Annotated in this window: 47 protein-coding genes (2 of these 47 only partly in view); 22 read left to right on the top strand and 25 right to left on the bottom strand. The window is 32.0% G+C overall.

What is annotated here, in order from left to right:
- Both V9L05_RS04790 and V9L05_RS04785 read left to right on the top strand, forming a co-directional pair.
- Positions 1-552, top strand: partial view of a TonB-dependent receptor gene (locus V9L05_RS04790; protein ID WP_338814581.1) — the 3' portion only. 2,637 nt of this gene lie to the left of the window's left edge; only the last 552 of its 3,189 coding nucleotides appear in the window; its start codon lies off the left edge, out of view; it ends in the stop codon at positions 550-552.
- Positions 553-580: 28 nt separating this feature from the next.
- The gene (locus V9L05_RS04785; RefSeq protein WP_338814580.1) at positions 581-2,032 is read left to right on the top strand and encodes a RagB/SusD family nutrient uptake outer membrane protein; all 1,452 of its coding nucleotides are present in this window, start codon (positions 581-583) and stop codon (positions 2,030-2,032) included.
- A 136-nt stretch (positions 2,033-2,168) separates the two neighbouring features.
- On the opposite strand, the gene V9L05_RS04780 is transcribed toward V9L05_RS04785, so the two are convergent.
- Positions 2,169-3,164 (bottom strand): hypothetical protein, encoded by a 996-nt coding sequence (locus V9L05_RS04780; RefSeq protein WP_338814579.1) that lies wholly within the window; start codon positions 3,162-3,164, stop codon positions 2,169-2,171.
- A gap of 52 nt (positions 3,165-3,216) precedes the next feature.
- Positions 3,217-3,996: a septal ring lytic transglycosylase RlpA family protein gene (locus V9L05_RS04775; protein ID WP_338814578.1), complete on the bottom strand. Its 780-nt coding sequence runs from the start codon at positions 3,994-3,996 to the stop codon at positions 3,217-3,219.
- Positions 3,997-4,256: 260 nt separating this feature from the next.
- On the opposite strand from V9L05_RS04775, the gene V9L05_RS04770 reads away from it, so the two are divergent.
- The 8 genes from V9L05_RS04770 to V9L05_RS04735 all read left to right on the top strand — a co-directional run bounded on the left by V9L05_RS04770 (position 4,257) and on the right by V9L05_RS04735 (position 13,245).
- Positions 4,257-4,580, top strand: a complete 324-nt coding sequence (locus V9L05_RS04770; RefSeq protein ID WP_338814576.1) for a DUF3817 domain-containing protein — start codon at positions 4,257-4,259, stop codon at positions 4,578-4,580.
- Positions 4,581-4,592: 12 nt separating this feature from the next.
- Positions 4,593-4,952, top strand: a complete 360-nt coding sequence (locus V9L05_RS04765; protein WP_338814575.1) for a hypothetical protein — start codon at positions 4,593-4,595, stop codon at positions 4,950-4,952.
- A 66-nt stretch (positions 4,953-5,018) separates the two neighbouring features.
- On the top strand, positions 5,019-6,707 hold the full coding sequence (locus tag V9L05_RS04760; protein ID WP_338814574.1) for an amidase family protein: 1,689 nt from the start codon (positions 5,019-5,021) through the stop codon (positions 6,705-6,707).
- Positions 6,708-6,805: 98 nt separating this feature from the next.
- Complete coding sequence (gene sdaAB, locus V9L05_RS04755; RefSeq protein WP_338790067.1) at positions 6,806-7,483, top strand: L-serine ammonia-lyase, iron-sulfur-dependent subunit beta; 678 nt, start codon at positions 6,806-6,808, stop codon at positions 7,481-7,483.
- A gap of 100 nt (positions 7,484-7,583) precedes the next feature.
- Positions 7,584-8,984, top strand: coding sequence for a DUF4403 family protein (locus V9L05_RS04750; RefSeq protein ID WP_338814573.1), 1,401 nt, complete (start codon positions 7,584-7,586; stop codon positions 8,982-8,984).
- 60 nt (positions 8,985-9,044) lie between these two features.
- Positions 9,045-9,437, top strand: a complete 393-nt coding sequence (locus V9L05_RS04745) for a T9SS type A sorting domain-containing protein (protein WP_338814572.1) — start codon at positions 9,045-9,047, stop codon at positions 9,435-9,437.
- Positions 9,438-9,894: 457 nt separating this feature from the next.
- Complete coding sequence (gene dnaK, locus V9L05_RS04740; protein WP_338790070.1) at positions 9,895-11,826, top strand: molecular chaperone DnaK; 1,932 nt, start codon at positions 9,895-9,897, stop codon at positions 11,824-11,826.
- A 375-nt stretch (positions 11,827-12,201) separates the two neighbouring features.
- Positions 12,202-13,245: an IS630 family transposase gene (locus V9L05_RS04735; RefSeq protein WP_338813962.1), complete on the top strand. Its 1,044-nt coding sequence runs from the start codon at positions 12,202-12,204 to the stop codon at positions 13,243-13,245.
- Between the two features lie 602 nt (positions 13,246-13,847).
- On the opposite strand, the gene yidC is transcribed toward V9L05_RS04735, so the two are convergent.
- The 6 genes from yidC to V9L05_RS04705 form a co-directional block, all read right to left on the bottom strand.
- Complete coding sequence (gene yidC / locus V9L05_RS04730; RefSeq protein ID WP_338814571.1) at positions 13,848-15,689, bottom strand: membrane protein insertase YidC; 1,842 nt, start codon at positions 15,687-15,689, stop codon at positions 13,848-13,850.
- Positions 15,690-15,865: 176 nt separating this feature from the next.
- Positions 15,866-17,563: a CTP synthase gene (locus tag V9L05_RS04725; protein WP_338790072.1), complete on the bottom strand. Its 1,698-nt coding sequence runs from the start codon at positions 17,561-17,563 to the stop codon at positions 15,866-15,868.
- A 165-nt stretch (positions 17,564-17,728) separates the two neighbouring features.
- Complete coding sequence (locus V9L05_RS04720; RefSeq protein WP_338790073.1) at positions 17,729-18,205, bottom strand: gliding motility lipoprotein GldH; 477 nt, start codon at positions 18,203-18,205, stop codon at positions 17,729-17,731.
- A gap of 252 nt (positions 18,206-18,457) precedes the next feature.
- Positions 18,458-19,297: a PASTA domain-containing protein gene (locus tag V9L05_RS04715; protein ID WP_338814570.1), complete on the bottom strand. Its 840-nt coding sequence runs from the start codon at positions 19,295-19,297 to the stop codon at positions 18,458-18,460.
- A 195-nt stretch (positions 19,298-19,492) separates the two neighbouring features.
- Complete coding sequence (locus V9L05_RS04710; protein ID WP_338814569.1) at positions 19,493-21,283, bottom strand: ABC transporter substrate-binding protein; 1,791 nt, start codon at positions 21,281-21,283, stop codon at positions 19,493-19,495.
- Between the two features lie 277 nt (positions 21,284-21,560).
- Positions 21,561-22,337, bottom strand: coding sequence for an exodeoxyribonuclease III (locus V9L05_RS04705; protein ID WP_338814568.1), 777 nt, complete (start codon positions 22,335-22,337; stop codon positions 21,561-21,563).
- A gap of 597 nt (positions 22,338-22,934) precedes the next feature.
- Here V9L05_RS04705 and V9L05_RS04700 point away from each other — a divergent pair.
- Positions 22,935-24,239 carry a tetratricopeptide repeat protein gene (locus V9L05_RS04700; protein WP_338790078.1) on the top strand — a complete coding sequence of 435 codons (1,305 nt, stop codon included), beginning with the start codon at positions 22,935-22,937 and terminating at the stop codon, positions 24,237-24,239.
- Positions 24,240-24,368: 129 nt separating this feature from the next.
- On the opposite strand, the gene surE is transcribed toward V9L05_RS04700, so the two are convergent.
- The 3 genes from surE to V9L05_RS04685 all read right to left on the bottom strand — a co-directional run bounded on the left by surE (position 24,369) and on the right by V9L05_RS04685 (position 26,602).
- Positions 24,369-25,190 carry a 5'/3'-nucleotidase SurE gene (gene surE, locus V9L05_RS04695; RefSeq protein ID WP_338790079.1) on the bottom strand — a complete coding sequence of 274 codons (822 nt, stop codon included), beginning with the start codon at positions 25,188-25,190 and terminating at the stop codon, positions 24,369-24,371.
- A gap of 225 nt (positions 25,191-25,415) precedes the next feature.
- Positions 25,416-26,195, bottom strand: a complete 780-nt coding sequence (locus V9L05_RS04690) for a hypothetical protein (RefSeq protein WP_338790080.1) — start codon at positions 26,193-26,195, stop codon at positions 25,416-25,418.
- 134 nt (positions 26,196-26,329) lie between these two features.
- Positions 26,330-26,602, bottom strand: a complete 273-nt coding sequence (locus V9L05_RS04685; RefSeq protein ID WP_338790081.1) for a YiaA/YiaB family inner membrane protein — start codon at positions 26,600-26,602, stop codon at positions 26,330-26,332.
- 181 nt (positions 26,603-26,783) lie between these two features.
- Between V9L05_RS04685 and V9L05_RS04680 the strand changes: the two genes are divergently transcribed.
- Positions 26,784-27,518: a hypothetical protein gene (locus V9L05_RS04680; RefSeq protein ID WP_338790082.1), complete on the top strand. Its 735-nt coding sequence runs from the start codon at positions 26,784-26,786 to the stop codon at positions 27,516-27,518.
- 124 nt (positions 27,519-27,642) lie between these two features.
- Complete coding sequence (locus tag V9L05_RS04675) at positions 27,643-29,139, top strand: DASH family cryptochrome (protein ID WP_338814567.1); 1,497 nt, start codon at positions 27,643-27,645, stop codon at positions 29,137-29,139.
- A 302-nt stretch (positions 29,140-29,441) separates the two neighbouring features.
- Here V9L05_RS04675 and V9L05_RS04670 read toward each other — a convergent pair whose 3' ends face one another.
- From V9L05_RS04670 to V9L05_RS04620, 11 genes are all read right to left on the bottom strand, one after another.
- Positions 29,442-32,972, bottom strand: coding sequence for a T9SS type A sorting domain-containing protein (locus V9L05_RS04670; protein WP_338814566.1), 3,531 nt, complete (start codon positions 32,970-32,972; stop codon positions 29,442-29,444).
- Positions 32,973-33,014: 42 nt separating this feature from the next.
- Complete coding sequence (locus V9L05_RS04665) at positions 33,015-33,419, bottom strand: hypothetical protein (RefSeq protein ID WP_338790085.1); 405 nt, start codon at positions 33,417-33,419, stop codon at positions 33,015-33,017.
- A gap of 513 nt (positions 33,420-33,932) precedes the next feature.
- Complete coding sequence (locus tag V9L05_RS04660) at positions 33,933-34,352, bottom strand: lipocalin family protein (RefSeq protein WP_338790086.1); 420 nt, start codon at positions 34,350-34,352, stop codon at positions 33,933-33,935.
- A 137-nt stretch (positions 34,353-34,489) separates the two neighbouring features.
- The gene (locus tag V9L05_RS04655; RefSeq protein ID WP_338814565.1) at positions 34,490-37,909 is read right to left on the bottom strand and encodes an FG-GAP-like repeat-containing protein; all 3,420 of its coding nucleotides are present in this window, start codon (positions 37,907-37,909) and stop codon (positions 34,490-34,492) included.
- Positions 37,910-37,960: 51 nt separating this feature from the next.
- Entirely contained in the window at positions 37,961-38,374 is a 414-nt protein-coding gene (locus tag V9L05_RS04650) for a hypothetical protein (RefSeq protein WP_338814564.1), read from the bottom strand.
- A 156-nt stretch (positions 38,375-38,530) separates the two neighbouring features.
- Positions 38,531-40,660, bottom strand: coding sequence for a TIGR03032 family protein (locus V9L05_RS04645; RefSeq protein WP_338814563.1), 2,130 nt, complete (start codon positions 40,658-40,660; stop codon positions 38,531-38,533).
- Between the two features lie 217 nt (positions 40,661-40,877).
- Positions 40,878-41,228: a DNA-directed RNA polymerase subunit omega gene (locus tag V9L05_RS04640; RefSeq protein ID WP_338814562.1), complete on the bottom strand. Its 351-nt coding sequence runs from the start codon at positions 41,226-41,228 to the stop codon at positions 40,878-40,880.
- 81 nt (positions 41,229-41,309) lie between these two features.
- Positions 41,310-42,206: an outer membrane protein assembly factor BamD gene (gene bamD, locus V9L05_RS04635; RefSeq protein ID WP_338814561.1), complete on the bottom strand. Its 897-nt coding sequence runs from the start codon at positions 42,204-42,206 to the stop codon at positions 41,310-41,312.
- Between the two features lie 64 nt (positions 42,207-42,270).
- On the bottom strand, positions 42,271-42,639 hold the full coding sequence (locus tag V9L05_RS04630) for a hypothetical protein (protein WP_338814559.1): 369 nt from the start codon (positions 42,637-42,639) through the stop codon (positions 42,271-42,273).
- 166 nt (positions 42,640-42,805) lie between these two features.
- Positions 42,806-43,270: a hypothetical protein gene (locus V9L05_RS04625; RefSeq protein ID WP_338790093.1), complete on the bottom strand. Its 465-nt coding sequence runs from the start codon at positions 43,268-43,270 to the stop codon at positions 42,806-42,808.
- 148 nt (positions 43,271-43,418) lie between these two features.
- Positions 43,419-43,700 carry a hypothetical protein gene (locus V9L05_RS04620; protein WP_338814558.1) on the bottom strand — a complete coding sequence of 94 codons (282 nt, stop codon included), beginning with the start codon at positions 43,698-43,700 and terminating at the stop codon, positions 43,419-43,421.
- Between the two features lie 357 nt (positions 43,701-44,057).
- Between V9L05_RS04620 and der the strand changes: the two genes are divergently transcribed.
- The 5 genes from der to V9L05_RS04595 all read left to right on the top strand — a co-directional run bounded on the left by der (position 44,058) and on the right by V9L05_RS04595 (position 51,082).
- Complete coding sequence (der, locus tag V9L05_RS04615; RefSeq protein WP_338790095.1) at positions 44,058-45,365, top strand: ribosome biogenesis GTPase Der; 1,308 nt, start codon at positions 44,058-44,060, stop codon at positions 45,363-45,365.
- A 163-nt stretch (positions 45,366-45,528) separates the two neighbouring features.
- Positions 45,529-47,097 (top strand): acyl-CoA carboxylase subunit beta, encoded by a 1,569-nt coding sequence (locus tag V9L05_RS04610; protein WP_338814557.1) that lies wholly within the window; start codon positions 45,529-45,531, stop codon positions 47,095-47,097.
- A 153-nt stretch (positions 47,098-47,250) separates the two neighbouring features.
- Positions 47,251-48,207 (top strand): site-specific DNA-methyltransferase, encoded by a 957-nt coding sequence (locus tag V9L05_RS04605; protein WP_338814556.1) that lies wholly within the window; start codon positions 47,251-47,253, stop codon positions 48,205-48,207.
- A 123-nt stretch (positions 48,208-48,330) separates the two neighbouring features.
- On the top strand, positions 48,331-48,783 hold the full coding sequence (locus V9L05_RS04600) for a hypothetical protein (RefSeq protein ID WP_338814555.1): 453 nt from the start codon (positions 48,331-48,333) through the stop codon (positions 48,781-48,783).
- Positions 48,784-48,859: 76 nt separating this feature from the next.
- A complete protein-coding gene (locus tag V9L05_RS04595) occupies positions 48,860-51,082 on the top strand; it encodes a ComEC/Rec2 family competence protein (protein ID WP_338814554.1) in 2,223 nt (740 codons plus the stop codon).
- Between the two features lie 73 nt (positions 51,083-51,155).
- On the opposite strand, the gene V9L05_RS04590 is transcribed toward V9L05_RS04595, so the two are convergent.
- Both V9L05_RS04590 and V9L05_RS04585 read right to left on the bottom strand, forming a co-directional pair.
- The gene (locus tag V9L05_RS04590; protein WP_338814553.1) at positions 51,156-51,905 is read right to left on the bottom strand and encodes a polyprenol monophosphomannose synthase; all 750 of its coding nucleotides are present in this window, start codon (positions 51,903-51,905) and stop codon (positions 51,156-51,158) included.
- A 61-nt stretch (positions 51,906-51,966) separates the two neighbouring features.
- The gene (locus V9L05_RS04585; RefSeq protein WP_338790101.1) at positions 51,967-52,194 is read right to left on the bottom strand and encodes a hypothetical protein; all 228 of its coding nucleotides are present in this window, start codon (positions 52,192-52,194) and stop codon (positions 51,967-51,969) included.
- A gap of 85 nt (positions 52,195-52,279) precedes the next feature.
- On the opposite strand from V9L05_RS04585, the gene V9L05_RS04580 reads away from it, so the two are divergent.
- On the top strand, positions 52,280-52,552 hold the full coding sequence (locus tag V9L05_RS04580; RefSeq protein WP_338790102.1) for a cytochrome b5 domain-containing protein: 273 nt from the start codon (positions 52,280-52,282) through the stop codon (positions 52,550-52,552).
- A gap of 54 nt (positions 52,553-52,606) precedes the next feature.
- Here the strand turns inward: V9L05_RS04580 and V9L05_RS04575 are convergent, their stop codons facing one another.
- Positions 52,607-52,846 (bottom strand): hypothetical protein, encoded by a 240-nt coding sequence (locus tag V9L05_RS04575; RefSeq protein WP_338790103.1) that lies wholly within the window; start codon positions 52,844-52,846, stop codon positions 52,607-52,609.
- Between the two features lie 224 nt (positions 52,847-53,070).
- Between V9L05_RS04575 and V9L05_RS04570 the strand changes: the two genes are divergently transcribed.
- From V9L05_RS04570 to V9L05_RS04560, 3 genes are all read left to right on the top strand, one after another.
- Positions 53,071-54,045 (top strand): NAD(P)-dependent oxidoreductase, encoded by a 975-nt coding sequence (locus V9L05_RS04570; RefSeq protein ID WP_338814552.1) that lies wholly within the window; start codon positions 53,071-53,073, stop codon positions 54,043-54,045.
- 196 nt (positions 54,046-54,241) lie between these two features.
- Complete coding sequence (locus tag V9L05_RS04565; RefSeq protein WP_338814551.1) at positions 54,242-57,421, top strand: DUF2723 domain-containing protein; 3,180 nt, start codon at positions 54,242-54,244, stop codon at positions 57,419-57,421.
- A 133-nt stretch (positions 57,422-57,554) separates the two neighbouring features.
- Positions 57,555-57,671: the start of an AAA family ATPase gene (locus V9L05_RS04560; protein ID WP_338814550.1), read on the top strand. It continues 1,257 nt past the right edge of the window; only the first 117 of its 1,374 coding nucleotides appear in the window; it begins with the start codon at positions 57,555-57,557; its stop codon lies beyond the right edge, outside the window.

The raw sequence follows: 57,671 nt of genomic DNA, 5'->3' as shown, positions 1-57,671 counted from the left end.
GAACGTGAAACGACAGAATTATATGCTGAAGCAACAGAATACTTTACAGGAGAAGATGCTATTCCAGATGTATATGGTGGTTTTGCATTTGATTTTAGATATAAATCATTTGATTTGGGTCTAAATTTTGCTTATCAAATAGGTGGAAAAGGTTATGATGGAGTATACTGGGGACTTTATGATATGACTTCTTTAGCTGGTAGTAATATTGTTGATGAAGCATATGGCAATACTTGGACTCCAGAGAATACAACAGCTGAATACCCTAGATTAAGTGCAAGTTCGGCTCCTAATAACTATGATCCTTCTGATGTATATTTAGTAGATGCAAGTTATTTGAGTTTACAAAATGTTAGTTTAGGCTATACTTTTGATAAATCAATTACTAGTAAGTTAAAGGTAGCTTCTTTGAGAGTATTTGCACTTGCTAATAATGTAGGGATTCTTTCGGCTAGACAAGGATATGATCCTAGACTAAGTCTTACAGGTACAAGTTCTAATGAGTTTAGTATCATGAGAACAATGACCTTTGGTTTGAATGTGCAATTTTAAATGTTCAACTTTAAACTTTAATTAAATTATGAAAAAGTGGATAACACTAGCGATTCTGGCAGTAGGTTTTACTAGCTGTGCAGAAGACGCTTTAGACACAGAAAATAAAGAATTCGTAGCTCAAGAACAATTACAAGCTTTAGCAGCGAATCCAGAATCATTACTTACTTATACAAATTCTGTTGAGGATGGTACTAATTCTTTTCTTAGACAATATAAAACATATCAAGGTACAACAAGCTCATCTCACGATGATTATGGACAAAAATCCATTGAGTTCGGTCTTGATTTAATGTCTAATGATGCGACAATGCTCGTAAATCAATGGGCAAGTGGGTATTATACATATACAGGTAGAGTACAAGAAAGCAGAATAACTACTAAAGTATGGAATTTTTACTATACAGTAATTAGAGATGCTAATCTTATTTTGGCTACTACACCTGCTGATATTGAATCACAAGAACTTCGTTATACTAGAGGTAGATTATTAGCTTTAAGAGGTTTTTCTTATTTCAATCTTATTCGTTTGTATGCTGATGGTGAAAAAGGTATTCCTTTGAGAACTTTAGAAGCTAATCAAGATGAAAGAGTAGCAACTTCAGTAATTGTGGCTCAAGCAAAAGCTGACTTAGAAGAGGCATATGACCTTTTGGGTGGTTTTGCTAGAACATCTAAAGTTCAAATAGATCAAAATGTAGTAGCAGGTATTTTAGCTAGATACTATCTAGAATATGGGAATTATGCTCAAGCAGCCACTATGGCTAGACAAGCATATAACTCAGCTGCTCCTGACACAGAAGCAACCTTGTTAGATGGTTTTGATGAGATTACAAGTCCTTCTTGGATTTGGGGTGCAGAAATTACAGCTATTACTTCTGGTATTTATGCTTCTTTCTTCTCTCAAGTAGGTACGCTTAATCCAGGTTATGCAGGACTATTGGGACACTATAAAGCTATAGACAAGCGTCTTTATGATAAACTTTCACCAACAGATATACGTACACAAAACTGGTTTGCAGAGCCAGGTAATGCAGATTATCCTGCCTATGTAAACTTTAAGTTTGTGGATGCAACTTTCTTTGAAGGTGATTATGTATTTATGCGTACAGCAGAAATGTTACTTATTGAAGCAGAAGCAAAAGCTCTTAATGGAGATAATGCGGGTGCACAAGCAGTATTATCTGAGTTTATGGCAGTAAGAGATCCTCAATATACTGCTTCTAGTAATGTAAATAACAGTGTATTGGATATGATTCGTACTCAAAGAGGAATTGAACTTTGGGGTGAAGGTTTTGCATTCTATGATATGAAACGTTGGAACAATGCTTTAGTACGTGATTATCCAGGTAGTAACCACCCTGCATTTGGTAAGAATTTAAACTATCCAGCTAACTCACCTAAATTCCAATTACAAATTCCTATAGCTGAGCTTAATGCAAATCCGTCTATTAACGCTGCTGATCAAAATGCTCAATAAAAATAAGTAAAACTTATTTGTTTGATCAATAGAAGTATTTTAGGACAAAAAGTAGATCAAAAAACTACTAAGAATTCACTTTCTTAGTAGTTTTTTTAGTTATATACAAGCCGTTTTTTTTGTGTCTTAAACTCTGTTATTTCCTATGTAGAATATAAAAGCGACGATATAAGGTAATATATATTTCGTCGTTATTAGTTTTTGCAATGGTAAAAGATTCATTCCTTTTACCATTTTTTATTAAAAATATATTATAGAAAATTAATTCCTTTCTAACTTTCTGTAGTTCTTTTATCTCTTTATAAAATTGTGTTGTCAAGCGTTTGGGTTGCTTATTATTGAATGTAGAAACAAAACTATACTCCCAATAATATTTCGCATTTGGGAATGATCTTGCCGAAGAAATATTATACAAATAATTCTCATTATTTATTTTGACTGAATCCTTTGTAAACTGTATGAGTAAAGTGTCTATTTGATATTTTGAGTATCCACTTGTATCAATTTGATTAGACTTGTTAGCATACCAAGTTCCATATATTTCTTTTAAGGTTGTATCAGAGGTAGTCCACTTTATACAGTAATTGCATCCTAAAGGTAGGTTTATATTAAAATCAATAGGAGGGTACTCAAATACTTTCAAGAAAAGTTCTATAATATATTTTGCTCTGTGTGCATAAGCATTTTCCATCTTCAACCAAACTACTCTGTTCGAATCAACAAAAATATGATTTGGTTTCTTATTTATACCAAAATCACTAACAAATTCTATTGTCATTAGCTCATTGAAATAATCTGTCGCTTCTTCTTCTGTATCAAAAACATACACACTAAAAGGAACAAGTTGCTTATGAAAATAATCAACATTATTTTCATTGATTATTGTATCAGTGTTGATATTAAATTTGTAGTCTTTTCTTCCCCAACCAAATGTTTGGAAATATGAGTTGATAGAATCGCCATATTCTTTCAACTTTTCATAGCGATAAGGATTTATTTCTTGCTTTGCCACAGTATCATTAACTAAAACAGTATCAATAATTGCATTAGTTTTCTTAGATATTTTTTCTACATTTCCACCGTTTTCTACTCTTGTATTACAAGAAAACAAACAAATTAGCCATAACAGCAAAAATGTAGATTTAAACTTAATCTTGCCGTTGTCGGTGGGACACCGACAACTATCAATCATTGAAATGTGCCTTAGGAAAACACCCTCTAAAACCTTTTGAATCTAATGTTTTGGCAAAGTCTCCTGCTTGTGTAGCATTCATATCTCCTACTGAAACTCTAAAAAGACGTTGCGAACGGTTCTCTGTCCAACTGACACGAATATAAACTTCATCAAAACCTGCTTCCATTGCATCTTTTCCTTTTTGTACAGCATTTTTCAAGTCTCTATAACTTCCAATCTGTACACCAAAATCTTCTGGGTATTTTTCTGTTCCCCAAATACTATAAATTCTAGGAAGATATTTATTTTTCTTTTGGGCTTTCTTGATATTAACTTTTCTGCGTGGTTTTCTTTTGCCTTTTTGTGTTTCCGAACCTTGTGGAGAAAGTGTTTCGCCATCTGCACCTGCACGTAAAAGACGAATTTCTATATCTACTACACCATCACGAACCATATCTAACTTTTTAGCTGTAGCATAAGAAAGATCAATGATTCTACCAGGTTTGAAAGGACCTCGGTCGTTTACTCGTACGATAGCTGTTTTACCATTGTTTTTGTTGGTCACTTCTACCAAACTATTAAATAATATTTTCTTGTGGGCTGCTGTTGCATCATACATATTGTATTTTTCGCCACTTGCTGTAGGTCTGCCGTGAAATTTTGTTCCGTAATAAGACGCTTTTCCGTTTTGTGTATAACCTAGTTTCTGATAATCGTATTCGTTTGTTCCACTCAATTGCAATAATGCAAAAGGCACAACAGCACAGTAAAAAATGTGTTTTAACTTCATAAAAACAGTAAGGAGATGGAATTTTGGATAGAATATTTTTGCTAAAAAAGAATAAATTAAGTCTATGAATCACTTATATTCTATTTTAGGAGGAATTAGTTATGCTAATTAGTGATTTTTAAAGAAATTTGCAATTTTAAAACGCTTATTTTTGTATTCTATTTCATACAAATTGGCTAAAAGTGCTACATTTTATAAAAAACCTCATTTTTAGCCTATTCATCAATCAATATTTCACTATAATTAACACTATCTAATTCATGAAAAATCCTAAAACGACAAAATTAGACTCTAAACTACTTCAATTTTTACGTATTCTTGGTGTGGTAGAAGGAATTTCTTTTCTAGTTATTCTTTTCGTTACAATGCCTCTCAAATATATTTGGGAAATGAGAGAACCTAATCAGATTGTTGGGATGGCACATGGAGTTTTATTTATTGCTTACTGTGTTTTAGTTGTAATTGTAGGTTATAGATTCAAATGGAAACTACTTACCATTTTTTGGGCGTTGTTGGCTTCTATTATTCCTTTTGGAACTTTTGTAGCTGATAAGAAAATTTTTAAAGAAGAGCAGAATATTTAATAATAAAACTTTATGGCTTATCAATTAGATTTAGAAAGAGGATTTTTACACCTAAATTTATTCTATCAAGATGATACAGAATTCATTGAAGAACACGACGAAATTTTTGATAAAATTCAAGGCTTAGATGCTATTAGCTTATCTAAATTTGAAATAAGAATAAACGAAGTAGATAATGCAATAAAAAATGTAAAGGATATTCTGTTTCTCTTGTTAGTTAATATTTTAGCAGAAATAGAAACAATCTCAAAAAATAAATTTCCTGCTACTGTTTTTTGGTGCTACAAAAATGAAGAAGAATTAGAAATGGGTAACGAAATAAATGATGTTCTTGATGAAAATGTAAAATTTGAATTTATAAAAGTAACCTAAACTTTTCTCTAAAAAACGTAACTTTCAAAGTATTCTACAAATCTCCCTTTACAACCTCAAAAAAATATGAAATATACAGTCTTATTCCTTTTATTATTTGTCTTTGCGTGTCAGTCCTCTGACCAAAAAAACGAAGAAAAAAACGAAACTACTTCTGAAATTATAGAAACAACCTTTACTATTTCACAATGGAAATCCTACGATGAATCTGAAGAAATTGCTCAAAATGCTGCTCACGAATCATCACGAATGCAGTACAAACTCATTCAATCTAAAATTTTAGATAAAAATGATATTTGGAAAAACGTAGCTCCTCAAATCAGTAATTTTTCAGAAGAAGAATATCAAAAACTAAAACCTTTGATTTTGGAACAAAATATTCCAACTATTCAAAATCATATTAAAGAAGGTAATTTAAGTTATGAAAAACTGGTGCAATGGTATTTGTACAGAATTGTAAAATACGAAAACGATAGAGAAACTTCTCTTCACACTATTATTTCTATCAATCCAAATGCAGTAGAAGAAGCTAAAGAAAAAGATAAATCAAAAGACAATCAGAACCATGCTATTTTTGGAATGCCTATCTTACTAAAAGATAATATCAATTTTGATAAGCTACCAACAACAGCAGGAGCAGAAGCACTCAAAAATAATATGACTTCAAATGCTTTTATAGTAGAGCGCATACAAGAAAAAGGAGGAATTATTTTGGGAAAAGTAAATCTAAGCGAGTGGGCAAATTATTTACACGATAATGGACCTAATGGATATAGTGCAATCGGTGGACAAACGCTAAATCCTTATGGAAGAAAACAATTTGATACAGGTGGTTCTAGTGCAGGAAGTGGAACATCAGTAGCTGCAAATTACGCTGTTGCAGCAGTTGGAACAGAAACAGCAGGTTCTATTTTGTCGCCAGCTAGTTCAACTAGTGTTGTTGGTTTGAAGCCTACTATAGGTCTTTTGAGTAGAGGTGGAATTGTTCCTATTTCTAGTATGCTAGACACACCAGGTCCAATGACAAAAAATATTATTGATAATGCTATTTTATTATCTGCAATGATAGGCGAAGATGCAAAAGATAGCGTAACAAAAGGACAAACAGCACAAACAAAATACAATCAGAATTTAGAAATAGATTTGAAAGGAATGCGTTTTGGTGCAAACAAAGCATTTATGGAGGATTCTCTTTATCTTTCTATGATTGAAAAAGTAAAATCTTTGGGAGCAGAGGTAGTAGAGTTTTCGTTTGATGAGATGAATTTTGATGATTTTCTGCAACTTTTAAATGCTGATATGAAGCGAGATTTGCCTTCTTATTTTCAAAATTATGCAGGAAATTCTATTTCGTTTACTTCGGCAAAAGATATTGTAGCATATAATCTTCAAGATACTTTGGTTCGTATTCCGTATGCACAAGCTCGTTTTGATGGAATTGTGGCAGACAAAACTTCTGATGAAGAATTAGAAAAATTGAAAGTTCGTATGAATACAGAAGCAATCAATCTTTTTGAAAAACCAATAAAAAAATTAAATCTTGATTGTATTTTGTCTATCAATAACTGGAATGCTGCTGAAGCTGCACTCGCAAAATATCCTTGTTTGACTCTTCCAATGGGTTACAGAGCTACTGGAGAGCCTGCTGGAATTACGCTCATTTCTCGTCCTTTCGAAGAGCATAAATTACTGCAAATTGGCTTTGTAATCGAAGAGACTACAAAAAGCAGAAAGCTACCTAAGGGATATAATTGATTAGGGCAACCTATAAAGTAATTTCTATTTCAGGACTAGACATAATTTTGTAGTTTTAGATAAATAAACACACAACACAAAAAATAAATAATAAAACAATGGCAACAGAAAAAAGTAGTATTTTTGATATGATAGGTCCTATCATGATTGGTCCTTCTAGTTCACATACAGCAGGTGTGGTTCGTCTTGGTCTTGCAGCTATCGATATTTTGGGAGCTATTCCAGAAGAAGCCGAAATTATTTTTTATAATTCTTTTGCTCGTACTTACGAAGGTCATGGAAGCGATAGGGCTGTTATTGCAGGACTTTTAGGTTTTGCAACTGATGATATTCGTATCAAAACTTCTTTTGATGAAGCTAAAAAAAATGGATTGAAATACAATTTTCGTTCTGTAGGAAATGCCTCTACTTTTCATCCTAATTCTATTCGTTTCAAACTTAAGAAGGGAGAGCGAAATGTAGAAATACTAGGAATAAGCAGAGGAGGAGGATTAATAGAAATTGAAGAAGTAAACGGCTATAATGCAGGATTTACGACAGGACTTTTTACACTTCTTATATTTGCAGAAGATAAAACAGGAAGTATCGCATTTATTTCAAATATTCTTGCTAATGATGAATGTAATATTGCTACAATGAATGTTAGTAGAAAAGGAAAACGAGGAATTGCCTGCTTAGTGATTGAAATTGACTCAGAAATTCGTCCTTTATCATTAGAATATTTACGAAGTTTGCATTGGGTAAAAGAAGTCATTTATATGCTTCCTATAGAATAAATTTAAGCTAATTATAAAATTACTAATGAAATTGGGGTTCTGTATTCTATCAAAAAAACAAAGTCAATATTCTGTATTGATACTATTTTCTGTATTGACTTTGTTTCTAAGCTTTAATCTTAGTTCTTGTAAAAATAGTAATGAAAATACAGCACCTGAAATTTTGCCCTTTGATGAAGCTATTGAACATCAAATTTCCTTTTTAGAAGTTCCTATAACTTTTCAAGTAGCGCAAATTGAGCAAAAAATAAATGAAGCCATCAAAGGAACGCTCTATGCAGATCAAAGTTTTGAGGATAAAAAAAGTGATGGCATTAAAATCAGAATCAAAAAGGTAGAAAACATCAAAATTTCTGTTAATAGTAATTTTATGTATTATTCTATTCCTATTCATGTTTGGGTAGAAAAAAGAATAATCAAAACTAAACTTTTTGGAAAAAAAATAGAGAAAAGTAAAGAAATAGATTTTTCGTTACGACTAAAATTTCATTCAGAAATAAATCTCAATAAAGATTGGAAGCTAGATACAAAAACAAGATATACAGGGATTGAATGGATAAAAAAACCAACATTTAAAGTATTAGGAGTTAATTTTGACTTAGCAGGGCTTTTAGAAAGTCAATTGCTACAGAAAAAGTCAGAACTAGAAAAAGTGATTGATAAAGCATCCTCAAACTTAAAAGTAATAGAAAAAGAGGTTAGTAAAATTTGGACAAAAATTCAAGAGCCAATCTTAGTAGAAAAAAAAGTAACAAATGGAACATGGCTTTTGGCAGAACCTATACAAATAGAAGCTAGTAAAATAGAAGGAAAAAATAAACAATTGTTTATTACTACTCGTCTAAAAACACTTTTACGAACTGTCGTCACTAAAAGAAAAGGAGAAAAACCAAAAGTAATCTTCAAAAAGTTACCTCTATTAAAGCAAAACAACTCTCTGTCTCATAACAACAATGACTTTGAATTGCATCTAAAAGGTGAGCTTCCTTATAAAGCTGTTAATGATTTATTAGATAAAAAAATAAAAGATACCATTTTAGTTATTCCAAATACAGATTATAAAATCAAAATTAAAGATGCTGAAATTTTTGGAAGTGGAAAAAAGCTATTTATGAAACTTACTGTAAAAGGTGATATAAATAGCACTATTTATTTGAATGCAATACCTCGTTTTGACTCGTTGAATAATTCACTTCATTTTGATAACTTTGATTATGATTTGCAGAGTGAAGAATATTTATTGTCGGTTGCAGATTGGATGCTCAAAACAACTGTCAAAGAAGAACTACAAAAATTACTTATTTTGCCAATGGATAATTATGTAAAACAATTACCTGATATTATTCAAACAGCACTCTCAAAAGGCAAAACGGGAAAAACAGCTTTGTTTGACTTACGAGAATTTGAGCTTTCACCTCGCTTTATTCAGATTGATAAAGACCACGTTCGTATCTATGTAAAAGCAACTGGAAAAGTAGGTATCGAAATTATCAAACTCTGATTTTTAGTGGTAAGTTGTAAGTAATAAATTATAAATAAAATTCTGAATCATACCTAAAAAATGAAAAAACTATTTGCTCTACTCATCTTATTATTGATTTATTTTCCTTCCTACTCACAATTTACAGGAGGTTCTGGAGGAGGTGCAGACAAAGCACAAATCAGAACAAGAACTATTCTATCCGTAGAAAATGAACAAGAAAAGGCATTTTTTGAACAAATAAAAATGACTTCTCAATCTAATTCTTTTTCAATAAAATGGAATGATAAAGTTAAACTACAACAGATAGAAATAATTGATATTTTAGGAAGAATACAAAAGATAGTTTCTATTTCAGAATTTCAAAAGTCTATTTCTATTTCATTTGATGGAACAAATAAAGCAAAAGGAATTTATTTTGTTCGCTTTAGAGATGGTGAGGGTAGATTTTTTAGTAAGAAGATTGTATTTTAATATTCTAACTTAATAAGCACAAATTCGTACAGTTATCAAAAAAAATCTTGATAAGAAACACCAAATATAAATAACTTACTCCGTCGAATCAAATAAGAAAAATAGAAAAACTGTCATTCAAAATAAAAAACAAAAGCCTAACTGTCTGATTTTAAGAAGTATAATTTTAGTTCTATCCTTCAATCTGTCACTTTGTCATTTTTTTTGTCATTCTTTTTGTTAAACTTCTATTTTTTGAGGTTGGTATATCTATTGTAAAATACTTGACATACAATTTAAAACAGAGTAATGAATCAAATAAAAATTCAAAACTCTTATTTTAAAAATTAAGGAATATCACTCCATTTTTTAATATATACTTAAATCACTAAATAGAAATTGATTTTGACTTGAACTACTGAACAGACTAAAGTCTATTCTACAAATTCAATCAAAATACAGAAAAAAACTAAAAGATATGGGAAAAATTATTGGAATCGACTTAGGAACAACCAACTCATGTGTATCTGTAATGGAAGGCAATGAGCCAGTAGTAATCACAAATAGTGAAGGAAAACGTACAACACCTTCAATTGTAGCTTTTTTAGATAATGGCGAGCGTAAAGTAGGAGATTCTGCAAAACGTCAGGCTATTACAAATCCAGAAAAAACGATTGCTTCTATCAAGCGTTTTATGGGAGACAGCTTTTCTCAAGTAGAAAAGGAAATGAAATATGTTGCTTACAAAGTAGTAAAAGGAGCAAACAATACGCCTCGTGTTAAGATAGACGAACGTGAATATACACCACAAGAAATTTCGGCTATGATTCTTCAAAAAATGAAGGCTACAGCAGAAGATTATTTGGGTACAACGGTTTCAGAAGCAGTAATTACTGTTCCTGCTTACTTCAACGATGCACAGCGTCAAGCGACAAAAGAAGCTGGAGAAATTGCAGGTTTGAAAGTTCGTCGTATCATTAACGAACCAACAGCAGCAGCTTTAGCTTACGGTCTTGATAAAAAAGAAAAAGACATGACTGTTGCAGTTTTTGACTTAGGTGGTGGTACTTTTGATATTTCTATCTTAGAATTAGGTGATGGCGTTTTTGAAGTAAAATCAACAAACGGAGATACTCACTTGGGTGGAGATGATTTTGACCAAGTTATTATCGGTTGGTTAGCAGACCAATTCCAAAACGATTATAATGTAGATTTGCGTAAAGACCCAATGGCTTTACAACGTTTGAAAGAAGCAGCAGAACGTGCAAAAATTGAACTTTCTAGCTCAACTCAAACAGAAATCAACTTGCCTTATATTATGCCGATTGACGGTGTTCCAAAACACTTGGTTACAACACTTTCAAGAGCTAAATTTGAGCAATTGACTGACGAATTAGTAAAAAGAACATTAGAGCCTTGTAAAGAAGCATTGAAAGATGCAGGTCTTTCAGCATCAGATATTGATGATGTAATCTTAGTAGGTGGTTCTACTCGTATCCCAAGAATCCAAGAAGAAGTAGAAAAATTCTTTGGCAAAAAACCATCAAAAGGAGTAAATCCTGACGAAGTAGTAGCATTAGGTGCAGCTATTCAAGGTGGTGTTTTGACAGGAGAAGTAAAAGACGTTTTATTATTAGACGTAACTCCTCTTTCTTTAGGAATCGAAACTATGGGTGGTGTAATGACAAAATTGATAGAGTCAAACACAACTATTCCTACTCGTAAATCACAAGTATTCTCTACGGCAGCAGATAATCAGCCGTCAGTAGAAATCCACGTTTTACAAGGAGAGCGTGCAATGGCAAAAGATAACAAAACGATTGGTCGTTTCCACTTAGATGGTATTCCACCAGCACCTCGTGGTATTCCACAAGTTGAGGTTACTTTTGATATTGATGCAAATGGTTTATTAAACGTATCTGCGAAAGATATGGCTAGTGGAAAAGAGCAAAAAATCCGTATTGAAGCTTCTTCTGGTCTTACAGATGCAGAAATCGAAAAAATGCGTCAAGAAGCTGCTGCAAATGCAAGCGAAGATCAAGCAGCAAAAGAAAACATTGAAACAATCAATAAGGCTGATTCAATGGTTTTCCAAACTGAGAAACAACTTAAAGAATACGGAGAGAAACTTTCTGAAGCCAACAAAACAGCTATCGAATCAGCATTGAAAGATTTACGCACTTCTCACGCAGAGAAAGATGTAGAGAAAATCAAAGTTGCTTTAGAAACATTGGAAGGTGCATGGGGTGCAGCTTCTCAAGAAATGTATGCTAATGCTGGTGGAAACCCAGAAGATCCAATGGGTGGTGCAGCAGGTCAGCAAACTGACGCTTCACAAGAGCCTTCTTCAGCAAATGCAGAAGACGTAACAGATGTAGATTATGAAGAAGTAGATTCTGAAAAGAAATAATCTGATAATCTCTTCAATTATATAGAAATTAACTCCTCTAAAGTTCTTTTGAATTTTAGAGGAGTTTTTGTTTATAAATTTAGCTTCTTCCAACTTTTTATCGAAATGACTCATTTTAGTTTAGCTGAGAAGCATGTTGTTCTCAAAACTGCATACAATATTCTATTAGAAAACTATGGTAAAATCAAACCTAATAATAAGAAATATATGGAAAGTAGTATGCCAATAAATCTAATCAAATCGATACTTTAGTTAAGCATTGTTGCAACAATCAGTTTGCTCTAAATACACTTTTTGATTTTTATATAGGCAAAAAAGCTATACTCATCCGTAATTAGATTTCAAAAATATCTAAATTTTGATTATTTTTAGCTTATGAATTTTCAACTTAGTATTTCTGAACGAGATATTTTAAAAGATTATCGTAAAAGTTCTTCAGGAAAGAAGGACTATATTCGTTGTACTGTTCTTTTAGGTCTTGACCAAGGTAAGTCAGCAAAGGAGTTGTCAGAGCTTTTAGGTGTTGATTTAAGTAGTGTTTATAATTATGTAAAAAGTTATAATTCCTGTGGTCTTTCTAGTTTTATTTCTTCTAATTATTTAGGTTTTTGGGGTAAGTTGGATAGTTTTGATTTGGCAGCTTTAGATAAAGAACTTCGTTCTCACTTGCATAAAAACTGCCAGTCTATTGCTTATTGGATAAAAGAAAATTTAGGTATTGATTACGCTATTAAAAGTCTTCCTAGTTTGATGAAACGTCTAGGTTTTTCTTATAAAAAGACAAAAACAGTTCCTGCTAAAGCTGATAAAGAACTTCAAACTCACTTTATAGAAGATATAGAGGCTTTGATAGAGCGTTTAGATTCAGAAAATGCTGTTCTACTCTACGCAGATGCTGTTCATCCTCAATGGAATACCCGAAGTAATTATGCTTGGATTCCAATAGGAGAGGAAAGAGAAATTAAAAGTAGTAGTGGTAGAAAGCGCATAAATTTGACAGGTACAGTAAACATTCAAAATCCAAGCGATATACTCATTAGTGAATCAGAAACAGTTGATTCAGAGAGTGTAAGAGAATTTTTAGATAAAGTAGAAGCAGCGTATTTAGATAAAAGCAAGGTGTATATGGTCTTAGACCAAGCCTCCTATTTCAAATCTTATTTGGTGCAAGACTGGGTATATGGCTCTAAAATAGAACTCATTTACTTGCCTGCCTACTCGCCTAATTTAAACTTAATTGAAAGACTTTGGAAGTTGATGAGAAAGAAAATAATTGATTATGAATACTACAATACATTTGAAAAATTTAGGACTAATGTCCTTGCATTTTTTGAATATATCGTTGATTATAAAGATGAGCTAGAAACACTTTTAGCCCCTAATTTTCACGTCCAATTTTCGAAAACCAATTTCTATTGAGTATATCAAAATCACAAATTTTGATCTAAAATGAATTATAAAATGCTAGTTTTTTCAAATACTGCGTTTCCAATTTTTCAGTCAATGTAACAATACCCTTTAGTTATGTAATACGTAAACTCGGTATTATATTCTTGCTTTTATGTCCCTGTCAGACACTTCATAGTGTCAGACAGCTATGTTGGGCTAAATTGTCTGACACCTTGAAAGTGTACTGACAAGATAATTCGCAAATCACCTAATAAAGAAGCATAGACTGACAAATACATAAATTCTAATACCGAGTTCACGTTATATAATTTACAAAGGATTATTTTTTTAACTTTGAGAGTCCTTTCAGAAGGTTGTAAATAGTTGGGAAAATAGGTTCATTTGTACCCAAACTATTGTCAGAGTTATTTTGGATTACCAAAAACTACTGACAAAGTTTTTATGAACATGCCCTGAATGACTCTTTTACTATTGCCAAAACGAATAACAACGAAATATATATTACCTTATATCGTCGCTTTTATATTCTACATAGGAAATAACAGAGTTTGATACATAAAAAAACGGCTTGTTTTACTACAAGCCGTTTTTATTTGAATCCAAAAATACTCTTATTTCAATTTATCCTTCTTATTTGGATTTTCTTTTTTCGTATCAACAGTTGGCTTTCCTTTGGCTTGTGCTTGTTGCTCTTGGGCTTGTGCCATTGCATCTTGCATACGTTGCATGAAAGAAGAACCTTTTTTACCACTTTTCTTTTTCTCTTCTCTACGTGTTTCTAGTTGCGCTCTAATTTTTTCTTCATTTACAAAGAATTTACGAATAACAAGAGTTTGCGTAAGTGTAACAAGGTTTGAAGTTACATAATAGAGTGTCAGACCAGCAGGGAAAGAGTTCAAGACAAACATAAACATAATTGGCATTCCGTACATCATCACTTTTGGATTGATAGGAGAATTTGCCATTGAAGTTTGTTGTGTACTTACACTTGTTACTAAAATCTGTGAAGCAGTCATCATCAAAGTAAACAAACTGACATGATTTCCATAAAAAGGAATAGTAAATGGTAAATTCAAGATTGAATCATACGTAGAGAGGTCACTTGCCCACAGAAATGCTTCATTACGAAGTTGAATCGCACTAGGAAAGAACGTAAATAACGCAAAGATAATCGGCATCTGTAATACCATCGGCAAACATCCACTCAATGGATTGACACCAAACTCACTATTGAGTTTCATTGTTTCCTGTGATTGTTTGGCTTGGTCGTCTGGATACTTTTCTTTAATCTTCTGGATTTCTGGTTGCAAAACTTTTGTTCTAGCTTGTGCTACATACGATTTGTAAGTAAGAGGAGCTAAAACCATTTTGATAAGAAATACCATTACAATAATCAGAATTCCGTAATTAGAAATGAATTTTTCTAAAACATTAAATAATGGAATAATAACATACAAACTTATCGGCTGCAAAACTGCCCAACCTAAATACGTATTTTCTTGGAAACCTTCTGTAACAGCTTTATTAATATCGTGCTTGTTAGGACCAAAATAAAAACGAGCATTTGCATCAGCAGTAAGCGAAGAAATAGGAATAGAAGTTTCTACTTTTAGTGTTTTAATAGTAGAAGAATCCATTTCATTGACAGCAGCAGAACCAATAGTCAATTCATCAAACTTTTTGTCAGTAATAAGGGCAGCATTGAAAAAACGTTGTTTCATAGAAAACCAAGAAACTGAATTTTCTAAAACTTCTGTTTGTGCATCTGTACTTCCTTTAATCAAATAATCAAAATCATCTTCAATAGTATAATAATTGACAGTAGTTTCTCTTCTATCTAATTCAATATTTTGGTCAGTGCGTTTGATAGCGTCTGTCCAAGAAAGTTGTAAAGACTGAGTAGCTGCATCAGTTTTGATAGCATAAAATAACTCAAAGCCATCTTTAGGCAATGTATAAGTGATTTCTAAAGGCTTTCCATCAACTGTACCAGCAAAAGTAACTTTATCTTTTGCAGCATTCTGAACAGTAAAACCGAGTTTATCAATTCTGACACTTCCAGAAGAAGTAGGTATCGAAAGTTCGATTTGACTATTTTGCTCATCTACCAAAATCAATGGTTTTCCATCAAAAGTTTCGTAGTTTTTGAGTTCTACATTCAAAATTTCTGCTCCTAATGAAGACAAAGCCACTTTGATATTATCATTTTCCAAAACAATTTCTTTTGCACTTGCAATCAAGGCTTTTGTAGCAGAGTCTAATTCTACTGATTGTTCTGTCTGCGTGTTTGTTTTGGCTGCAACAGCTTCTTGTGCTATTCTGATGCTGTCTTGTATTTGTTCTGTTCTCTGTTTTTGAGCTTGTTGTTCATCTTTGCTAGGACTAAAAAAGAACATATACGCAATAAGCAAAGCTGACATCAAGACGAGTCCGATGGTTTGATTTTTATCCATTTATACTAAAGTAAATTAATTTTCGATTTTTCTTATCAAGAATAGGTTTTTTATAAAACAAACCTTTATCCTTTGTTTGGAATAATTCAAAAAACTGCCAAGTAGTCCGAAAAATTCTTTTTATTTATTTTTCAACCGTCAACGAAGTTCAAATGAAACGTCGTTAAGGTAAAAAACTATTCTACCACTTCTTCCAAACGCTTTTGAAGAGCAGCTTTAATAAATCCTACAAAAAGAGGATGAGGGCTAAGAGCCGTACTTTTTAGTTCTGGATGAAACTGAACACCTACAAAATACGGGTGTTCAGTTTGTTTCATTTCTACAATTTCTACTAAATTTGATTCAGGGTTTATTCCTGTTGGAAGAAGTCCTGCCTTTTCGTAATCCTTCAAAAAAGTATTGTTGAATTCGTAACGGTGACGATGACGTTCATGAATCAAATCTTTTCCATTATAAACCTGTGAAGCCAATGAGTTCTTTTTGAGCTGACAAGGATATGCACCCAAACGCATTGTTCCTCCTTTTGTAGTAATATTTTTTTGTTCTGCCATTAAATCTATGACAGGGAAATTAGTATTTGGATTCATTTCTGCCGAATGTGCGCCTTCTAATTTTAAGACATTTCTAGCAAATTCTACCACAGCAACTTGCATTCCTAAGCAAATTCCGAAAAACGGAATTTTATTTTCTCTTGCATATTTGACAGCCAAAACTTTCCCTTCTATTCCTCTATCTCCAAAACCAGGGGCAACCAAAATGCCGTCCATGTTTTCTAAATATTTTTTTACATCATCATCAGAATCCAAATCTTCTGAAGAAACCCATTTTAGTTTTACTTTTGTTTCAGTTTCTGCACCTGCATGTATGAATGATTCGACAATAGATTTATAAGCATCAGGTAATTCTACATATTTTCCAACTAAAGCAATTTTTACTTCGTCAGTCGGATTTTTTAGCTTTCCTAAGAAGTGTTTCCATTCTTCCAAGTTTGGTGTACTATCTGTTGGTAAGCCTAATTTATCTAAAACAATATCGTCTAAATGTTCTTTTCTCATCAAAAGAGGAACATCATAAATTGTATCTGCATCAATCGATTCGATGACTGATTTTATATTTACATTACAAAACTGTGAGATTTTTCTACGAATGTCATCAGGCAAAGAATGTTCGGTACGACACACCAAAACATCAGGCTGAACACCTTGTTCAGAAAGCATTTTGACAGAATGTTGAGTAGGTTTTGTTTTCAGTTCTTTTGCTGCACTTAAATAAGGCACTAAGGTAAGGTGAATAACTAATGAGTTTTGGTCACCCAATTCCCAACGAGCTTGACGAACAGCTTCCACAAAAGGTAATGACTCAATATCGCCAACACAACCACCAATTTCAGTAATTATAATATCATACTTTCCAGTTTCTCCCAAAAAGTAAAAATTACGTTTTATTTCATCAGTAATATGAGGAATTACTTGAACAGTTTTTCCTAAAAAGTCGCCTTTTCGTTCTTTATTAATGACTGTATTATAAATTCTTCCTGTCGTTACATTGTTTGCTTGTGAAGTGCTGACATTTAAAAAACGCTCATAATGTCCTAAATCCAAATCGGTTTCTGCACCATCATCAGTTACATAACATTCACCATGTTCATACGGATTGAGTGTACCTGGGTCGATGTTGAGATAAGGATCAAATTTTTGAATGGTAACAGAAAATCCTCTTGATTGCAAAAGTTTGGCTAGTGAAGCCGAAACAATGCCTTTGCCTAAGGAAGAAGCAACACCACCTGTAACAAAAATATATTTTGTTTTACGTGGAGAAGAAGAAGTGGAAGTATTTTTTGAAGTTTCTTTATTGGAATTTTTAGTCGTACTCATAGCAGTTTGCAAACAGGTGTTTTTTTTGATGCCACAAAATTACGAAAAAAACGATTAATTCAATTACGAATTACGAAATAAGTATTCGGCACAGCTAATTAAAAATTACGATAAATGGAATAAAGGTTAGTTTAGGAATGTTTATTTTTTTGTAATCTATATTTTTTAGTTCTCAATTCTCAAACCTACTGTTTGTATTCCTTCTAATGAATCTTTACGCATCATCTGTTCTAATTCTATTTTGTAGATTCCTTTTTCAGAAAAATCAAAGTTTTGTTCTAGTTGAAATTCTCTGCTATAAATAGTACCAAATCCTTCACCTAGTGGTTTTCCTGTTGTACAGTCGAAGAGTGTATCTAATTTCATTCCTTCAGTAATTAAACTTCCTTTAGGTGAAAAAATTTTATAACGAACATAGCTATTACAATAATCGTAATCTGTATTATAGCGTAAATGATAAAAAACAGAGTGTTTTTGAGAATCATCTATTTCTACTTCAAAAGATTGATGGTTATCTTTTTGCCAAACTCCATTCTCTAATTCTTTGTGATTTTCATACAAACCATTATCTCCACACGAAACAAGAGTAAAAAATAATGATACAATGAAGATAGAAAGAAAGAGATTTTTATAAAATTGCATAGTGGTAGATTAAAGGATTGCCTTTGACTAAATAAGAAAAAGGGAATTTGTTGTTGATAAATAAACGCAATTAGATATTACTTATTTCTTAGCTTTTTGATAAAAAATGTTATTTCAAAACATAATTCATTAAAGGTTATCACGATTATTTTTGTATAACAGTCTTCCAGACTGTTGAATTTGGTAAAATATTGTTTTTGATGTTCAGACTGGAAGTCTGAACTACCTTAATACAAACCGTGATAAGGTTTATTAATCATAAGCTGCTACTATCCAAAGCTCAATAGTTTGTCCTACAATTACCTTTGAACCTGCCGAAGGTTTTTGAGAAATGATTGTTCCTGCTTCTTTTCCTTCTGCTTTTTGATAATGAACTTCTACATCTAATCCATTTCCTTCTAGTTCTAATTTTACATCTTCCCCATACTGCCCTATATAATTTCCTATCTTAAAATCATCATTAACACTTCCACTAGCAATAAAAAGTGTAACTTCAGTTCCTTGTGGAATATAAACTCCTTTTTCCAAATCAGCTTTTGTATATTCTTTTCCATCGACAGCTATCTTCAATACTACATTTCTAGCACTATTGGTAACATATTCTGGCTTACCCATTTTTAATTTCACATTTTTGAGTTGTGTATGTGCGCTTGTATAAGGAAAGTCTATAATTTGAGGAATACGTGTTTTTGGGGGTGTTTCTGAATTAATGGTCAGATAAATCTTTCTATTAATCTTTACAGTAGAGTTTTTTGCTGGGTTTTGTTGCAAAACGGTCAGAGGTGGATAATCTGGGTTGTAAGATGTATCTGCAATTTCATAACGCAAATCACGTTTTTCTAAAAAAGATGTGACTTCTTCTATTTTCATTTTGTTCAAATCAGGTACTGTTATCGTTGTATCATGATTTGTAGTGCTTGGTAAATACATATAGAAGAAAGCATATAAAATAAAAGCCACCAAAATTCCCATTAAACCTAAATGAATAAGTAATGTAGAATAATGATTGCGAGTAAGATAATAATGCACTTTATGCTTTATTTCCTTGAAGTCTATATTATTTATACGATCTTTAAACGAATTTGTATCCATCTTGTAATTAGCAAAACTTAGCAGAACATAATTAGGTAAGACACAAAAATACAATATTCTATCATATTCTTTGCTTTATTCTGTATTTAAGTAGAAAAAAGTTAATTAGTTTTTTTAGAATTTTAAATTTTGACAGAAAAAAAGCCAATTATTAGGATAATAAATGGCTTTCTTAAAATTGTAAAGTTATATTTTTTAATTTCCTGCTTGTGCATTGTTTGGATTTTCAGTTGCTTTTGGTTCTAAATAAACCTGTGAAAAATCTCTGTACTGCATTGGATTGTTAGGAAAGTTTTTAACGTAAGGTTGTAATAAACGATAACCTTCATCATACCATAAAACAATAATTGGAGCATCTCTCATGGCTACATTTTCAGCTTGAGCAAAAAACTTAATTGCTTCCTCTTCATTGGCTGCATTCATTGCTTTATCATAAAGTGCATCAAATTCTGGATTTTGATAACGAGATAAGTTTGGATAAGAAACTGTTCCAACTGTGCTAGGAACATCTTTTCCATAAAACATACGAATAAATGCCTCTGGACTAGGAAAATCTGCAATCCAAGAAAGTTTGATAAGTTGGAAATCTCCTGTCATCATTTTGTCAGTAGATTGAGCCATTGGAACAATGTTAAGTTCTACATCAACACCCAAAACATCTTTCAAATCTTTTTTGATTTCTACAGCTACATTTGTATTTCTATCACCTTCTGCGTTGAGTTCTAATGTGATTTTAGGAAAATCTTTGGCATTTCTATAACCTGCTTTATTGAAATAATAACGAGCAGAATCTGGGTTATACGAGTATCCATATACATCATCTGGATATCCTTTATCTTTAAAAGAAGGTGGTGTAATTCCGTGATGACCTGCTTCATATGCCTCTCCTCCTAATACATATTCAAAAATTTCGTCTTTATTGATAGCAAAAGAAAAAGCACGACGTACATCTGCATTCTTAAAGATTTTATCATCTGTCATAAATGTCAAAATCTGTGTTTGCATTTCTGGTTCGTGTTCCAATTCAAAAGGTAAAGAGCCGTCAGCACGTTGGTATTCATCTATGATATCTATAATATAATCTGTTGGAAGACGATACACCATATCTAGTTTATTCTTACGGAATTCAAAAAGTTCTGTTTTCTTGTCTTTAATAAAATATACTTTTACAGCATCAAGATAAGGCAAACGATTTCCAGCTTCATCTATTCCATGGTAATTGTCATTTCTTTTTAAGATAACCGAAACATCTTCTTCTACGTCTGCCAAAACAAAAGCACCTGTTCCAACAGCTTTTCCACCCATATCTACACCATATTTTTCGTAGGCTTCTTTTGCAAAAATATAGGCTTCTGGGCGAGCTAAATAATTGAGAAATAAAGCATTTGGTTTTTCAAGTGTAATTTGAACTGTGTGAGTATCAAGCACTTTTATACCTTCTATTTCATTAGTTGGTTTTGCTCCACTTGCTGTTGCATTGTAGTAAGTTGTTGCTCCTTTTATTACTCCCCCAATAACGTGAAACCCTTGATTGTCACGGCTCTGTGTAGCTAGACGAGTTAAACAATATTTTACATCCTCAGCAGTAAATTCTCTTCCTTTTCCAGATGGGAAAGCTGCATCATCATGAAAATACACTCCTTTTTTCAAACGAATTGTATATACCAAACGGTCTTCACTAAGTTCATAGCTTTCTGCAAGTCCGTTAGCTACCTTTAGTGTTTTCGGATCTAATTTAAAAAGTCCTTCATAAACTTGTGAAGCAATTCGGTACGAATAAACATCCACAATATTTAGAGGAAATAATGTTCTGAAGTATTCTGTTTCGTTTACATTAAATACTCCTCCATAAAAACGTCCTCCTTTTGCTTCTCTGACATTTCCAGCTTCTGTAGAGCTAGAATTATCACAAGAAGTAAGTGATAAACAAGAAAAAAGAGCGAAAAGTAAAAATAGAGAATAAAATTTAGTAGGTATTTGCTTCATACGAATGTGCCTTAAGTAACATTGAAGATGAGAAAGTCTGAATGATATATAATTAGATTTCAATTTTGATTGAGTGTAAGTTGAAGATTTTTTAAGTTAAGAGTAAGACTTAATTTTTCCTAAATTTAGAAATTAAAAATCCTTTAAAAAAACAATTTGTAGAAATAATTTAGTAAATCAAAAAACTTTGCTCATAAATTATGTAAATATAGTGATTTTTGTCTTGTATTGTCAAACTAATTTGCTTAGTGGTTATTACTGGATTGTATCTTCAAATCTATAATGCTAAAGAAAGCAAAACAGGACAGTGATCTGAATGCACAACTTCTGAAAGAATTTGACAATTTGTCATATATTCTGAAAAAGGTTGTGATACAAAATGATAATCTATACGCCAACCCAAATTTTTTGCTCTACAATTATTGCGATATGTCCACCACGAATAGTTGTGAGGTTCTTTATTGAAATTTCTAAACGCATCAATCATACCCTTTTCTTCATAATCGTCTAACCATTTTCTTTCTTCGGGCAAAAAACCAGATGATTTCTTGTTAGCTTTTGGATTATGAATATCAATTTCTTTATGACAAATATTATAATCTCCACAAACAATAATGTTTTGTTGTTCTTGTCTAACGTTTTCCAAATACTCATCAAATTCTGCTAACCATTTGTACTTATATTCTTGACGGTGTGTTCCTGAAGAACCTGATGGAATATAAACATTTATTAGCGAAAAAGAAACTCCATTTACTTCAAAATTAGCTTTCAAAACTCTTCCTTCGTCATCAGACTGTTGCATAGATGAGCCTTTTTGTACTGAAACAGGTTTTATTTTAGTTAGAATAGCTGTTCCACTATATCCTTTTTTTTGTGCAGAAAACCAATATGATTCATATCCTAAAGATTCAAAAAGAGCTTTGTCTACTAATTGTTCATCAATTTTAATTTCTTGTACACACACAATATCAGCATCAATTTCTTTTAGCCATTCAGCAAAGTCTTTTTTTAAAGCTGCCCTAATTCCATTGACGTTATAAGTAATAATTTTCATGTAGATATAATATAATTTGCTTGTGTTTTTCACTTAATAACACTAAAGTAATAAAACTATTGGAAATTCTGTTTTTTTATAAAAAAACTCTCTTTCAAATAACATTTCTTTTTATCTGCAATGAATCAATTTGGGTTTTTAATAGTTCTCAATGAGCTTTTATATTTCTTTTTATTGTGTACAAATAAATAATTATGTACAACGATAAATTTTTCAAGTCAAAAAAAATAAATTTTCTATAGCTCCTACTCATTATTTTACAGACTTTTTTATTTTTTTATCGTATTAAATAGGCAGTTCACATAAAAATCATCCTAATTAATTGTATTGAATTAAACTTTGGTAAACTATTGGATATAGTATAAATAACATGCTTATATTTTTTGATTAACAACGTAGTGTCTGTATCTTTGTAGTCAGTAAAAATAAATTGCAATTGCAACATCTTGTTTACTAAAGAGTTATATAGTTGAGATTATTCCTAAATCTGTTTTGGTTAAGAAAAACTATAATTCAACACATTAATATACAATCTATATCTATATTTCAATTAGGCTTACAACTTTGTATTTGTTCCTTATTCGTCATTTTTTATACATGAAAAATACTATTTTTTTAATTATTTTGCTGTTTAGTATATTTCCTTTGTTGTCAGCTCAATTAGCAGCCCAACATTCTGGAGGTGGACTAGAGGAATATGTACAAGCAGAAACATTTAGAGCCAAACGACAGTATACAACAGCCATTTCATTGTATGACAAAGCTATTGCCAAAGACCCAAGTAATTATAAATATTTTGTACAGCAAGGTAAATGTTATTATTTGCTCAAAAGAGTAGATAATGCAATTGATTGTTTGGAAAAAGCAACCCAATTAAAAGAAGACCATGTAGAGTCTTATATCGCTCTTTCAAAGCTATATGGCTATAAAGGAAATATGTCAAAAGTAATAGTTTATTTGGGAAAAGCAGCACAGTTTGAAGATAATACACAGCGTCGTTTGTCGTATCGTTTACATATTTTGAAATTATTGTATTCTCAAGAAGAAGTTGTAGGTTTTCCTGTTCATTTGCAGGATGCTCGTTCGATTGCTCCCCAAAACTCACACGTTTGGTATTTTTCAGCTTGGTATCATAATCAAGAAAAAGAATATGCACAGGCTATTTCAGACGCAGAAGCTGGATTGAAATTATTGAGTGATTCTAAAGATGCTCCTCGTTTTTATTTTCAATTGGGTTATGCGCTACATGAAATTGGAGAGTATGAAAAAGCAAAAGATGCTCTAGCAAAGGCAAATGTAGGTTCTTTCAAAGAGAAAGTTTTCAAGATGATGCCCAATTATCAATATAGATTAGCACAAGCCTATCACACTATTTTTGAATATAAAACAGCAAAAGAATATGTTCATCAGGCTCTAAAACAAGACCCAAATTATGCACAAGCTAATGAACTAGGAGGACAATTAGCAGTAGAAGAAATTAATCATACAACAGTTATAGAAAGACTGAAAGTTGCAGTCGGACATGCAAAGGATTATGATACAAAGGCTCGTTCTTATTCAGAATTGGCTCTTTTACAGTTTCAGAATGAGGATTATCAGGAAGCTATCCATTCTTCAGATTCTTGTTTAGCTATTCAACCTTTGCGTTATGATGTTCGTTTTTTGCGTGCAGTTTCACTTTTTCATTCAGGAAATACAGATGAAGCCATTACAGAAATGAGACAGCTTTCTCATTTGAGTAACATTCCTCCTACTCTACAAGCCCAATTTACCTTTGCAACAGGTGTAATGTATCGAAAAATAGGAAAAAATGATTTTGCTATTCAATATTTTAAGAATGTAAAACATGGAGATTTTAGATACGCAGCACAAGAAGAGATGAAGAAATTGAATGCTGTTTAGTTGTGAGAAAATGTCGCTCATAAGATACCAAAAACGAATTATAATTTCATACAAAGAGGAATTTGAATGCTTCAAATTCCTCTTTGTACTAATTCTAAATTCTACCTTCTAAAATCTAAATTTGTATTTTTATATATCCCATTCGTTGTTGATATGTGTAATTCCGTGGTGTGCTGTCATATCGAATTGACAAGGCACAATAGAAACATACCCATTATTTATTGCCCACTCATCGGTATCATCGCCTTTGTCTGGATTTACAAAATCTCCTGCGAGCCATAAATATTCTCTACCATAAGGATCTGTTCGTAAATCAAATTTTTCTTGCCAACGTGCGTGTGCTTGTCTGCAAATTTTTGTTCCTTTTATATCGTTTTCTTCTTTAGTTTCTTTATCAAAGCGTGGAGGAAAATTGACGTTCAAGGCTACATTTTTAGGAAGTCCATTTTTAAGTGTTTGCTCTGCAATTTTTAATAAATGAGGACGAATATGAGAAAAATCAGCATTTTCTCCATAATCACACAATGAAAAACCAATTGAGGGAAGTCCTTCAATAGCTCCCTCAATAGCTGCTGACATCGTTCCAGAGTATAAAATACTAATTGAGGTATTACTGCCATGATTAATTCCACTCACTACCAAATCAGGTGTTCTGTTTTGGAACAAATGAAATTTGGCAAGTTTGACACAATCAGCAGGCGTACCAGAACATTCATAGGCTTCGACATTCAAATCTTTAAAAACATCAGATTTTCTAACTTTCAAAGGCATGTGAATTGTAATAGCATGTCCCATTCCAGACTGTGGACTATCAGGAGCAACTACAATTACTTCTCCTAAGAGAGTCATCATTTCTACTAACTCTCGTATTCCCTTTGCTGTAATTCCATCATCATTCGAAACTAAAATCAATGGTTTTTGATTTGTAGCTATTGATTTATCGTTTTTCATAATCTATTCCTCTTAATTTTTTTGTTTAGTTGATAAAGTAAAGGTAGGAATTTTTGATTGTATAATAAACCTTATCGTGGTTTGTATTAAGATAGTTTAGACTTCCATTCTGAACATCAAACAAATTATTTTATAAAATTCAACAGTCTGGAAGACTGTTATACAAAAATAAGTGTGATAACCTTTATTGAAAGTTTAGAAAATATTCGAATTGTATAAAATAAATTATGCTTCTTTTATAAACCTCACAAGCTGCCTAGCTTGATTCAGAAACTGAGCATCTTCTGAAAGTGATGCAATTTTGTTTTCAGTTTGTTTAACTAGTGCTTGATGATTGGATTGTGTTTGAACGTTCAGAGTTTCAAAATTCTGACGAATTTGTCGCATAGATTCTCTAAGTTCTTGCATTTCATTTTCTTTGCGAGTTACCCAAGAGTTTGAATTTTCTATATCTAGTTTTTCAGTGAGTGCTGCAACTTCATATTTTAATTGCTCCAAATCAGAAGTAACCTTATTTATGTCTTCTCTAGGATATTTTATGCGTTGGCTCATATTCGAAAGACGGTACGAAATATACTCATACATCCTGACAGAAGGGCGAAGCACCGTCAGGGCAAGTGCAAAACCAGCTCCCACATAACCCACAACACTAACACCTGTTTTTGCTAAAATATAAAGACCAATAGCTGATAAAATATGCAGAAGTATAGCAACAAAAAGGTATATTTTTGATATTTTTTGAGCATACTCAATATCAATATTTTCAACTGAAATTCCTGTCTTTTCCGATTCTTTTACATCTGACAAAATTTCTTTTGCTTTAAAGTGCATATTCCAAGGAACAGTAGTGATAAGTAAAAGCCACCAAAAAATACCTACTCCGATTGCCCAATCCATAAAATCGCCTGTCGGAATTTGAAGCCATTTTAAAACTCCAAAAACAATTAAAACTAAAAAAGTTATGCCTACTAAAGATGAGCCAAGGTCTGATGATGATTTTTTCATGAGTATAAAATAAAGTTAAATTTAAAATAAGTAAACTGTCAAGATACTTTTAAAGTGTCAGATAGTTATCAGAGTAAAATAATAATTTTTCATAAATGTATTTTTATTATCATTCTTTCGAGCAACAATTTTTTTTACTCAAAATCTTTCAAAACTCGTTCAGTTTTGGCATTTTTGATTCGGTTAATAATTTTGTCACTTTCGTGGTCGTCTCTAATAGTTTTTGAGAGTGTGAAGGCAGAACCAACTGTAAAGAACATACCCATTAATAAAAATCCTTTTATCCACCAATCGGCTGGAAGATATGCAATTCCTGCGCTTGTGCCTACAAAGGCAAATAAAAATGAAATCCAAGTTTGGATTCTCCAAGCAGAAGTGTTTTTTTGATGTAATTCTGTATTGTCCATAATAAAGTTTAATTTAGAAGTATATTTTTGTGATATAATAGACTTAACGCAAACCTAGAATCTACGTTGAGCAACAAAAATAAAAAACTGACTTTATTAAAAATACGATGATTTTGTTAAGTATCCTATAAATTAATTTTAACGAGCTTCTTATTACCTATTTTAAAATAAAACCGACTTTATGAAACAGCTTTTTTTATCGAAAATAATTTTTAAGTTAGTAACCTTTTTACTATTTCTATCAGTTTATTCCTATTCTATTCTATTAAAAGCACAGCAAACTCAAGAACAAACTACAAATCAAAATCAGGTGTTGCCTCCCAAAAAAACGGCTATTTCGTTTGTTCCTACTTATATTTTTCGTTCTACATTACAAATCGGAATTCAACGTTTTAATAAATATCAAGACCGAAGTTTTGTTTTGTATGGAGGACTTACAGGACTAAGTAATGAATATCTAAAAGAAAGTGGATATAATTTGGAAGCTCAATATCGTTTTTATGTAAAGCGTTTTAAAGTTCGTACAAACTCAAACAATAAATCTTATCAACAAGGAATTTATGTGGGTATTTGGGCAAGAGCAGAGCAGTTTGAACAAAATTATGACTATAAAGATATTTCTTACTTTGATGATACAGGAAAAGAAAACTTTCTTACTTATAAAGGAATTCAAAATACAGAGGCTTTAAGTGGAGGAATTCAGTTTGGTTTTCAACAAACCTTTGCTCAATATTTTTTTGTTGATTTATATGTTGGAGCAGGATACAGAGGTGTAAATACAGAAATACAAACAGAAATTCAGAATACAGAAAAAATTCAGCACAGTGATATTATCCGTTGGCACAATGGTATTTTTGATAGAGGTTATCAAGGTGTTTTGCCGAGAGCTGGTTTTGGTTTGGGTGTAGTTTTTTAGTAGTAATATTTAACAATTGTAGCAAACAGTTTACTAATTGTTTGAGTTTAGGTTGTAATAAAAATGATAATTGTCAGAATACTTTAAAGTGTGCGACAATTTACTAAGACAAATAAAAAAATCCATGAAAAATACGCTAGTTTGGCTTCGCAACGATTTACGATTAAATGATAATCCAGTTTTAAAAAAGGCTTTTGATACTAAAGAAGCTACAACTAATGTAATTCTAGTTTATATTTTTGATGAAACTAATTTTGAAAAAACAAAACTTAGTTTACCTAAAACAGGAGTTTTTAGAACTAATTTTTTACTAGAATCTGTACAAGACTTAAAGAAACAACTTCAAAGTTATGGTTCTGATTTATTTGTTTACAAAGGAAAGACAGAAGATATTTTATCAAATCTTGCCCAAAAATTAGAAATAGAAACTATTTTTAGTTCGAAAGAAATAACTTATGAAGAAATAAATTTGGAAGGCAAAGTAAAGCAAGTGTTGTCAAAAACGAATACAAGATTAGATTTAACTTTTCAACAAACTCTTTTCAGTTTTGAAGAATTACCATTCGAACTAGATAATTTGCCAAATATTTTTACAGAATTTAGAAAGCAGATAGAAAAATCTTCAATTGTTTCAAAACCCATTACTATTCCTAAAGAGTTAGAAAATTTAAAAGATAAAAGTGAATTTTTTTCTGAATTAGAATCTACACAACTTCCTACTTTACAAGACTTTGGTTTCACAGAAGTAGAAATAAAATCGTTACATCATCCAAAAGCAGTTCTGAGATTTGAAGGAGGAGAAACAGCAGCTTTACAACGATTAAATTATTATCTTTTTGAATCTAATTTACTTCAAACCTATAAAGAAACACGAAATGGACTTTTAGGAGGTGATTATTCTTCTAAATTTTCAGCTTGGCTATCCAATGGTTCTATTTCTCCAAAAATGATTTGGTCAGAAGTAGAACGCTATGAAAATGAAATAACTAGCAATGAATCTACATATTGGATAAAATTTGAACTTCTATGGAGAGAATATTTTAAATTTATTGCAGCCAAATATGGCAATAAAATTTTTCTTTTAGAAGGCATGAAAGATGATGAAAATCTAGAACGTATTTATGGAAAAGATAGAGAAACATTAGAAAATCATTTTGAAAATGACCCATCTAAAAAGTTATTTGATAAATGGAAAACAGCCAAAACAGGAATTCCTTTTATTGACGCAAATATGAAAGAACTCAATGAAACAGGTTTTATGTCTAATAGAGGAAGGCAAAATGTAGCTTCTTTTTTAGTAAAAGATTTGAAGCTAGATTGGCGTTGGGGAGCTTCTTATTTTGAAACAAAATTGATAGATTACGATGTTACAAGTAACTGGGCAAACTGGGCATATATTGCTGGCGTAGGAAATGACCCAAGAGAAAACCGTTATTTTAATATCATCAAACAAGCTAGAGATTATGATGAAAATGCTGAATTTGTAAATTATTGGTTGCCACAGCTTAGCGATGTTCCTACTAATTTGGTTCATACACTTTACAAACTCACACCCAAAGAACTAGAAAAATATGAGATTTCTTTAGGTGGGAATTATCCATATCCTTTAGTAAAACTTTAAAATAGAAAAAATTTTGTTAGTAGTTTTTTGACAATAGTTTGTAATGAAAATACTTATTTATTTGAAATAAAGAGTTATGAAATTAATCTGTTCAATTCTGTTTCTACTACTATTTTTTTCTCAAAATGCTTTTCTCAAGATTATTCTAAAATATTTGCAAATGAAAAAGCTAAAGTTATAATTTATGGAGATTTGTATCCTTACTCTTTGCTTTTGAAAAGTCGGACAACACTATCATAAAAAAAGCCTATTCCGTTTTGGAATAGGCTTTTTCATGAAAATCTAGGTTATAAAATTAGGATTTATTTCATAATCGTAATTTTTTGTTGATAGACTCCTTTTTCAGTTTGCACTTGAACAATATAAACGCCACTAGAAACTCCATTCAGTTCGATGTTTTGTTTTGAACCATTATTCAAATCTGAAAGTGATTGTGTAAGAATAACCTTTCCTGTTAAGTCAACAACAGTTAAGTTAGCCTTTTGTGCCTGAATTGCTTTAAATTCTACTGTAAAGCTACCATTAGATGGATTTGGGAAAAGAGAAATTGCAGAACGTTTGTCTGTTTCATCTTGTCCTAAAACGATAGAAGGAGTTAAATAAACAATATTTGAATAAGCTCCTAGTTCATAATTGTTTCCTCCTTGGTTTACATAAATAGGACGAACACGGAAAGAATACTTTCTGCCATTTAATAAATCTACTCTTGCAAAAGTATTTGGAGTAATGCTAGCAAGTATAGTTGGTTCTTCATCACCTATTCCCATATAGACTTCAAATTCTAAAAAGTCCATACCTTCTGGTACATCTGTCCATTCTAAGTCTACATATGAATAACCTGCTTGTCCTGTCAGAACTGGAACATATTCTGGAATAGGGTCTTCATTACACTTCAATACGAATGATTCTACACTACTACAAGTAGTTCCATTGTTTAAAGTCGCAGTAACTGTGAGTGTGTAAGTACCACTTCTATTTACTAAAACAGAAGCTGTAGTTGAAATTTCATACTGTGTATTAGCTCCTGAATACATCCAAGAGTAAGTTAAGTGATTATCATTTTGATTACTAATCTGAGCTGTCAGTTGGTTAGATGTACACTCTACATCAATTCTATCTGCAATAGGAATAATAAGAGGTTTGTAATTATAAGTAACTTTCAAATCATTACTCACTGTTGTACAACCTAAAGATGTGTTATCAGTTGCTTTAACTCTATATGTACGAGTTTGAAGAGTTGTTGCATTTGGCTCATTTATAGAAACTGAAAATAGTGGGCTGTTAGAGGTAGCTATTGATGTTCCATTTTCGAATAATTCATAGGTCATATTACCACTATGAGTAGCATCTGAAGCATTAATATTAAATTGGAAAACATTTTCACAATACTCTAAATCTTGACCTAAATTGACTACCAAATTAGGTTTGAAAGTAACCTCAACTTCATCAGCTTGTGTACAACCTGTACCACGAGAATCAGTAACTTCTGCACGATAGGTTCTTGTTTGAGCTACACCAGCTTGAGAAGCAAAAGAAACATCTAAAGTAGCATTTGTTGCTCCATTAATAGCCACTCCATTTCTAAACCATTGGTAAGAAATAGTACTGCCATGAGAAGCATCAGCAGCATTAAGTGTAACTGTGCCAAAAGCATCACATGCTATAATATCTGCCCCTAAACTTATAATTGGGTCTGGAACAAAGGTAACATCAATTTCATCAGCTTGACTACAACCTGTTGGAGAAGAATCTGTTACTATTACTCTGTAAGTATTTGTAACAGGGTTACCACCTGTAGAAGTAAAGTTTACATTTAGAGTTGAGTTTGTTGCTCCATTAATAGCTACTCCATTTTCAAACCATTGATATGTAAAACCTGCTCCTTGAGAAGGGTCAGAAGCATTAAGTATAATTTCACCTGCTGCGTCACAACGAGAAATATCATCCCCTAAATCAAGATCAAATTCACCTGCTCGTATAGTAAGTATTATATCATCTTGTACATTACAACCAAATGCACTATTGGAAGCCTCTACTCTATAGTTTTGAGTAAAAGTAGTTGATGCAAATTGTTCTGGAACAGTATAATTTCTATTTGTAGCACCTGTAATAGCTGTACCATTTAAAAACCACTGATAAGACCAAGAAGATGAGTTAGGAGTAACACCTGCTGTAAGAGTTGTTGTTTCTCCTGCACATATAGAATAATCGTCAGGCAGTTGTAGTGAACAAGGATTGGTTACAATTGAACAAGTTGTACTAGCGGTACTACCTGCAAGCTGAACTAAAGTATGAGTAGTTTCTGTATCGCCATATCTACTAATCATAAATACATAATATTCATTTGGGTTTACATTAGTTAAGGTAACAGTTTCATTAGATGTAAAACTAAAACTACAATCAGTAGGTGCACCTAAATCAGCACCACATACATCAGGTCGTGTAAAAGGTCCCCAAACAGCATAATCATAGTCTGCATTAAGATTTCCAATCATTTGAAAGCTAAGTGTAGAGTTAGTAGGAGCTGATGGATCTACCTGCAAATAATACCAAGCTGAATTTCTTTCAGAAGCACCTAAACAACCAAAATCAACACCTGTGATAATCTCATTAACAGCACCACGAGCTGTACCAGAAGAAAATGTAAGAGTTGTTGTTAAATCTACACATAAAGGACGTTTGAATTCACAGTCTGCAAAGCCACAAAGAGGAATTTCTATAGGCACTATCTGAGTTGTACCTGAGCCATTTACTTCTCCAGATGCAATTAAACTACTTTCACAAAGAGAGGAATTACCTGCGGCATATAAAATCCAAGTAGCATCACCAGTAGAAGCAGAAATACCATCTCCAAAATTATCTGTGAAGGTAACAGAAACATCATCTCCTATAGTTTGACAACCTAAATCTAACATAATAACGTTTTCTTCTGGTAAAGTACCTACTGCTCCTGAAGCTACTACAGTTCCTCCTATGCTTATAGAATATGAATTTTCTGTATCACTAAATGAGTCAGTATAAATAGACATATATAAAGGTACTTGATTTGTCCCACATGTTGGTTTAAGTTGTAACCCACCTGGAGGAGTTAAAATACCTCCATCTCCAACCACAAGACTTGATAATAATGGAATGCCTCCATAAGACATTCTCCAAGAAGGACTGTTATAATTTCCATCAGGTTCAATACCATCTCCAGAGTTATCTAAAATTTCTACTTCTACTATGTCAGTAGGAGCATGACATCCTACATAGAGATTATAATCAGTACCTGTTTCGTCAGGAAGACTTCCTACTGCACCACTTGCGACAACTGCTCCATTTATTTTGATAGAATAGCTATTTTCAGTATCTGAAAAACTATCAGGATATAGCTTTATAATTAGACGTTCATTTGTGCCTGAACAAGAAAGAGGTAATCCTCCAGTAGGAGTGAGTAAACCACCAGATTCTATGACATCACCAGACAAAATCACTACTCCTTCATACTGAATGTTAAAATCAGGAGAATCTTCATCAGAACCGTTAAGTGATATGTCACTTATTCCATCGTCGTCATTGTCATTGACTGTTACTTCTACCATGGAATTATTTGCATGGCAACCAATATAAAGTTCTACCACCTGTTGATTTGCTAGGCTTCCTATAGCACCTGTTGCTACTGTTACTCCATCAACTTTTACTGTGTAATCATTATCTACACTACTTTGTCTATCTGTATAAAGGACTACTTTTAGTTCTCCTTGCCCAACAGGACATTGAGCAAAAGTATTAGTATAAAATAAGAATAAATTTAGGATTGAGGTTATTCCTATTAAGAATATATTTTTCATTATGGTTAATTTTTTTTTACTAGCTGATTGAATTAAAGGGGATTATTTGATAATTAATGACTTGAAATGTTCTTGAGCTGCTTCATCATTTGTGAAGTTTTGCTTCATTGTAACTATCTGACTTTTGATATTGGCTACTTTAGAGCGAACAAAAGCTAATGTAAAAGTACTTTGTAGATTATTTTTTACCACTAAATACATTGTGTTTGTGCCAACTTTAGAGAATGAAATCTCTTTTGGATTAAAAGAAGAGAGGGATTCATTTAATAGTTGTGCAAAATAATGTCTTTCATAAAGAGGTATATCATCTTGTCCGATTAAGAAAAATAGTTTATCATTTTTTTCTCCCTTAAAATATACCTTTTCAGGATTGGAATAATTGATCTGTGCATTTGCTGAATATGAAATAGCAAATGTAATTAGAAGCAGAAATAGTAATTTTCTCATTTTATAAAAAATTAAATTAAAAATTAAAACAATATACAGACTAAACACACTATCCTTATTAGTGAATATTTGGTTAGATTTTTTTTTACCTAAACTAGTAAAGTTAAGCAGGGTTTTCTCATAAAAAAATAAAACCCTGTTGAGTGTTAAAGGCTACTGTCTAAAATTAAACATGCTATGTTTAAACATAATAACCTTATAAAACAATGCAGAAACAACCATTGAGGATTTTTATAAGAAAATCCTGTAAAGTTAAAGATGATATAAATCTCCAATAATCTATTTAATTTGCATTCTGTGATAATATATAGTTTGCTTTGAACAGATTTGTTAATAGAATATATGTCAAAGTATTATTATTTCAGAATTTTAGTAATGCATTTAGTTTGGCAAATATATGATTTTTTCCTTTTAAACCATATTATTTATGTAAATAACAATGTACAAACAAAAAAGCCTTTTTATTATATTAATATATAATAAAAAGGCTTTTAAAAAATTAGCTAATACTTTTTATGATCGCTCAAATGTATATCTATAAGTTGTAGTTTGTTTACCTGGTTTAGATACTTCCCACTCCCAAGTCATGGTGTTTCCACTAAGAGTTACCAAACGTACAGAAGTTGAGCCATCAAAAACTAAGAAGCCACCACTAGCTTCATAAGTACCACTTAGTTTTGAAGGAACAGGATTAGACATTGGATTAGTGATAACATATGAATTACTAGAATTTAAAGAAACAGTAAATCCTTGAAAAGATGATTGTTCTGCTACCTCAGTTCCATAATTGGCTTTAGTAAGTGTCCAACTACCAACGAAAGCTCCATCAGTAACTCCATTTGGATCTGATGTGAGTGAAGAACAAGATGTAAATGCTCCTACGCTTATTAATAAGATGAAAGAGGCGAGTATACGCACATAATTAAATTTCATATAAATTTCGTGTTTTAAAGATGATTTTTGATAAATGATACAATCAATTTGATTATATCAAAAATTAGGATGAGTATTTTATAATAGAATTGCTCATACTTTTAAAAGCTATAAGCAATTCTATTTTTATTCAAATATTAGCGTACAACACTGATTTTTTGTTGATAAGTACCTTGAGCAGTTTCTACAAGAATAATATACATACCAGAAGCTACATTGCCTAAGTTAATAGAGCTTTGAGAAGCATTCAAAGTAGTAGTATAAACTCTTTGTCCAGAAATGCTTGTTACACTAATAGTAGCAGAAGCAGAGCCATCTTGTAACTTAATATTGAATTCTCCACTATTTGGATTAGGGAAAAATGCAAATCCTGCTTTATTTTTATCATCTTCTCCTAATACAACAGAAGGTCTCACTGTTACTACATTAGAATAAGGACTATATTTACCATCAGTGTAAACAGCACGCACCTTAAAGTTAACATTTTGACCATTCATAAGACCAATTGCTCCATAAGAAGTTGTTGGACTAAATCCAAACAAGAAGTAAGTACCACCTTGTCCTGGATCTCCATATACTTCATACTCACGGATAGGACGAGCTCCAGTAGCTGTCCAGTTTAAGTTAGCTGAGTTATAACCAGCAGAAGCTGTCAAATTAATAGATACTTCATCAGAACAAGAAACAGATACAGTAACAAGATTACTCTCACAACCAGTAGTTCCTACAGCTCTTACAGAGAATGTTTTAGGTCCTGTTTGTGGTAATGCTAAAGGATCAACTTCATAAGAAAGTCCAGTAGCAACTGCGTTATTATCTTTATCATACCAAGTAAATGTAAGATCACTTAGCAAGGTATTACTAGATTCTACATTTAAAGTAACTGGTTCACAAGAAAATACTGATGTTCCTTCTGTAACAGATATAATAGGAGTTTCCTTCACTACGTTCACTACAACTGTTGATTGACAGCCTGTAACACTAGTAGCTCTTACTCTATAAGTTTGAGTTTCTAGAGATGGTATTGTAAATGTTTGACCAGTTCCCACAACAGTATTATTAGCATTGAGCCATTCAAAGGTAAGATCGCTTAATGAGAAATTACTAGAAGCTACACTCAAAGTAGTTACTTCACAAGAATTAACTGTAGTTCCTTCTACAACAGAAATAATTGGAACATTCTTAACAACATCTACAGTAGGTTGATTTGATTCACAACCAGTAGTTGATACAGCTTTTACAGAATAAGTTTCTGTATCTAAAGAAGTCAGTGTAAAAGTAGGACCAGTAGCAACAGCATTGTTGTTCGAATCATACCAAGTTACGGTAAGGTCGGACAATGCAAAGTTAGTTGAACTAATACTTAACGTATTTATATCACAAGAAGAAATTGAACCCCCTTCTACGATAGAAATTACTGGCGTGTTTTTGATTACATTTACAGTAGGTTGATTTGATTCACAACCAGCAGCTGATACAGCTTTAACAGAATATGTCTCTGTATCTAAAGAAGTCAGTGTAAAAGTAGGTCCAGTAGCAACAGCATTGTTGTTTGAGTCATACCAAGTAACTGTAAGGTCATTTAATCCAATATTAGTTGAACTAATACTCAACGTATTTACATTACAAGAAAAAATAGATGCTCCTTCTACTATAGATATTTCAGGTATTACTTTTGTGTCTTTATAAATAAATAAATCAGAACTCTTATTACCTACAAATGCTTCATAATTTCCATCTTGATCTATATCAACAACTGTAACATCATAATCAGTATCTGCATTATCATCAATTCCAAAACTATTTCCAGCATCTACAAAGTTAGGTGCTGTACTAGTGCCAGTATTGAGATAAAATGATATAGCGGCATCGTCTCCATAAGCAAGATCTAAATCACCATCATTGTCAATATCTACCTCGCCAAAACTTGCTCCTGCAGCAATTCCACTAAGACCAAATGGATTAGTTACTGCTGCTGCATAGGCAGGTGCTGTTGAAGTACCTGTGTTTTCAAAATAAAGAGCTCCAGCTATGCCACGACCTACTAAAATATCTTGATCACCATCGCCATCTATATCCATAAATTCAGGGGCACGTAAGCTACCTCCTGCTCCAGTCAAACCAAATGGACTTACTACAGGGGCTGCAAAGTTAAAGGTAGTTGCATTGCCTATATTTTCAAAGTAAGTGAGGTTAGTACCTGCAAAACCACCTACCAAAATATCTATATCACCATCACCATCTAAATCTGCTACAGTAGGATGAACTTCAAATCCACCTACAGTTATAATAGATACAGGAGCTGCAAAACTAGCACCAGGAGTAGAGGTAGTAATGTTTTCCATGAAAAGGACATCTCCCCCATCATTTCCCAAAATTATATCAATATCTCCATCACCATCCATATCGGCATAGTCTAGCGCATTGTAACCATCTGCTAGAGTTGCTATATCAAAAGGAAGATTACTATATTTAGGTTCAGTAGGTGTACCATAATTTTCATGATAGATATAATCTCCAAATTCTTCTCCTGAAATTAAGTCAAAATCTCCATCATTGTCTACATCTGCAAATGAAACAGAACTCCAAGTGCTGTTACCACCTCCTATGAAGAAAGGATTAACTTGATTTGATGCAAAAGAAGGAGCAGTAGCATTACCTGTATTTTCATAATAAGTGAAATTACCATAATAATCTCCCATCATTACATCAGAATCACCATCATTATCTAAATCTGCAAAATTTAGTCTAGTTACATAGCCTATGTTATCAAAACCAAATTGATTAGCAGGAGTTCCAGCCACAAAAGTAGGAGCAGTTGCCGAACCTGTATTTTCAAAGAAAAAAATGTTAGTATCTAAAAGATCCCCTATAAACATATCTTGGTCACCATCACCATCGATATCAACAAAAGAAGGTGCTGTAAAGAGACCAATTCCAGCTGTTGTGATACCAAAAGGGTTAGCTATAGCAGCTGCATAGTTAGGAGCTGTTGCACTCCCTGTATTTTCTTGATAAAGAATACCACTGTCAAAAGTACCAATAAAAACGTCTAAATCACCATCATTGTCAATATCAACAAAAGAAGGAGTAAAATTACTAGCTGCAAAGTTAGCTATTAAATCTGCACCACTTAATCCATTCGGAGCAAGTACAGGTGCTGCCCAGTTTGGAGCAGTAGTAGTTCCTGTATTTTCAAAAAGACGAAAATCATCTGAAGCAGGAATTCCTCCACTACCAGAAATGATATCTATATCCCCATCTCCATCAAAATCTACGAATACAGGAGCAGTTCTGTAAGGAGTATTAGTAAGACCTTGAGGATTAGTTAAAGCACCTCTGCTTTCTATCTGTTCAAATGCAGGAGGACAGTCAATAGCTTGAGCTTGAGCGTCATTAGCTGACAATACTGCTGAGGACACACTAGCTATTGCTACTACTTTAATAGCATTACGTTTCCAAGATTGGGTAAGTTGATGAGCATTGAAGCCATTAATATAATCTGAACAGTATTCTGAAACAGATTTTTTATTGATCGTATCGTTTATTTTTTTCATATCAAATAATATGGAAAGTTGTTTAATTTTTTAATAAAATAAATCTATTTATTATTCTCCAAGTTGAGTTACAACAAGTGCAAAAAGACGCTCTATGTTTTGAAGATATAAAGTATATTGTGCTGAAGTAAGATTCATTTTCATTCTGTTACTATGAAAAGCTTTTCTCTCTTCTGTAATTCGATTTACTTTACTTAAAATAGTTTCTTGTTCTTGAGTAGAAAGAGTACTTGTTCCTGCCATAATAGCTAAATAATCACCATTAGAATCTCGCTTTGCTACAAGCTTTTCGTTCTTTCTATAATAAACACGATTTGTTATTTTCACCATTGCCTGCTGTTCAGCAGTAAGAGATAATAGCGTATTCATTTCGCTGGTTAAAAAATCTGCTTTCTCTTCTGGAGTTTGTGCAAATGCAACAAAGCCTATAAAAAGGAACAGAAATGTTAAAATAATTTTCTTCATACTAGATATGATTTAGAGTTAGGGTTAAATAAATTATACATTTTGTGTAAGTTACCACAAATATATAAATTCTTTTTAAAAAAAATGAAAATTTAGGTTTTATATTTGATTGATATATAGGCGTTTTTACTTTTTTGTAGTATATGATTTTGATTATTATAATGCTTTATAAGATACCTTCTGTTCAGTAAAATTAATGAGGTAAGGTTTTAAAAAATGCTCTACAAATCTAAACATAGTCTTATGATCTTGTGGTATTTGCCAAATGCCATATTTATAGCCTTCCTCTAAAACTAAACTAATGGCTTTTTTACATAGTTGTAACAACAAACTTCTTTTTTGAAGACCTAAAATTTTAAAATCAACAAAAGAACCTGTAAATTCTATTGTATCTGCTTTGATTTTGTGGGTAATAATCCATCCAACTATTTCATTGTTATAGCGTAAAATAACACTTGTGTCTAGGCTTACTAAATGAGGAGACTGAAACGGTGATACAATGTCAGGATACCAGTCTTGTGTGTTTTTCTTTTCTTGAATGATTTTCTTTTCTTCATTGGTTACATCTTTCCACATTCCAATTTCCATAGTAGATGGAAGAGGAGGAAGATTCTTGAGCCAAGGGGCTTTACTGATAGAATCATTGGAAGCTTTACAAAGACTAAGCTTGGCTATTGGTTTTTCCCATTTTTGTTTTGCTAGTATAGCTTCTATAGTATCTTTTTGAGTCCAGTCTGATACATAATCCATTATAATACCTTGCAACTTTACTTTTCTAATTATTTTTTCAGCTTTTATAAGAAGTTCTTTACCAATGCCCATACTACGATAAGGAGGGATTACATACCAACTTAATATTCTACCTACTTTATTAGGCATTGCTTCAACCACAATACAGCCTACTTTGTGCTGACCATTATGAGCTATCAACATCATCAAAGGTTCATTTACTTTCCTTGCCTTAGCTAATTGATCTAGTTTAGGAAAAGTCAATTGTCCAAATTGTGTAATTATTTGCTCCAAAGAAACATTTACACTAGCTTGATATTTTATAGCTTCTTTAGAAGTAGCAGCCATATCAGGATTTGTATGTTGTGTTGGGCGTTTTGGAAGTGGCTGAGATGGTTTCGTTTCAGAGTGGTTAATGCTATATACTGATTTTTTAGGTTTTTCAATGCTAGTAAGAGCTTTAAAATCTACTTTATTATCATCTTCTTCAATGGAAATGAAACGAGCAATATCATCAGTTTGTAAATCTATTGCAGAAGGACGTTTTGTATTGGGTAAAACTTGTACGTCATAAAGCTCAACTATTTCACCTTCTGACTCTAAACTATGTACAATTTCTCCAGTATTAATATCTACTACAAAAACACCACATTTTGGTTCAGTTTTTCTCTTTTCTAATAACTCTTCTAAAGGAAGTCCTGCAAAAGTACGCTCGTGTCTTGGTTTGGAAAGTCCAATAAGAGCATAGTTTTTATAGAAGGCTAACCCACGTAAAAAACCATCTAGCCATGTAATAGGAACAAATTTTTTATTTTCTACATAACCAAACTCGCCTCTACCTGCATTCAAAACCCATAATTTATCTTGATAATAGCGAGGAGAATGAGGCATAGAGAGACCTTCTGCCAAAACTTCATTTGTATCCATATCCATGACAACTCCACCATTGTGTCTGTGTTCTCTCCAAGCATCAAGCCGATCTGTTTGAGAAACCATAGTAACATAACGAGGTTTGCCATCACGTATAGCCATTCCATTGAGATGACAACGGTCTTCAGAAATCATTTTGGTAATAAAAGGAGGTGTCCAAAGAGGTTTGAAGTTATATTTTTCGCTTACCTGTGCAATACAATTATAACGAGTATTGACAAAAACAATATTTCCATCTTTATTCCTAGAAATATCATGGGCATCTAAATCTCCAGTAGTGAAAGCCTGACGAGGAATATATACTTTGTCTGCTTCTTTATGAATTTGTCCTTCTGCAAGAGCATTTTCAAAACGCCAAAGCAAGAAACGAGTACTTAAATAAAATGAATTTTCAGATTCTACATGCAAACCCATCGCTCTTTCAAAAGAACGCTCTGAAACAAATAAGTGTTTTGTGGTATCTCGCCCTATCAAAAAAAGTTTATTTGTTTGATACGTCGAAACAGCTAAACTAATTTCTTCTGTTTTAAGCCATTCCAAAAAATCAGAATTATAATGAAAAACAGTATTTGATTCTGTTTGATGAGATAGTGTAGTAGTAGTTGCGATAGTATTTGATGTTTGCATTTATATATAAATACGATTACTTAGAAATAGATGATAAAAAATATCACTTTCTATGAAATAAGATGTAGAAACGATTGAATTAATTAATATTATTAATTAATTTTGTTTAATAATCCTGAAAATTACGTATTAATCATTGTTTTGCCAAATTTTGCCCAAAAAAAAATACAGGCAAATGTAGCATTCAACTGTATTTTTTAATTTATCCAAAATAAATTTATAAAGAAGTTTTGTCATCTTCTGACTGACGATAACGGTAAAATAATTTTCCTTCCATAAGTTCGTCTGTTGCTAAAGAAGTTGATTTTGGCATGCGTTCATATTGGCGAGAAACTTCAATTTGTTCTTTGTTTTCAAAAATCTCTTCCAAAGAATCTGTTCCTACATTAAATTCCGATATTTTTTGATTTAGCTCTTCTTTTGTCTCTGTTGAAATTTGACGAGAACGTTTAGAAATTACAGAAATAGATTCGTAAAGATTACCTGTTGCTGCAATGATGGCTTGTACATCACGAGTATGAAGGTTAGCAGTCTGAACACGACGAGGATTGAATTTTTTAGCTGACATATTTATATAAATTGATTTGTTTTATTGTAGTATAACTTTTAAAAAAGAAAAAAGCAACTTGATTTTTTATAATTCTATAACTTATTCAGATTCTCCAGCAGAGCCTTCAGAAGTAGTTATTTTTTTAGGATCTTTCTTGTCTTTTTCTTTTATATCAATAACTTCTCCTTTTTCTATGTTTTTAAGAGCTTTTTCTATGTTTTCATAGATATTTTCAGCATCTTTTACAAAAGGACTTTGTGGGTAACGGTCTATCAAATAAAAGTAGTACGTTTTAGAAATCTCATAACGCTCTTTTTGTTTGCTATAAATACTGTTTTTTGATAAATCATATTCAGACTTGAGACGTAAAAAAGCAGCTTCTGCAAGTTGGGGAGCATCAGGAAATTCTTTTTGAAAGTTTTCTAATGCAATTACAGCAGCTTTATAACGACCTAAATTATAGAATAATTCTGCATTTTCGAAGGCTTTAAGTTCTAATTTTGCTCTTAGTTCGTCCAAATGATTACTTGCTCTTTTGGCATAATCAGTTTCAGGATAGGTATTGATTACATCTTGAAAGGCCTGAATGGCTTCTTTTGAACTTTCTTGGTCTAAATGTACTCTCGGAGAATCTTTATACAATGAAAAAGCATTCATAAAATAAGCCTCTGGAGCATTCGGACTTCTACGATATGTAAAGTAAAAATTTTTGAAATAATAAGCAGACAAAAGATACTGCTTTTGATAAAAATGGCAATAGGCATATTTGAATTGAATGTCTTCTGCTCGTGGGTCGCCTTTTACTATCGGAACTACATCTTCCCAAAGTAATCCTGCACGATAATAATCGCCTTCTTCGTAGTATTTTTGAGCTACTTTGTCACGTTCACGCCAGTTTGGGTCTGACATTGCCTTTGTGAATTTACTACAAGAACTAAAAAAAACTGTAACTAATAAAGTACAGATTAAAAGAAATAAAAGATTTATGTTTTTCATTTGAATGAATTTCGTGTTACTGTTTGGATAATACGTTTTGAGAATTAGATTGATTTTATTTTTCTTATTCAAGATTTAATTCTATCATAGAATTCGTGATAGTATCTACATCATAAATTTCTTTAGCTGTTTTTTCAATAAAGGCAATACAAAAATCATATTCCTTTGTTGAATTAATACTCATCTTACAACTATAATTACCTTCTTTTTGAGGTTCTGTCCAGCCTAAATCAATTATTTTTTTCTGTAAACTCAAATTTAATTGTTTTGTAGAAGGTAAATAATGGTTAGAAACGGCTTCTAGTAATAAATGACTTGAATAATATTCTCCAGCGACTTGAATATAATACTCTCCTAAATTAATAATTAGGAAGTTTTGTTTTCCTCCTTCTTCTATCAATCGTTTGAGTGAATCGTGGAGTGCATTTTTCATAAAATAGACACTTTTAAAGAATTGATAATTAGATGATTATAGAATAATCTATAATTCTGTTACAATATATTTTTTTCAATCTGCAAAGATACAATAATATAATTTGATTTTCAATTTCTGAATTGTCTACCAATTACTTAACAAATTATTTCTTTCATTTTTTGTCTTAAAAATGAATAATTTGCAAGAAATAAAGCACTGTAAAGGCAATACCTAAAAGAATAATACCGACAGTAAAACCAATAAAAAAAGTCGAAACTGAAAAAGGAGGTTTGTTTTGAGCTTCTAATTCTTCAATGACTCGTTGTCTTTCAGCTATTTGTTCTTCCAAAACTTCTGCCTGTCTTAATCTTTGTATGCTATCTTCTTCTCGGTCACTAATTTCTGTACGTAAAGCTTCAATGGTTTGCTGCGTACTTTCAGTCATTGTTTTGAGTTGAGTAAGATATTCTTCTCCCCAAAGTCCATTTCGCCAACGTCTGTAAGCCAACTTTTCAGATTTATCAGCCGTAAAAACAACCTTCAAAAAGGCGATTAAGATGATAATAAAAAAAAGACTTGCAATACCCACAAAGGAAGCAAGCAAAGTATCATCCATCAATCGCTCCCAAAATAAATTCAAATTCTCCATAGAATCAGTTACCAGTTTTTTCAATTATCAGTCATCAGTTACCAGTTATCAGTTAAAGACCAATACAAGTAGTTGAAAAGACAAGATAATTAAGTTCATAATAATTTGTATTTTTTCTATCCCATTTTCTAATTCCTGCCTCCCAAAATCAAACAAAAAAAGGAAGTAGCCAAACCACCAAAACAATAACAATTGAACCAAAAAAGCCAAAATAAGAAACATATTTCAAACTATCATCCAAACTCTTAAAGCCACTCAAACTAAGCCCAAGAGCAAGAAGCCCACAGATAGAAAATAATGATAGTATAGTAGTATGATGAAGTGCATCAGCAAATTTTGGCATGCTTCCAAGAGTTTGTTTTATTTGATACAAACTATAAAACATGGTAGCTACCAAACCAGCACTAATATAGGGAGAGAATCTTTTCATTGGAATAATTTTGCTCAATTTAATTATAAAATTACTCAAATATAAGGTTTTCTATCCATTTTATTGCGCTTTGTTTGTCTTTAAAAATTTGGATATTACTATTTAATAGTATTTTTTAGAAAATCAACTCGTAGTTCAGTTGTACTATTTTTTTTTAATAAACAAAAAAAATCATGAAAATCTGAAAACTAAATCACAAAAAAATAAGAATACAGACAAATCAATTTTAGAAGTCCAAAAGAGTTATGTAATTTTGTAGATTAATAGAAAAAATGAACATCAAAGTTTGCTTTATAGGCAAAACTCAAGTGAAAATTCAGAAAAAACAGGAAATAGTATTTCCTCAAAAAATAAATTATGTCAAATATTGTAGCTATTGTAGGACGACCAAATGTCGGTAAATCTACTCTTTTTAATCGTTTAGTTGAAGAACGCAAAGCTATTATGCACGATGATAGTGGCGTTACTAGAGATAGACATTACGGGCAAAGCGAATGGAACGGTAAATTTTTTACAGTCATCGATACAGGTGGTTATGTTGTCGGTTCAGAAGATGTGTTTGAAAAAGCAATACGTGAACAAGTAGAAATTGCGATGGAAGAAGCCAGCGTAATTTTGTTTATGGTCGATACCCATGTCGGAATTAGTCCTCTTGATGAAGAATTTGTAAAAGTATTAAGACGCTCTAAAAAGCCTCTTTATTTAGTAGCCAATAAAGTAGAAAGTTTCGAACATAGAACAAGTGCATCCGAATTTTATAATTTAGGAATAGGCGAACTATATTGTGTTTCTTCTCAAACAGGAACAGGAACAGGCGATTTACTAGATGAAGTAGTCAAGAACTTTGAAGAAGTAGGAGAGGAAGATCCAAATGCAGGGTTGCCAAAAATTGCTATTTTAGGTCGCCCAAATGTAGGTAAATCTTCATTTTTAAATATTCTTTTAGGAGAAGAGCGAACAATCGTTTCAGATATTTCGGGAACAACTAGGGATTCGATTGATACACATTACAAAGCTTATGGAAAAGAATTTATCTTAACTGATACAGCAGGAATGCGTAGAAAAGCAAGAGTAAAAGAAAATATCGAATTTTATTCGGTAATGCGTTCTTTGAAGGCTTTAGATGATTGTGATGTTTGTATTATTATGATTGATGCAACTCAAAAACTAGAATCACAAGATTTGACATTGATACGCTTAGCTATTGATAGACATAAAGGAGTCGTTTTGATTGCCAACAAATGGGATTTGGTAGAAAAAGATTCCAAAACAGCTCATGAATATACATTAGAAATGCAGCAAAGATTGGGTTCGGCTGCTTGGGTTCCAATTATTTTTACTTCTATGCTAACAAAACAACGAGTTTTTCAGAGTATAGAAAAAGCAATTGAAGTATATGAATCAAGAAGCACCAAAATTTCTACTTCAAAACTCAATAATGTATTATTGCCAGATATTAAAAGAACACCACCACCTGTTCACCGTGGAAAAAATATCAATATAAAATATATTACACAACTTACAGGAAGTGCGCCTTTGTTTGCTTTCTTTACTAATTATCCTCAACATGTACACGAGTCGTACAAGCGATTTCTAGAAAACAAAATTCGTGAACATTTTGGATTTGAAGGTGTGCCGATTCGTATTATTTTTAAGGAGAAATAGTATTAGAATTACGAATTACGAATTACGAATTACGAATTTTATTTTTTTGATACTGGTTTTGAATTCTGATTTTATTATCCTGTATTTATCATATCAATCATAAAAATCACTTGCAAATCCTATCTACAAGTTATTTAGAATTTTAAAAACATAAACCAAACACATGAGCCAACAAAACCCATATAACGGACAAACTCCAAACGAAGTCTTAGACCGAAAAAATGCAGAAGCAATGCTCGGTGGTGGACAAAATCGTATTGATGCACAACACAAACGAGGAAAACTTACTGCAAGAGAACGCATAGAATTACTCTTAGATGAAGGTTCTTTTGAAGAAATTGGACGTTTTGTGATGCACAGAGCTAAAGATTTTGGATTAGACAAACAACATTATTTAGGTGATAGTGTCGTCACTGGTTATGGAACTGTAAGTGGTCGTTTGATTTATGTGTTTTCACAAGATTTTACTGTTTTTGGTGGTTCGCTTTCAGAAGTGCACGCTGAGAAAGTGTGTAAATTGATGGATTTGGCAATGAAAAATGGTGCGCCTATTATTGGTCTCAATGATTCGGGGGGTGCAAGAATTCAAGAAGGTGTCGTTTCTTTAGCTGGTTATGCAGATATTTTTTATAGAAATACAAGAGCATCAGGCGTAATTCCTCAACTTTCTGCCATTATGGGACCTTGTGCTGGTGGGGCTGTTTATTCTCCTGCTATTACAGATTTTATTATGATGGTCGAAAATACTTCATATATGTTTGTAACAGGACCAAATGTTGTCAAAACGGTTACACATGAAGAAGTTACAGCAGAAGAATTAGGAGGAGCAAGTACGCATAGTACGAAAAGTGGTGTAGCTCATTTTTCTTGTGCCAATGAAGTGCAGTGTATCGAAGATTTGAAAAAACTTATCTCTTACATTCCTCAAAACTGTGAAGAAATTGCACCAGTTTATCCTTATGAAGCAAAAGACGACGAACTTCGTCCAGTTTTAAATACTATTGTTCCAGAAGATGCCAATAAACCGTATGATATGCGTGAAGTTATTGAAGGAACAATCGATGAAGATAGCTTTTTAGAAGTGCATAAAAATTATGCTGAAAATATCTTAGTTGGTTTTGGTAGAATTGGTGGACGTAGTATCGGAATTGTAGGAAATCAACCTTCAAATTTAGCTGGTTGTTTGACGATTGACGCAAGTAAAAAAGCAGCTCGTTTTGTTCGTTTTTGTGATGCTTTTAATATTCCGTTGCTTGTTTTTGTAGATGTACCTGGGTTTTTACCTGGAACTGACCAAGAATGGAATGGTGTAATCAATGATGGTGCAAAACTCTTGTATGCTTTTAGTGAAGCAACTGTTCCACGTATTACGGTCATTACTCGTAAGGCTTACGGAGGTGCGTATGATGTAATGAACTCAAAACATATTGGCGCAGATATGAATTATGCTTATCCAAATGCAGAGATTGCTGTAATGGGAGCAAAAGGAGCAGCCGAAATTATCTTCAAAAACGAAATTAAAGCCTCTGAGAACCCTGCTGAAAAGCTAAAAGAAAAAGAAGACGAGTACAACCGAAAATTTGCTAATCCGTATCGTGCAGCGCATAGAGGTTATATCGATGAAGTGATTTTGCCAGAACAAACACGTCAAAAATTACTTCGTGCCTTCAAAATGCTAGAAAATAAAGTAGATTCGTTGCCAAGGAAAAAGCATGGTAATTTGCCTTTGTAAGAGTTTTATGACTTCATGAAATTTATGTAAAAACTTAACAATCTATTTTGTTAAGTTTTTTTTGTGTAAAATATATCCTAATTTAAAGCCTTTTAAAAGACATAAAGAATAGTTTAGAGTAAGTTCATACAACCATCAATGATATTTATAAAAATGCCTCAACTCCACAATAAAAGTTCTCACCAACTAAAAGAAATAGAAGATAATTCTATTGATGCTCTAATTACTGACCCTCCGTATGGTATTTCTTATCAAAAAAATGATTGGGATAAGAGTTTGCCAAACAGAAAAGTATGGAAAAACAGCTTTAAAAAGATGAAATTTGGTGGTTTTGGATTAGTTTTTAGTTCGGTTCGGCTTATGCACAGACTGATGGTAGATTTAGAAGATAGTGGTTTTCTGATAAAAGATGTTTTGTTTTGGTCGTATCTCAATGGAATGCCAAAAAGTAGAAATGTCGGACTTTCAATAGATAAAGAATTAGGAGTAGAAAGTAAAAAAGTAGGAGAGTATAAATATGTACAAGGTTATAAAAAAGAAGGTGCAGAAAGTTATAAAACAGATAAAAATCACAAATTATCCCCAAACTCTGAAATAGGAAAAAAATATGATGGAACTGGCTTAGGACTCAAACCTGCCTATGAACCTATTATTTTGATTCAAAAACCAATTGAAGAAGGATTAAAAGTAGCTCAAAATGTTATAAAATACGGAACAGGAGCTTTAAACTTTGAAGAAACTAGAATTCCATATCAAAAAAATGAAGGCAAAGTAGGACATAATCCTCATGAAAAAGGAAGAGTACCTGCAAATATTATCCGAACAGATGCTTTTGAAGATGGATATGATAAGTTTTTTTTAGTACCTAAAGTAAGACAAAAGAAAGATGATTTTAATTTTCACCCTACTTTGAAACCTGTTGAACTGATGCAACATCTAGTAAAACTAATAACATTTGAAAACCAAGTTGTTTTAGACCCTTTTATGGGAAGTGGCTCTACTGGGGTAGCCTGCAAAGAGTTGGACAGAGAGTTTGTAGGTTATGAATTGGATAAAGGTTATTTCAAAATAGCAAAGAAAAGAATAGATGAGAGTTTAAAAAACAAATGATTCTATGTAATTTTAATTATGCTAACACCTTTATTATTTTGTTCCAATAGATGATGCAATATCTTAATAATAAAAAAAGCCTAATTTTTTCCAATTACCAAAAATATTCCATACATTTAAGATATGAAAATCAAAATAGTTACATATCTTTTTTTGTTTTTATTTCCTGTTCTAATTTCTTCCTGCTCTACTCAATCTACCTATTGCAATGAGCGTTTTGAGTATTGTTTGGACTATCCTGCTGTTTTTGAACCTTTTGGAAGTTCGAAGAGTAACGATGGACAAATTTTTTACATCGATGGTGGCAAAATAGAACTCCTAGTATGGGGAAGTGTAAATGGGCAAAACAGAACTTTAGAGCAAGAAAAACAATATATTTCTCAAAATAGAAAAGTAGAGTATCAAACCATTAATTCTAATTTTTTTGTGATTTCTGGATTTGAGAATGGGAAAGTATATTATTTGCGCACTGAAAAAACAGATACAGGCTTTCGTTCTTTCGAAATTCGTTATCCAAAAGAAGAGAAAGAAACGTATGATAAATTTGTAGAAAAAATTAGTTTTCAAGAAAAATAAAAAATCGTGTGACTGCAATGTCTCAACGATAGTCAAAATTTAAAATAATCCTAAACCTATAAACCAACTAATTCCTATGAGCCCAAGAGATAAACCTCTTTTTCGTTGGGATTCGTATCCACTTGTACGTCCTGTTTTGGCATTGATTATTGGTATTTTGGTAGGAGAATATTCTCAAATTGGGTTAGCATTTTCATTAGGAATTTTTACTGCTTTTGTAGTCGCTTATTTTGGACTTCATTTTTTTGTAAAAGCAACTTCAAAACCTCGTTTTTCTTGGCTTCATTTACTAACTTTAGTAGGTGTTTTTGTAGGGCTTGGAATGAGTTTAGTAGCTAATATAAATCCAAAAGAACGTCCTTTACATATCAAAAATATTTCTCAAAACAATCAAAATACAGTTTTAGCATATCAAGGAAAAGTTGTTTCAGAGATTCAAGAGCGTGAAAAATCATATAAATTTGAGTTTGAAATAGAAAAAATTCGCACTGAAAAAGCGTGGCAGCTTGCAGAAGGAAAAGTTTTGGTGTATCTGAAAAAGAATCAGTTTCTAAATGACACAAATTTTGCAAACCATGTAGATAAAACGTATAATTTTGGAGATGAACTATTGATAAAAGGGTTTCCTATTCTGACAAATCCACCAGAAAATCCATCGTCATTTGATTATCAAAAATATTTAAAGTACCATTATATTTGGCATCAAGATTTTATCAATTCGTATGAAATTGTCTTAGTAAACAATCAAAATAATTCTGAAACTCAAAGTAACTTAACTCTTTTACAACAGTTTCGTAAAAAAGCGATTGATTTTCGTATGTATTCGGATAGTGTTTTGAAAAAAATGATACCTTCAAAGCAAAGTTATGGAGTAGCAAGTGCTCTGTTTTTAGGAATTAGAGATGGAATTGATAATGAAGTACAAAATGCTTATCGTTCTGCTGGAGCAACTCACGTTTTAGCTGTTTCTGGTCTGCATGTAGGTATTTTGAGTGCTATGATTGCCTTTTTACTAGGGTTTTTGAGAAAGCATAATAAACTTAAATATCTATATTTATTTTTTGTTTTAGGTGTTCTGTTTAGTTATTCTTTTCTTACTGGACTTTCACCTTCTGTGCTTCGTGCGTCAGTAATGTTTGCTATTATTCAAATCGGACTTACTTTTAGTAGACGTACAAATATTTATAATAATTTAGCTTTTTCTGCTTTTTTATTGCTTATTTTTAGTCCTTATATGATTTTTGAAGTAGGCTTTCAACTTTCTTATTTGGCTGTTTTAGGAATTGTACTTATCCAACCTAAAATAGTTAGAGTTTGGATGCCTTCTAGTTGGGTTATTAAAAAAGGATGGGAGTTGCTGACAGTTTCTTTAGCTGCCCAACTTATTACTTTCCCAATTTGTCTATATTATTTCCATCAATTTCCTTCTTATTTTTGGTTGTCAGGTTTTGTAGTAATTCCTGCTGCTATGGTTATTTTGGGGTGTGCAATAGCTATAATTTTGTTTAGTTTTTTCAGTATGACAGTAAGCTCTTTTCTAGGAATGATTTTATCTTGGATTATATATGCTGTCAATTATTTAGTTTTTGGAATAGAAAAATTACCCTTTTCGGTTTTAGAAAAAATCAGGATTAGTTTTATGGAAAGTATGCTTTTGTATGCTTTAATGATAACTGTGTATTGTTTTTTTGTTTTACCAAGAAGGATTTTCTTTTACTTCTCTTTGCTGTTTAGTCTGTTGTTTTGTGGAATAAATTTATACAAAAATATAGATGCAGAAAATCAAAAACGATTGGTTTTTTATCAGATAAGAAAAGGTTTTTCTTTGTCTTTACAAGAAGGAAGGAGAAGTGTTACACTTTTAGATTCGGCTAGTTTTTACAATGAAGAAGCTCAAAGTTATTGGCTTACTGGAGATTTACTTTCAAATGGAAAAACTGAAAATAAACGTATCAATTTGGATTCAATTTATACTGAAGAACCAAATACTGAAATAGTACAAATCCGTGATTGGAATGGAGGAAAAATTATCCTTTGGAATAATAAAACTATTCTATTATGGAATAAAAGGCTAGAAAAAGATACTAAATTTCTGCCAAAATTAGATAATATTGAAATAGTTTGGATAAGTAATAATCCAATTTATACACTGGCAGACCTCAAAGATATCAAAACGAAATATATAGTTTTTGATGATACAAATTATAGTTCAAGAATAAAACTACTTTCTAATGAAGCAAAAGTCAATAAAATTCCGACTGTAATTTTGAAAAATGGTGCTTTTCAGAAAGAGTATTAAATTTTAACCATAGTTACTCTAACCGTAAACGAGGCTTTGACACCTAAACGACAGCTTCACATCTCATTTAGAGTTATTTACGAACATATTTCTTAAAAAAACTATTAATCTTCATTTGAAGGACACCAAAAAAAGCCTCTTTAAATATCCCTGAAGACATTTTTGAAGTTCCTTTGGTTCGGTCTGTAAAAATAATAGGAACTTCTCCCACTCTAAAACCATATTTCCAAGCAGTAAATTTCATTTCTATCTGAAAAGCATAACCGACAAATTTTATGGTATCCAAATTTATGGTTTCCAAAACCTCTCTACGATAACATTTGAAACCTGCCGTCGCATCATGAATCGGCATTCCTGTAACTATTCTGACATAAATACTGGCAAAATAAGACATCAAAACTCTGCTCATAGGCCAGTTTACTACATTTACACCTTGCACATAACGAGAACCAATCGCTACATCATTTCTAATTCCTTCTTCATTTTCAGTTGCACAAGAAGTATAAAGACGAATCAAGTCCTTTGGGTTATGGGAAAAATCAGCATCCATCTCAAAAATAAACTGATATTCATTTTTTAAAGCCCATTTGAAGCCATGAATATAAGCTGTTCCTAAGCCTAGTTTTCCTTTTCGCTCTTCAATATGAAGAAAATTAATAAATTCTTTTTGAAGTTCTTTAACTTTCAAAGCTGTTCCATCTGGCGAGCCGTCGTCAATAATGAGGACGTGAAATGGAAGTTCCAACGAAAATACAGCACGAATAATAGCTTCGATGTTTTCGATTTCGTTGTAGGTCGGTATAATTACAATGCGTTCTTTCACAGTCCAAAAATACGTACAATTATTTTACTCGCAATAGAGCATAGATAAATTTTGAGAAGTTTTAGGAATTTAGAGAGTCATTTTGTGAAATTTCTCTCTCTTTATATCTTATTACCCCTTTTGGTAAATTATCTAATAATTTTTCGGCTGCTAATTCATCTCTTTTTTGTTGTCGTTTTTCTATATAATTTTTGAAAAGCCAAAATTTACTCCAATCTTGCATCATGGAAAGCAAAATAAGGAGAGAACTAAACAAAGTAACTTCCCAAATAAAAACGATTGTGTTCATGATGATTGTGAATAGACTTGATAATGTGTAAAATTTTCTCTTAGATTGTTTCTTAATTTACAAAAAAATGTACTGATAAAAAATTATGATTAATAACTTCTCTGATTCAAGTAAAGAAAATCTACCTTCTTATACCAAGTCTCAACTTGCTTTACGAAACGGACAAGATCGTCCTGAGATTTGGTGTGCTTACAAGAACTTGATTTATGATGTTTCTGACTCTAGACTTTGGGTAAAAGGAAAGCATTATCAGCATTGGGCAGGACAAGACCTCACATCAGAACTTCAAAATGATGCTCCTCACAATGAAAATGTTTTTGATAAATTTGAAGTAGTAGGAATATTGAGAGTAATTTGATAAATAAGGGGAATTTATTAATTAAAAGATACTCTCAATACGATTCAAAATATATCACATGAAAATTTTAGCTAAATCTTTCTCTATATTACTCAATTTAGTTAAAACTTGTGTATCATCAGGTGTATTATTATTATACTCAGTCGGACGTATGCCATTCAGAAAAAGACGTGATTCAATTACCTTTTGAATTAGCTCATCTTCTTTTGCATAGGTACTAATGAGTTTATCAATGAAGTTACGAATACTTCCTTGATTTGGATTATTAGCAGACTGCTTTTGTATAGAATTCATAATGGTATAAATAAAAAAGGGGACTCTTTGGATTAATTATAATATTGAAGCAGGTTTATTAGTTGGTTGATATTAAATAGAAACTAATATCAAATTAATAATTTTTGTTTTATTTTAACAAACGATAGGCATTTTAAAAAAGTTACATTTGAAATAAGGAACATACAATTTATCATAATCACTCCAAAAAAAGCTCCAATATTAAATATAAAATCTAATTTTTCATGAAAAAAACACTAAAAGTGCTTATTGCTGACACATTACATGACTCCTTTAACTTTCACTTTTCAAATAATAAAATAGAATATATCTATGCTTGTGACTGGAAAGATAGTGATATTATAAATCAAATACAAAATTTTGATGGATTAATCCTAAGAAGTAGATTTGCTATTGATGAAGACTTCTTAAAGCACACTAAAGAGTTACTTTTTATTGCTCGTGTAGGTTCAGGTACAGATGGAATAGACAAAAAAATACTCATTCAAAAGAATATCAAACTGCTTACAGCTCCTGAAGGAAATCGAAATGCAGTTACCGAACATACATTAGGTTTAATATTCTCGGTATTGAATAATTTTAAGAAATCACAAAGTAATATTGCTAATTTTGAATGGAAAAGGGAAGAAAACAGGGGAGTAGAATTAGCAGGAAAAACAGTCGGAATAATAGGTTATGGAAATGTAGGAAGATTGCTTTCTCAAAAATTACATGCTCTAGGTTGCGAAGTTTTAGCTTATGATAAAAGAAATAAAAAACAGGATAGTTTTGTAAGGCTTGTTACTTTAGAAGAATTACAAGAAAAAGCGCAAATTGTATCAATTCATATTCCCTTAGATGATGATATAAATGGAGAAAATAAAAATTTTCATTTTGTAGATGCTACTTTTTTTAAAAACTTCAAAAATGCCATTTTTTTCTTTAATACTTCAAGAGGAGAAATTGTAGATACAAATTCGCTTTTGAAATATCTAGAAAATGGAAAAATAAAAGGTGCAGGTTTAGACGTTCTTGAAAATGAAAAATTAAAAACATTTACCACCTTACAAAAACAACAGCTTGAGCAGCTTATTGCTATGCAAAATGTAATTCTGACTCCTCATGTGGCAGGCTGGACTTTCGAATCTTATGAAAACCTCAATAAAGTTTTAGGACAAAAAATAAATGATTTTGTAGAAGAATATTTTCAAAAACTTTAAAAATCTTCAAAAAAGGTAATTTTTTCTTCTCTTTTTCTAAATTACAATAATTTAATCCAAAGAATATATACTAGTTGATAAACTTTTCCTATTTTCGTGTCTTGAAAAGAAATTTCTAATAAAAAAGGTTATTCAGTCTATTTATCAAACTGTATTTACTGATAACTGATTACTGGTAACTGATAACTGTAAAAATATGGGTTTTAATCGTCTTAATACTATTGTAGGTTGGCTAATCTTTTTGATTGCTACTACTGTTTACATACTCACTCTTGAAAACACAGCTAGTTTTTGGGATTGTGGAGAATTTATTGCTGTTTCATACAAACTAATGGCTCCTCACCCACCAGGTGCGCCTTTCTTCTTATTGGTAGGGCGTATTTTTTCTTTATTTGCCTTTGGAGATGTTTTGGAAGTAGCATATTGGATAAATATGCTTTCTGCTCTATGTAGTAGTTTTTCTATTTTGTTTTTGTTTTGGACAATAACTATGCTTGCTCGTCGTATTGTACGACCTACTTTACAGAAAGTAATGGATGCAAAAACTGAAACAGACCTTAAAAAAGGCTTAGATGCACAAGAAAATGATTATACACTTGCCGAGAAAATAATGATTTTGGGAAGTGGTGCTATTGGTGCTTTGGCTTATACTTTTTCAGATTCATTTTGGTTTTCGGCAGCAGAGGCTGAGGTGTATGGAATGTCATCTTTTTTTACTGCAATTGTAGTTTGGGCAATTTTCAAATGGGAGCGTATAGATGATGAGAGAGATTCTAATCGTTGGCTTATTTTTATTGCTTATTTGGTAGGGCTTTCTATTGGTGTTCACCTTCTTAACTTACTTGCTTTGCCTGCATTGGCTTATGTTTATTATTTCAAAAAATATAAAACTGAAAGTACATTGGGTTGGATTATGACGTTCTTGGCAGGAACAGGAATTGTTGTTTTGATTACTTATGGTGTAATCCCTGGTTTGCCTTCTATTGCTGCAAAATTTGAAGTTGCTTTTGTAAATACTTTTGGTTTACCATTTGGTTCAGGAGCTTTGTTTTTTACAATTGCTTTTATAGCTGCTCTTGTTTGGGGAATTTTTTATTCTATTAAAAAACAAAATGTACCATTAAATACTGCTCTTTTGTCATTTGCTTTTATAATGATAGGTTATAGTACGTATTCACTTATCGTAATTCGTTCGAACGCAGATACACCAATTAATGAAAATAGTCCAAAAGATGTAATGACCTTTGTTTCATATTTGAAAAGAGAGCAGTACGGAGATCGTCCACTTGTTTATGGAAGAACATTTGCTTCTGAACGCACAGGACAGGATATAGGAGCTGCTATGTATCGTAAAGGGGAAGAAAAGTATGAAGTTTTTGACCATAAGTTTGAAGTTACTTATGATAATAAAGGCAATATGCTTATGCCTCGTATTTACAGTCAAAGTGGTAATCACCCAGAACTCTACAAACAATGGCTCAAATTAGCAGATGGAGAAAGACCAAATTTTGCTGATAATATAAATTTCTTGTTTACTTATCAATTCGGACATATGTACTTCCGATACTTTATGTGGAATTTTGCAGGAAGACAAAGCGATGACAAAGAAGCAGGATGGCTTGCTCCTTTTGAAGATTTAGGAAAAGAATTACCAGTAGATTTAGCTACCAACAAAGCAAGAGATAATTTTTATATGTTACCTCTTATTTTGGGAATACTAGGCTTTATTTTCCAAGCTAGTAAAGACCAAAAAGGTTGGTGGATTACCTTCCTGATTTTCTTTATTATGGGCATAGGTCTTGTGCTTTATCTCAATTCTCCTCCTGTCGAACCTCGTGAACGAGATTATGTATATGTAGGATCATTTTATGCCTTTTCTGTTTGGATAGGTTTGGGAATGCTTGCCATAGCTAATTTCTTGAAAAAACATATTTCTGGAATGGCAGCTTCTAGTGTTGCACTAGTTATAGCACTTGTAGTGCCTACTATTATGGGCGCAAAAGGTTGGGATAACCACAATCGTACAGGGCGTTATTTATCAGTTGATCAAGCTAGAAATACACTTGCAGCTTGTGAGCCAAATGCTATTTTATTCACTGGTGGAGATAATGACACTTTCCCACTTTGGTATGTACAAGATGTAGAAGGATTCCGTACTGATGTTAGGGTAGCTGTTTTGAGTTATTTTTCAACAGATTGGTATGCTGACCAAATGACAACTCAAGTAAATGATTCTCCTCCTCTTCCAATTTCTTTAGAAAGAGAAGATTATGTTCAGGGAAAAAATGATTATATCGTTTATGTTGGAAATAGAGATGGTTCAGAAGACAAAAACATCAATTCACCTGTTAATTTGGAAACGTATATTGATCTTCTTAAAAAAGAAGACCCTCGTGTAATGGTTCAGTTGCAAGATGGAAGTAGCACAGGAAAGCTTCTTTCTAAAAAGTTTGCTTTAGCTATCAATAAACAAGATGTTTTATCAAAAGGATTTATCCCTAAAGGAAAAGAAAATCGTGTTGTTGATATAATGGAATTTGATATTAAAGGAAATAATATTTACAAAAATGATCTTTTGTTACTAGATTTAATTGCGACCAATAAATGGGAACGTCCTATTTATTTCAACCAAACTTCTGCTAATACAATTAATTTCAATTTGAGAGAATATCTTCAAATGGATGGAATGGTGTATCGTTTGATGCCAATTGCTGCACAAAACAATGGCGATTTGGGAGAAGTAAATTTTGAAGAAATGAAAAAGGCTGTTGATGAATTCCAGTTTAGAGGAATGCAAACAGAAGGATATTACGATGACGAATACAAGAAGTTTGGAGCGCAATTCCGTCAGGTTTATTTCCGTTTAGCGCAGGAGTATTTTGAGCGTGGTGATAAGGAAAAGGCGATTGAAACACTAGATAAAGCCTTCGAACAGTTGCCAGTTATGAATGTTCCTTACAGTTATTATGAGCCTTATTTTGTTCAGTTGTATCACTTAGCAGAAGCAGATGATAAAGCTTTGGCTCTTGCAGAAGATATTTCTAGTCGTGCTATGGGAAATCTGAATTTTGTCTATAAAAACAATTTGAATCAATTTAATTATAGTGATATAATTCAGCGTAGTAGTATTCAGATGCGTGTTTTGATGTCAGTTTACAGACAACTTGATGCCATGACAACACAAGAAATTCAGCGTTTGGAAGCTAAAAAGTCAATGATGCAAGAAGAAAATAAAGTAATAGTTGATGATGATGGAAATCAAGTGCAAATAGAGTTTTCTGATAGTGACCAAGCTCGTTTGGATAGTTTGAAAAAACGTCAGAAGATATTTACTGATGCTATTCAAAAATATAGTGCTGCAGGTGGAATGCAGTAGTATTTTTGTAGGTCATCGGTGAGGACACCGACAACGGCAAGTCAAAAATCCATTCTTTATTTTTATAGAGAATGGATTTTTTGATTATATTTGAAAAAGAAATTTTTTAGAAAATTGAATTAATAAAATTTGTATGCAAAGGATTGTAATAAAGAATTTTGGAGTAGTTAAAGATGCCGATATTGAGCTAAAAAAAATAACTGTTCTGATAGGAGAACAAGCAAGTGGAAAAAGTACAATTGCTAAATTA

Source organism: Bernardetia sp. Wsw4-3y2 (genome assembly GCF_037126295.1).
GTDB lineage: Bacteria > Bacteroidota > Bacteroidia > Cytophagales > Bernardetiaceae > Bernardetia.
The sequence above is the reverse complement of the archived record's forward strand: the minus strand, read 5'-3'. Positions and strand labels throughout refer to the sequence as shown.

Excerpts from the sequence above, each read along its gene's own strand:
- V9L05_RS04785 (WP_338814580.1), top strand. The coding sequence starts at position 581 with ATGAAAAAGTGGATAACACTAGCGATTCTGGCAGTAGGTTTTACTAGC.
- V9L05_RS04775 (WP_338814578.1), bottom strand. The coding sequence starts at position 3,996 with ATGAAGTTAAAACACATTTTTTACTGTGCTGTTGTGCCTTTTGCATTA.
- V9L05_RS04770 (WP_338814576.1), top strand. The coding sequence starts at position 4,257 with ATGAAAAATCCTAAAACGACAAAATTAGACTCTAAACTACTTCAATTT.
- V9L05_RS04765 (WP_338814575.1), top strand. The coding sequence starts at position 4,593 with ATGGCTTATCAATTAGATTTAGAAAGAGGATTTTTACACCTAAATTTA.
- V9L05_RS04760 (WP_338814574.1), top strand. The coding sequence starts at position 5,019 with ATGAAATATACAGTCTTATTCCTTTTATTATTTGTCTTTGCGTGTCAG.
- sdaAB (WP_338790067.1), top strand. The coding sequence starts at position 6,806 with ATGGCAACAGAAAAAAGTAGTATTTTTGATATGATAGGTCCTATCATG.
- V9L05_RS04745 (WP_338814572.1), top strand. The coding sequence starts at position 9,045 with ATGAAAAAACTATTTGCTCTACTCATCTTATTATTGATTTATTTTCCT.
- dnaK (WP_338790070.1), top strand. The coding sequence starts at position 9,895 with ATGGGAAAAATTATTGGAATCGACTTAGGAACAACCAACTCATGTGTA.
- V9L05_RS04735 (WP_338813962.1), top strand. The coding sequence starts at position 12,202 with ATGAATTTTCAACTTAGTATTTCTGAACGAGATATTTTAAAAGATTAT.
- yidC (WP_338814571.1), bottom strand. The coding sequence starts at position 15,689 with ATGGATAAAAATCAAACCATCGGACTCGTCTTGATGTCAGCTTTGCTT.
- V9L05_RS04725 (WP_338790072.1), bottom strand. The coding sequence starts at position 17,563 with ATGAGTACGACTAAAAATTCCAATAAAGAAACTTCAAAAAATACTTCC.
- V9L05_RS04720 (WP_338790073.1), bottom strand. The coding sequence starts at position 18,205 with ATGCAATTTTATAAAAATCTCTTTCTTTCTATCTTCATTGTATCATTA.
- V9L05_RS04715 (WP_338814570.1), bottom strand. The coding sequence starts at position 19,297 with ATGGATACAAATTCGTTTAAAGATCGTATAAATAATATAGACTTCAAG.
- V9L05_RS04710 (WP_338814569.1), bottom strand. The coding sequence starts at position 21,283 with ATGAAGCAAATACCTACTAAATTTTATTCTCTATTTTTACTTTTCGCT.
- V9L05_RS04705 (WP_338814568.1), bottom strand. The coding sequence starts at position 22,337 with ATGAAAATTATTACTTATAACGTCAATGGAATTAGGGCAGCTTTAAAA.
- V9L05_RS04700 (WP_338790078.1), top strand. The coding sequence starts at position 22,935 with ATGAAAAATACTATTTTTTTAATTATTTTGCTGTTTAGTATATTTCCT.
- surE (WP_338790079.1), bottom strand. The coding sequence starts at position 25,190 with ATGAAAAACGATAAATCAATAGCTACAAATCAAAAACCATTGATTTTA.
- V9L05_RS04690 (WP_338790080.1), bottom strand. The coding sequence starts at position 26,195 with ATGAAAAAATCATCATCAGACCTTGGCTCATCTTTAGTAGGCATAACT.
- V9L05_RS04685 (WP_338790081.1), bottom strand. The coding sequence starts at position 26,602 with ATGGACAATACAGAATTACATCAAAAAAACACTTCTGCTTGGAGAATC.
- V9L05_RS04680 (WP_338790082.1), top strand. The coding sequence starts at position 26,784 with ATGAAACAGCTTTTTTTATCGAAAATAATTTTTAAGTTAGTAACCTTT.
- V9L05_RS04675 (WP_338814567.1), top strand. The coding sequence starts at position 27,643 with ATGAAAAATACGCTAGTTTGGCTTCGCAACGATTTACGATTAAATGAT.
- V9L05_RS04670 (WP_338814566.1), bottom strand. The coding sequence starts at position 32,972 with ATGAAAAATATATTCTTAATAGGAATAACCTCAATCCTAAATTTATTC.
- V9L05_RS04665 (WP_338790085.1), bottom strand. The coding sequence starts at position 33,419 with ATGAGAAAATTACTATTTCTGCTTCTAATTACATTTGCTATTTCATAT.
- V9L05_RS04660 (WP_338790086.1), bottom strand. The coding sequence starts at position 34,352 with ATGAAATTTAATTATGTGCGTATACTCGCCTCTTTCATCTTATTAATA.
- V9L05_RS04655 (WP_338814565.1), bottom strand. The coding sequence starts at position 37,909 with ATGAAAAAAATAAACGATACGATCAATAAAAAATCTGTTTCAGAATAC.
- V9L05_RS04650 (WP_338814564.1), bottom strand. The coding sequence starts at position 38,374 with ATGAAGAAAATTATTTTAACATTTCTGTTCCTTTTTATAGGCTTTGTT.
- V9L05_RS04645 (WP_338814563.1), bottom strand. The coding sequence starts at position 40,660 with ATGCAAACATCAAATACTATCGCAACTACTACTACACTATCTCATCAA.
- V9L05_RS04640 (WP_338814562.1), bottom strand. The coding sequence starts at position 41,228 with ATGTCAGCTAAAAAATTCAATCCTCGTCGTGTTCAGACTGCTAACCTT.
- bamD (WP_338814561.1), bottom strand. The coding sequence starts at position 42,206 with ATGAAAAACATAAATCTTTTATTTCTTTTAATCTGTACTTTATTAGTT.
- V9L05_RS04630 (WP_338814559.1), bottom strand. The coding sequence starts at position 42,639 with ATGAAAAATGCACTCCACGATTCACTCAAACGATTGATAGAAGAAGGA.
- V9L05_RS04625 (WP_338790093.1), bottom strand. The coding sequence starts at position 43,270 with ATGGAGAATTTGAATTTATTTTGGGAGCGATTGATGGATGATACTTTG.
- V9L05_RS04620 (WP_338814558.1), bottom strand. The coding sequence starts at position 43,700 with ATGAAAAGATTCTCTCCCTATATTAGTGCTGGTTTGGTAGCTACCATG.
- der (WP_338790095.1), top strand. The coding sequence starts at position 44,058 with ATGTCAAATATTGTAGCTATTGTAGGACGACCAAATGTCGGTAAATCT.
- V9L05_RS04610 (WP_338814557.1), top strand. The coding sequence starts at position 45,529 with ATGAGCCAACAAAACCCATATAACGGACAAACTCCAAACGAAGTCTTA.
- V9L05_RS04605 (WP_338814556.1), top strand. The coding sequence starts at position 47,251 with ATGCCTCAACTCCACAATAAAAGTTCTCACCAACTAAAAGAAATAGAA.
- V9L05_RS04600 (WP_338814555.1), top strand. The coding sequence starts at position 48,331 with ATGAAAATCAAAATAGTTACATATCTTTTTTTGTTTTTATTTCCTGTT.
- V9L05_RS04595 (WP_338814554.1), top strand. The coding sequence starts at position 48,860 with ATGAGCCCAAGAGATAAACCTCTTTTTCGTTGGGATTCGTATCCACTT.
- V9L05_RS04585 (WP_338790101.1), bottom strand. The coding sequence starts at position 52,194 with ATGAACACAATCGTTTTTATTTGGGAAGTTACTTTGTTTAGTTCTCTC.
- V9L05_RS04580 (WP_338790102.1), top strand. The coding sequence starts at position 52,280 with ATGATTAATAACTTCTCTGATTCAAGTAAAGAAAATCTACCTTCTTAT.
- V9L05_RS04575 (WP_338790103.1), bottom strand. The coding sequence starts at position 52,846 with ATGAATTCTATACAAAAGCAGTCTGCTAATAATCCAAATCAAGGAAGT.
- V9L05_RS04570 (WP_338814552.1), top strand. The coding sequence starts at position 53,071 with ATGAAAAAAACACTAAAAGTGCTTATTGCTGACACATTACATGACTCC.
- V9L05_RS04565 (WP_338814551.1), top strand. The coding sequence starts at position 54,242 with ATGGGTTTTAATCGTCTTAATACTATTGTAGGTTGGCTAATCTTTTTG.